General features: G+C 67.8%; 57 protein-coding genes (2 of these 57 cut by a window edge). 17 read left to right on the top strand and 40 right to left on the bottom strand.

Translation table 11 applies throughout. From position 1 onward, the window contains the following. Nucleotides 1-2,859: the 5' portion of an SEL1-like repeat protein gene (locus tag ACW17Y_RS01450; protein ID WP_492037010.1), read on the bottom strand. 126 nt of this gene lie to the left of the window's left edge; only the first 2,859 of its 2,985 coding nucleotides appear in the window; its start codon is at nt 2,857-2,859; its stop codon lies beyond the left edge, outside the window. 216 nt (nt 2,860-3,075) lie between these two features. Between ACW17Y_RS01450 and ACW17Y_RS01445 the strand changes: the two genes are divergently transcribed. Both ACW17Y_RS01445 and ACW17Y_RS01440 read left to right on the top strand, forming a co-directional pair. Further along, complete coding sequence (locus ACW17Y_RS01445) at nt 3,076-3,279, top strand: hypothetical protein (RefSeq protein ID WP_492037009.1); 204 nt, start codon at nt 3,076-3,078, stop codon at nt 3,277-3,279. Between the two features lie 59 nt (nt 3,280-3,338). Further along, entirely contained in the window at nt 3,339-3,845 is a 507-nt protein-coding gene (locus ACW17Y_RS01440; protein ID WP_492037008.1) for a pyridoxamine 5'-phosphate oxidase family protein, read from the top strand. Between the two features lie 66 nt (nt 3,846-3,911). Here ACW17Y_RS01440 and argF read toward each other — a convergent pair whose 3' ends face one another. From argF to ACW17Y_RS01420, 4 genes are all read right to left on the bottom strand, one after another. Then, nucleotides 3,912-4,826: an ornithine carbamoyltransferase gene (gene argF / locus ACW17Y_RS01435; RefSeq protein ID WP_492037007.1), complete on the bottom strand. Its 915-nt coding sequence runs from the start codon at nt 4,824-4,826 to the stop codon at nt 3,912-3,914. Then, nucleotides 4,826-6,007 (bottom strand): aspartate aminotransferase family protein, encoded by a 1,182-nt coding sequence (locus ACW17Y_RS01430; protein ID WP_492038224.1) that lies wholly within the window; start codon nt 6,005-6,007, stop codon nt 4,826-4,828. The genes argF and ACW17Y_RS01430 overlap by 1 nt, the downstream gene beginning before the upstream one ends. 283 nt (nt 6,008-6,290) lie before the next feature. Beyond that, nucleotides 6,291-7,112: an ABC transporter permease gene (locus ACW17Y_RS01425; protein ID WP_492037006.1), complete on the bottom strand. Its 822-nt coding sequence runs from the start codon at nt 7,110-7,112 to the stop codon at nt 6,291-6,293. 40 nt (nt 7,113-7,152) lie between these two features. Beyond that, complete coding sequence (locus ACW17Y_RS01420) at nt 7,153-7,347, bottom strand: hypothetical protein (RefSeq protein ID WP_492037005.1); 195 nt, start codon at nt 7,345-7,347, stop codon at nt 7,153-7,155. A gap of 211 nt (nt 7,348-7,558) precedes the next feature. Between ACW17Y_RS01420 and gcrA the strand changes: the two genes are divergently transcribed. Next, nucleotides 7,559-8,077, top strand: coding sequence for a cell cycle sigma 70 cofactor GcrA (gene gcrA, locus ACW17Y_RS01415; RefSeq protein ID WP_492037004.1), 519 nt, complete (start codon nt 7,559-7,561; stop codon nt 8,075-8,077). A 194-nt stretch (nt 8,078-8,271) separates the two neighbouring features. On the opposite strand, the gene ACW17Y_RS01410 is transcribed toward gcrA, so the two are convergent. The 3 genes from ACW17Y_RS01410 to apaG are packed head-to-tail and all read right to left on the bottom strand — an operon-like array spanning nt 8,272 to nt 9,401. Beyond that, nucleotides 8,272-8,652, bottom strand: coding sequence for a helix-turn-helix domain-containing protein (locus tag ACW17Y_RS01410; protein ID WP_492037003.1), 381 nt, complete (start codon nt 8,650-8,652; stop codon nt 8,272-8,274). 15 nt (nt 8,653-8,667) lie between these two features. Next, nucleotides 8,668-8,961 (bottom strand): type II toxin-antitoxin system HigB family toxin, encoded by a 294-nt coding sequence (locus tag ACW17Y_RS01405; protein WP_492037002.1) that lies wholly within the window; start codon nt 8,959-8,961, stop codon nt 8,668-8,670. A gap of 35 nt (nt 8,962-8,996) precedes the next feature. Further along, the gene (apaG, locus tag ACW17Y_RS01400; RefSeq protein WP_492037001.1) at nt 8,997-9,401 is read right to left on the bottom strand and encodes a Co2+/Mg2+ efflux protein ApaG; all 405 of its coding nucleotides are present in this window, start codon (nt 9,399-9,401) and stop codon (nt 8,997-8,999) included. An 89-nt stretch (nt 9,402-9,490) separates the two neighbouring features. Between apaG and ACW17Y_RS01395 the strand changes: the two genes are divergently transcribed. Beyond that, entirely contained in the window at nt 9,491-10,513 is a 1,023-nt protein-coding gene (locus tag ACW17Y_RS01395) for a 2'-deoxycytidine 5'-triphosphate deaminase (protein WP_492037000.1), read from the top strand. A gap of 44 nt (nt 10,514-10,557) precedes the next feature. Here ACW17Y_RS01395 and ACW17Y_RS01390 read toward each other — a convergent pair whose 3' ends face one another. Together ACW17Y_RS01390 and ACW17Y_RS01385 are read right to left on the bottom strand one after the other, a co-directional pair. Then, nucleotides 10,558-11,868, bottom strand: coding sequence for an MFS transporter (locus ACW17Y_RS01390; protein ID WP_492036999.1), 1,311 nt, complete (start codon nt 11,866-11,868; stop codon nt 10,558-10,560). Continuing rightward, a complete protein-coding gene (locus ACW17Y_RS01385; protein WP_492036998.1) occupies nt 11,852-12,328 on the bottom strand; it encodes a cupin domain-containing protein in 477 nt (158 codons plus the stop codon). Before ACW17Y_RS01385 ends, ACW17Y_RS01390 begins: the two co-directional genes overlap by 17 nt. A 47-nt stretch (nt 12,329-12,375) precedes the next feature. Between ACW17Y_RS01385 and dapE the strand changes: the two genes are divergently transcribed. Next, complete coding sequence (gene dapE, locus ACW17Y_RS01380; RefSeq protein ID WP_492036997.1) at nt 12,376-13,563, top strand: succinyl-diaminopimelate desuccinylase; 1,188 nt, start codon at nt 12,376-12,378, stop codon at nt 13,561-13,563. Here dapE and ACW17Y_RS01375 read toward each other — a convergent pair. The 3 genes from ACW17Y_RS01375 to ACW17Y_RS01365 form a co-directional block, all read right to left on the bottom strand. Then, nucleotides 13,560-13,784 (bottom strand): hypothetical protein, encoded by a 225-nt coding sequence (locus ACW17Y_RS01375; RefSeq protein ID WP_492036996.1) that lies wholly within the window; start codon nt 13,782-13,784, stop codon nt 13,560-13,562. The two genes, dapE and ACW17Y_RS01375, sit on opposite strands and share 4 nt — an antisense overlap. 38 nt (nt 13,785-13,822) lie before the next feature. After that, on the bottom strand, nt 13,823-13,972 hold the full coding sequence (locus ACW17Y_RS01370; RefSeq protein WP_492022235.1) for a hypothetical protein: 150 nt from the start codon (nt 13,970-13,972) through the stop codon (nt 13,823-13,825). An 84-nt stretch (nt 13,973-14,056) separates the two neighbouring features. Then, complete coding sequence (locus tag ACW17Y_RS01365; RefSeq protein ID WP_492036995.1) at nt 14,057-15,373, bottom strand: amidohydrolase; 1,317 nt, start codon at nt 15,371-15,373, stop codon at nt 14,057-14,059. A 92-nt stretch (nt 15,374-15,465) separates the two neighbouring features. On the opposite strand from ACW17Y_RS01365, the gene ACW17Y_RS01360 reads away from it, so the two are divergent. After that, the gene (locus ACW17Y_RS01360; protein WP_492036994.1) at nt 15,466-15,810 is read left to right on the top strand and encodes a hypothetical protein; all 345 of its coding nucleotides are present in this window, start codon (nt 15,466-15,468) and stop codon (nt 15,808-15,810) included. Here the strand turns inward: ACW17Y_RS01360 and ACW17Y_RS01355 are convergent. Next, the gene (locus ACW17Y_RS01355; protein WP_492036993.1) at nt 15,807-16,208 is read right to left on the bottom strand and encodes an SRPBCC family protein; all 402 of its coding nucleotides are present in this window, start codon (nt 16,206-16,208) and stop codon (nt 15,807-15,809) included. The genes ACW17Y_RS01360 and ACW17Y_RS01355 overlap by 4 nt on opposite strands. 216 nt (nt 16,209-16,424) lie before the next feature. Here ACW17Y_RS01355 and ACW17Y_RS01350 point away from each other — a divergent pair, with 216 nt between their 5' ends. Together ACW17Y_RS01350 and ACW17Y_RS01345 are read left to right on the top strand one after the other, a co-directional pair. Next, the gene (locus ACW17Y_RS01350; protein WP_492036992.1) at nt 16,425-17,720 is read left to right on the top strand and encodes an MFS transporter; all 1,296 of its coding nucleotides are present in this window, start codon (nt 16,425-16,427) and stop codon (nt 17,718-17,720) included. Between the two features lie 37 nt (nt 17,721-17,757). Continuing rightward, the gene (locus tag ACW17Y_RS01345) at nt 17,758-18,189 is read left to right on the top strand and encodes an SRPBCC family protein (protein ID WP_492036991.1); all 432 of its coding nucleotides are present in this window, start codon (nt 17,758-17,760) and stop codon (nt 18,187-18,189) included. On the opposite strand, the gene ACW17Y_RS01340 is transcribed toward ACW17Y_RS01345, so the two are convergent. The 9 genes from ACW17Y_RS01340 to ACW17Y_RS01300 all read right to left on the bottom strand — a co-directional run bounded on the left by ACW17Y_RS01340 (nt 18,190) and on the right by ACW17Y_RS01300 (nt 27,548). Continuing rightward, nucleotides 18,190-19,209: a type II secretion system F family protein gene (locus tag ACW17Y_RS01340; RefSeq protein WP_492036990.1), complete on the bottom strand. Its 1,020-nt coding sequence runs from the start codon at nt 19,207-19,209 to the stop codon at nt 18,190-18,192. Nucleotides 19,210-19,218: 9 nt separating this feature from the next. Next, entirely contained in the window at nt 19,219-20,199 is a 981-nt protein-coding gene (locus tag ACW17Y_RS01335) for a type II secretion system F family protein (protein WP_492036989.1), read from the bottom strand. Nucleotides 20,200-20,204: 5 nt separating this feature from the next. Next, on the bottom strand, nt 20,205-21,842 hold the full coding sequence (locus tag ACW17Y_RS01330) for a TadA family conjugal transfer-associated ATPase (RefSeq protein ID WP_492036988.1): 1,638 nt from the start codon (nt 21,840-21,842) through the stop codon (nt 20,205-20,207). A gap of 3 nt (nt 21,843-21,845) precedes the next feature. Then, nucleotides 21,846-23,363, bottom strand: coding sequence for a CpaE/TadZ family protein (locus ACW17Y_RS01325; RefSeq protein ID WP_492036987.1), 1,518 nt, complete (start codon nt 23,361-23,363; stop codon nt 21,846-21,848). Between the two features lie 3 nt (nt 23,364-23,366). Then, complete coding sequence (locus ACW17Y_RS01320; protein ID WP_492036986.1) at nt 23,367-24,044, bottom strand: CpaD family pilus assembly protein; 678 nt, start codon at nt 24,042-24,044, stop codon at nt 23,367-23,369. Between the two features lie 8 nt (nt 24,045-24,052). Further along, on the bottom strand, nt 24,053-25,705 hold the full coding sequence (locus ACW17Y_RS01315) for a type II and III secretion system protein family protein (RefSeq protein ID WP_492036985.1): 1,653 nt from the start codon (nt 25,703-25,705) through the stop codon (nt 24,053-24,055). Further along, on the bottom strand, nt 25,702-26,652 hold the full coding sequence (gene cpaB / locus ACW17Y_RS01310; protein ID WP_492036984.1) for a Flp pilus assembly protein CpaB: 951 nt from the start codon (nt 26,650-26,652) through the stop codon (nt 25,702-25,704). Before cpaB ends, ACW17Y_RS01315 begins: the two co-directional genes overlap by 4 nt. Nucleotides 26,653-26,757: 105 nt before the next feature. Beyond that, a complete protein-coding gene (locus tag ACW17Y_RS01305) occupies nt 26,758-27,270 on the bottom strand; it encodes an A24 family peptidase (RefSeq protein ID WP_492036983.1) in 513 nt (170 codons plus the stop codon). 113 nt (nt 27,271-27,383) lie between these two features. Beyond that, on the bottom strand, nt 27,384-27,548 hold the full coding sequence (locus tag ACW17Y_RS01300; RefSeq protein ID WP_271084324.1) for a Flp family type IVb pilin: 165 nt from the start codon (nt 27,546-27,548) through the stop codon (nt 27,384-27,386). A 366-nt stretch (nt 27,549-27,914) separates the two neighbouring features. Here ACW17Y_RS01300 and ACW17Y_RS01295 point away from each other — a divergent pair, with 366 nt between their 5' ends. From ACW17Y_RS01295 to ACW17Y_RS01285, 3 genes are read left to right on the top strand one after another with little or no spacing between them, the layout of a single operon-like run. After that, on the top strand, nt 27,915-28,337 hold the full coding sequence (locus tag ACW17Y_RS01295) for a pilus assembly protein N-terminal domain-containing protein (RefSeq protein ID WP_492036982.1): 423 nt from the start codon (nt 27,915-27,917) through the stop codon (nt 28,335-28,337). Nucleotides 28,338-28,340: 3 nt separating this feature from the next. Further along, nucleotides 28,341-28,892, top strand: coding sequence for a TadE/TadG family type IV pilus assembly protein (locus ACW17Y_RS01290; RefSeq protein WP_492036981.1), 552 nt, complete (start codon nt 28,341-28,343; stop codon nt 28,890-28,892). After that, nucleotides 28,889-29,434, top strand: coding sequence for a TadE/TadG family type IV pilus assembly protein (locus ACW17Y_RS01285; protein ID WP_492036980.1), 546 nt, complete (start codon nt 28,889-28,891; stop codon nt 29,432-29,434). Before ACW17Y_RS01290 ends, ACW17Y_RS01285 begins: the two co-directional genes overlap by 4 nt. On the opposite strand, the gene ACW17Y_RS01280 is transcribed toward ACW17Y_RS01285, so the two are convergent. Genes ACW17Y_RS01280 through ACW17Y_RS01260 form a run of 5 tightly spaced genes read right to left on the bottom strand, consistent with a single transcriptional unit; the run spans nt 29,431 to nt 33,063 of the window. Then, the gene (locus tag ACW17Y_RS01280) at nt 29,431-30,729 is read right to left on the bottom strand and encodes an anthranilate synthase component I family protein (RefSeq protein WP_492036979.1); all 1,299 of its coding nucleotides are present in this window, start codon (nt 30,727-30,729) and stop codon (nt 29,431-29,433) included. The genes ACW17Y_RS01285 and ACW17Y_RS01280 overlap by 4 nt on opposite strands. A gap of 2 nt (nt 30,730-30,731) precedes the next feature. Beyond that, on the bottom strand, nt 30,732-31,511 hold the full coding sequence (locus tag ACW17Y_RS01275; protein ID WP_492036978.1) for a tyrosine-protein phosphatase: 780 nt from the start codon (nt 31,509-31,511) through the stop codon (nt 30,732-30,734). A 19-nt stretch (nt 31,512-31,530) separates the two neighbouring features. Next, nucleotides 31,531-31,833, bottom strand: coding sequence for a winged helix-turn-helix domain-containing protein (locus ACW17Y_RS01270; protein ID WP_492036977.1), 303 nt, complete (start codon nt 31,831-31,833; stop codon nt 31,531-31,533). A gap of 2 nt (nt 31,834-31,835) precedes the next feature. Next, the gene (locus ACW17Y_RS01265; protein WP_492036976.1) at nt 31,836-32,462 is read right to left on the bottom strand and encodes a hypothetical protein; all 627 of its coding nucleotides are present in this window, start codon (nt 32,460-32,462) and stop codon (nt 31,836-31,838) included. Between the two features lie 28 nt (nt 32,463-32,490). Further along, nucleotides 32,491-33,063, bottom strand: coding sequence for a hypothetical protein (locus ACW17Y_RS01260; protein WP_492036975.1), 573 nt, complete (start codon nt 33,061-33,063; stop codon nt 32,491-32,493). 108 nt (nt 33,064-33,171) lie between these two features. Between ACW17Y_RS01260 and ACW17Y_RS01255 the strand changes: the two genes are divergently transcribed. Further along, the gene (locus tag ACW17Y_RS01255) at nt 33,172-33,918 is read left to right on the top strand and encodes an SAM-dependent methyltransferase (protein WP_492036974.1); all 747 of its coding nucleotides are present in this window, start codon (nt 33,172-33,174) and stop codon (nt 33,916-33,918) included. Nucleotides 33,919-34,145: 227 nt separating this feature from the next. Here the strand turns inward: ACW17Y_RS01255 and ACW17Y_RS01250 are convergent, their stop codons facing one another. From ACW17Y_RS01250 to ACW17Y_RS01235, 4 genes are all read right to left on the bottom strand, one after another. After that, nucleotides 34,146-35,600 (bottom strand): AMP nucleosidase, encoded by a 1,455-nt coding sequence (locus ACW17Y_RS01250; RefSeq protein ID WP_492036973.1) that lies wholly within the window; start codon nt 35,598-35,600, stop codon nt 34,146-34,148. A gap of 103 nt (nt 35,601-35,703) precedes the next feature. Beyond that, the gene (locus ACW17Y_RS01245) at nt 35,704-36,774 is read right to left on the bottom strand and encodes a hypothetical protein (RefSeq protein WP_492036972.1); all 1,071 of its coding nucleotides are present in this window, start codon (nt 36,772-36,774) and stop codon (nt 35,704-35,706) included. A gap of 50 nt (nt 36,775-36,824) precedes the next feature. Further along, nucleotides 36,825-37,703 carry an alpha/beta hydrolase gene (locus ACW17Y_RS01240; RefSeq protein WP_492036971.1) on the bottom strand — a complete coding sequence of 293 codons (879 nt, stop codon included), beginning with the start codon at nt 37,701-37,703 and terminating at the stop codon, nt 36,825-36,827. Between the two features lie 59 nt (nt 37,704-37,762). After that, nucleotides 37,763-39,835 (bottom strand): AsmA family protein, encoded by a 2,073-nt coding sequence (locus tag ACW17Y_RS01235; RefSeq protein WP_492036970.1) that lies wholly within the window; start codon nt 39,833-39,835, stop codon nt 37,763-37,765. A 178-nt stretch (nt 39,836-40,013) separates the two neighbouring features. On the opposite strand from ACW17Y_RS01235, the gene ACW17Y_RS01230 reads away from it, so the two are divergent. Further along, nucleotides 40,014-40,328 carry a hypothetical protein gene (locus ACW17Y_RS01230; protein ID WP_492036969.1) on the top strand — a complete coding sequence of 105 codons (315 nt, stop codon included), beginning with the start codon at nt 40,014-40,016 and terminating at the stop codon, nt 40,326-40,328. A 10-nt stretch (nt 40,329-40,338) separates the two neighbouring features. On the opposite strand, the gene ccmB is transcribed toward ACW17Y_RS01230, so the two are convergent. The 3 genes from ccmB to ccmA are packed head-to-tail and all read right to left on the bottom strand — an operon-like array spanning nt 40,339 to nt 42,295. Continuing rightward, a complete protein-coding gene (ccmB, locus tag ACW17Y_RS01225) occupies nt 40,339-41,007 on the bottom strand; it encodes a heme exporter protein CcmB (protein ID WP_492036968.1) in 669 nt (222 codons plus the stop codon). Then, nucleotides 41,004-41,675 (bottom strand): nucleoside/nucleotide kinase family protein, encoded by a 672-nt coding sequence (locus ACW17Y_RS01220; RefSeq protein WP_492036967.1) that lies wholly within the window; start codon nt 41,673-41,675, stop codon nt 41,004-41,006. The genes ccmB and ACW17Y_RS01220 overlap by 4 nt, the downstream gene beginning before the upstream one ends. After that, nucleotides 41,672-42,295: a heme ABC exporter ATP-binding protein CcmA gene (ccmA, locus tag ACW17Y_RS01215; protein WP_492036966.1), complete on the bottom strand. Its 624-nt coding sequence runs from the start codon at nt 42,293-42,295 to the stop codon at nt 41,672-41,674. The genes ACW17Y_RS01220 and ccmA overlap by 4 nt, the downstream gene beginning before the upstream one ends. Nucleotides 42,296-42,498: 203 nt before the next feature. Here ccmA and acnA point away from each other — a divergent pair, with 203 nt between their 5' ends. Next, a complete protein-coding gene (gene acnA / locus ACW17Y_RS01210) occupies nt 42,499-45,192 on the top strand; it encodes an aconitate hydratase AcnA (RefSeq protein WP_492036965.1) in 2,694 nt (897 codons plus the stop codon). A gap of 61 nt (nt 45,193-45,253) precedes the next feature. On the opposite strand, the gene ACW17Y_RS01205 is transcribed toward acnA, so the two are convergent. Further along, nucleotides 45,254-46,141 carry a hydrogen peroxide-inducible genes activator gene (locus ACW17Y_RS01205; protein WP_492036964.1) on the bottom strand — a complete coding sequence of 296 codons (888 nt, stop codon included), beginning with the start codon at nt 46,139-46,141 and terminating at the stop codon, nt 45,254-45,256. Nucleotides 46,142-46,296: 155 nt separating this feature from the next. Between ACW17Y_RS01205 and ACW17Y_RS01200 the strand changes: the two genes are divergently transcribed. After that, on the top strand, nt 46,297-46,851 hold the full coding sequence (locus ACW17Y_RS01200; protein ID WP_309628606.1) for a peroxiredoxin: 555 nt from the start codon (nt 46,297-46,299) through the stop codon (nt 46,849-46,851). Between the two features lie 189 nt (nt 46,852-47,040). Beyond that, entirely contained in the window at nt 47,041-47,574 is a 534-nt protein-coding gene (gene ahpD / locus ACW17Y_RS01195) for an alkylhydroperoxidase, AhpD family (RefSeq protein ID WP_492036963.1), read from the top strand. On the opposite strand, the gene ACW17Y_RS01190 is transcribed toward ahpD, so the two are convergent. Beyond that, entirely contained in the window at nt 47,565-48,092 is a 528-nt protein-coding gene (locus tag ACW17Y_RS01190; RefSeq protein ID WP_492036962.1) for an SRPBCC family protein, read from the bottom strand. The two genes, ahpD and ACW17Y_RS01190, sit on opposite strands and share 10 nt — an antisense overlap. A gap of 49 nt (nt 48,093-48,141) precedes the next feature. Further along, the gene (locus ACW17Y_RS01185; RefSeq protein ID WP_492036961.1) at nt 48,142-48,993 is read right to left on the bottom strand and encodes a glutamate racemase; all 852 of its coding nucleotides are present in this window, start codon (nt 48,991-48,993) and stop codon (nt 48,142-48,144) included. Nucleotides 48,994-49,113: 120 nt separating this feature from the next. Here ACW17Y_RS01185 and ACW17Y_RS01180 point away from each other — a divergent pair, with 120 nt between their 5' ends. Further along, complete coding sequence (locus ACW17Y_RS01180) at nt 49,114-51,294, top strand: M3 family metallopeptidase (RefSeq protein ID WP_492036960.1); 2,181 nt, start codon at nt 49,114-49,116, stop codon at nt 51,292-51,294. A gap of 34 nt (nt 51,295-51,328) precedes the next feature. On the opposite strand, the gene ACW17Y_RS01175 is transcribed toward ACW17Y_RS01180, so the two are convergent. Both ACW17Y_RS01175 and ACW17Y_RS01170 read right to left on the bottom strand, forming a co-directional pair. Beyond that, nucleotides 51,329-53,272 (bottom strand): hybrid sensor histidine kinase/response regulator, encoded by a 1,944-nt coding sequence (locus ACW17Y_RS01175; RefSeq protein ID WP_492036959.1) that lies wholly within the window; start codon nt 53,270-53,272, stop codon nt 51,329-51,331. A gap of 100 nt (nt 53,273-53,372) precedes the next feature. Beyond that, nucleotides 53,373-53,640 carry the 3' portion of a UrcA family protein gene (locus tag ACW17Y_RS01170; RefSeq protein WP_492036958.1) on the bottom strand. Its footprint extends 47 nt past the window's final position, so only the last 268 of its 315 coding nucleotides appear in the window; its start codon lies off the right edge, out of view — the gene reads right to left on this strand; the stop codon is at nt 53,373-53,375.

The following is a 53,640-nucleotide window of genomic DNA, read 5'->3' as shown; positions in this document are numbered from 1 at the left end:
GATCAGGTACCAGCGATAGGCCTGGGTCGGATTCGGCGCGATGCCCTCGTCGCCGTTCTCGTAGATGCGGGCGACATTGTACTGGCTGTCGACGAGGCCCTGATCGGCGGCCTTCTTGAGCCAGTCCAGGGCCTCGGGCCGGTTGCGGGCGCCGCCGACGCCGTCGAACAGATACATCCCGAAGGCGTGCATGCCGCGCGCGTCGCCGCCCTCGGCCGCGCGTCGGGCCCACAGACGGCTTTCCCCGGCATCCACGGCCACGCCGTTCTCGCCGGACTGGTAGAGGCTGGCCAGTTTCAGCTGGGCCTGGGGCTCGCCAAGGTTGGCGGCGCGGGTCAGGGTCTCGACCCCGGCCGGATCGTTGCGGTCCAGTTGCTCGGTCGCCTGGGCGAACAGGGTCTGGGCCTCGGTCGCGTCGGCGGGAGAGGCGTCGAGCGGCGCATCGGCAGGCGAAAGCGCCAGGGCCGCGATCGGGGTGGCTTCGGTCTCGCCGCCCGACTGACCCAGCAGCTGGCGGACGTCCATGATCTCATAGCCGGTCAAACGGCCCGTGGCGTAGAGACCGCAGACCACGGCCACGCCGGTGACGGAGGCGAGGAAGGCCTTCTTGACCGTGCCGTCGCGCGAGGCTTGCTTGTCCAGACGCTCCTGCAGGCGCGACTTGCCGCCCTTCTTCAGACCGCCCAGGCCGAAGCCGGACCGTGGGGCGACCTCGGCGGCGGCCGGAGTGTTCATGGCGGCGCGGGCGGCCGAGATGGCGTCGCGGGTCGAGGCCGCGCGACCGGTCGCGGCGCCGCCGACCAGACCGGCGCGCATACGGCGGGCGTCGACGAACTCGGTCTCGGCCGCGAAGTCGTCATCGCCGCCTTCGAAGGTGCGGGCCGACGGGAAGGCCTCGGCGACCGCGCCGGCGAAGGCGGGTTGAGGCGCGACCTCGGCGATGGCGTCCAGAGCATCGGACACGTCCGCACCGCCGAAGCCGCCGAAGGGCTGGGCCGCCGAACCGAACGGGGTCGGCTCGGGCGCGACCGGTTCGAACCGGCGCGGCAGGGCATCGAAGCTGTCCTCCGTCGGCAAGGCCGCTGCGGCGAACTCGGGGACGACGGGCGCGGGCGCGAACGCCGCTTCCGACGGGGCCTCGGGGAAGGGTTCGATGTCGGCGGCGAGCGAATCGATCGACCAGCCGTCCTCCGGCGAGGCGAAGTCCTCGGCCGGGAAGGCGGCGGCGCGCCAGTCGGGCTGGGCGAACTCGGAAGCGACGGGGCCCGCCGGCGGCAAGGGCTGGGGCGTCGGGTCGAAGGCGGCCGGCTGGGTCTGGCGTTGGTCGAGCGTCTCGCGCGCCTCGGCCAGGAGTTTGGCCGTGCGTTCCTCGGACAGACGCATCCGCTCCGCCAGTTCGCCGGAGGCGCGGTCGTAGCGCTGCTCGATCCGGTCGGAGCCCTCGACCATGCGACGGCCGATGCCTTCGAGCGCCTGGGCGGACTTGCGTTCCGACTGGGCGATGCGGTCGGCGAGCCGGTCCGAGATACGAGTGATCTCGACGCCGAGTTTTTCCAGGGCGATGGCGTGCTGGTCGTCGGCCCGGTTCAGCCGGTGTTCGATGGCCTGGCCGTAGCGGCCCATGTCCGAGGCGATCTTGTCCGACAGGGTCCTGGTCAGGGCCTGTTCGAACTGACCGAGCCGTGAGTCGCCCGCCGTCTCCATCCTGTCGACGCGGCTGTCCAGGTTCTGGGCGATGCGCAGGACCTCGCGGCCCATGGCGTCGATGCCCTGGGCGGAGCGCTGCTCGGACGAACGGGCCTGTTCGCCGAGCGAGGCGATGGTCGCCTCGATGCGGGCCATCCGGCCTTCGCTCTCGGCCGTCTCCAGCCGGCGCATCATTTCGGTGCGGTTGGCGTCGACTTGCCGGGAGAGAGTCTCGGCCAGCTTCTCGAAGCGGGCGGCCTCGCGCACGCCTTCCGGCTCCACGCGGGTCTCGGCGGCGCGCAGCCGCTGATCGAGGCCTGCGAAAGAGCGCTCCAGATTGCGCAGGGCCTCGGTCGTCTGACCCTGGGCGGCGTCCAGTCGCTGGCCGACGCGCGCGAGGATGTCGGCGCCCGCGCCCGGGCCCGCGGCCTTCTCGACCGCTTCGATGCGCGAAATCAGGGTCTGGCCTTGTGCGCGGTTGCGCTCCTCCAGATCGTAGAGACGGCTGGTCAGGGCGGCGACGGCGGTGTCGGTCTTGCCCCAGGCGTCGGCCTTCTCGACGCCGTCGAGACGCTGACGCACCTCCATCAGGCCGGAGCGCTGACGCTCCTCGATGTCGTAGAGACGCCCGGCGAGACCGCCGAGGGCCTGTTCGACCTTGCTGATGGTCTCGGCGGTCTTCGGGCCGGCGTCCTGTTCGAACCGACGCAGGCGCTTGTGGCCTTCCTTCAGTTCTTCGGAGATGTCGTCGATGCGGCGGCCGTACTGGCCGGCCTGCTGGTCCTGCGACTCCATCTTGCGCACGAGACCGGCGACGGCCTGGTCCACGCCCTGGATGGCGATGGTCGAGCGGCGCTCGGCGGCCTCGAGACGGGCGGCGATGGCCTCGACCGATGCGGCGACGCGTTGCAGGGTCTCCTCGTCGCGACCGTATCCGCGACCCTCGGGCTCATAGGCGTCGTCCAGACGGCGCGAGCGACCGCGACGGTCGAACATCTCGGCGGCGTGCGGACGGCGCGGCAACGGCTGCACTCCGTCATCCTCGTCGTCCATGATCATGGTGTTGAGCCACTCGCCCAGCGTCATGCCGGAGCGGCGCGCCAGATCCTTGGCCACCTCGCGCGCTTTCGGGTCGATGCCCTTTACGCTCCAAGGCGCAGCGGCTGCGCTCACTGATTCGACTCCCGACCCATAGGCATCACGCTAATCGCCCATATCCGGGGTGTAAACGTGTGGTTAACCCCAACATCTTGACGTTCGGCCATTCACCTGTGGATAGGCCCCGCCTCAGCCCATTTCATCAGGCCGACGTGGTTAACGACCGGTGAAGATTAAGGTCGCGGTAAGGGTTTGCTTGCGCTTGCGGGGCCGGGCCGCCACATCGCGCCCATGTCGATGACCCTGACCCTTTCCCTGCTCGCCGGCGCCCTGATCGTGGGCGTCTTCGCGGGCTGGCGCGGCGCCCGGCCGAGCGATTTCCTCAGGCCCCGGATGGTGCCCTGGCGGTTCATCATGCTGATGGCCGGCGCGCTCGCTTTCCTTCTGCTGATCCACCTGGGAACCCTGCTGGGGGTCACGCCTCGGGGGGCCTGACGGAACAGGCGCGTCGTCCGGCGGTTATCCCGCCGAACGCCAACGCAAGGATGCCCGACATGGCCGATACCCTCACCGCCGCCGAAGCCGAAAAAGAGTTCTGGAAGTCTCTGAAGGAGTCCAACACCGGCCTGCTCGGCCTCGACCAGCCCGGCTATCACGCCCAGCCGATGACCGCCTTCCGCGAGGCCGAGACCGGCACGATCTGGTTCTTCACCCGCGACGACACCGACCTGGCGAAGGACGCCGGGATCGGCGGCGGCCAGAGCGCCATGTTCCACTATGGCTCGAAGGACCAGCACACCTGGGCGTGCATCCACGGCGAGCTTTCGGTTCAGGGCAATGACCGCGAGATCGTCGACCGCTACTGGAACCCGGTGCTGGCCGCCTGGTACCCGGACGGCAAGGAGGATCGCCACCTGACCGTCCTGCGCTTCGACGCCGATGACGGACGGGTCTGGGTGTCGAAGGGCGGCCTGATCAAGTTCGCCTTCGAGATCGCCAAGGCCAACCTGACCAAGACCGTCCCGGACGCGGGCGGGGTCGCAGACGTCAATCTGCAGTAGGTCCGCCGCCGGAAAAGGTCGAAAGGGCGCCGTTTCACAACGGCGCCCTTTGTCATACCGGGATAATCAGCCCGCGAAACACCAGGCCAGCACGGCTTTCTGGGCATGGATGCGGTTTTCCGCCTCGTCCCAGACCAGAGACTTCGGTCCGTCGATCACCGCGTCGGTGACCTCCTCGCCGCGGTGCGCGGGCAGGCAGTGCAGGAAGACGGCCTCCGGATCGGCCAGGTCCATCAGGGCCTCGTCGACCGTGTAGCTCTCGAACGCATGCAGGCGCGCCTCGTAGTCGCTGTCGCCCATCGACACCCAGGTGTCGGTGATGACGACGTCGGCGCCCTTGACTGCATCGCGCGGGTCCGAAGTCAGGCTGACGGCGTTACCGCCCTTGGCCAGGTCGTGCAGGTTCGGGTGATACTCGGCCGGGCAGGCCACGTTCAGGTGGAAGCCCAGCCTGGGCGCGGCGTGCATGAAGCTGTGGCAGACGTTGTTGCCGTCGCCGATCCAGGCCAGCGTCTTGCCCTCGATCGGACCGCGCTGTTCCTCAATGGTCATGATGTCGGCCAGAATCTGGCACGGGTGGGAGCGGTCGGTCAGGCCGTTCACCACCGGCACGGTCGAGACGCGCGCGAAACGCTCGACGTCCTCGTGGCTGTTGGCGCGGATCATGACCGCGTCGACCATGCGCGACAGGACGCGCGCCGTGTCCTCGACCGGCTCGCCGCGTCCCAGCTGCATGTCCGAGGCGGTGGCGATGATCGAGTCTCCGCCCAGCTGGCGGATGGCCGCGTCGAAGCTGAAGCGGGTGCGGGTCGAGTTCTTCTCGAAGATCATCGCCAGGACGCGATCCTTCGCCGGAGCGTCGGCGTCGACCCAGCCCTGGGGCCTGCCGTTGCGGGCGGCCTTGCGGGCATGGGCGTCGTCGAGGATGGCGCGCAGTTCGGCCGCCTCGAGCCGGTGGATATCCAGGAAGTGTCTGACCATCAGGCGGCCGCGTTGATCTTGGACCGCGCGCCTTCGCACGTCCGTTCCAGCCGTTCGACGGCCTCGCGGGCCTCGTCCAGCGTCAGGTTCAGGGGCGGCAGCATGCGCACGCAGTTGTCGCCGCCGCCGGCGATCAGCAGATGCTGTTCGTCGCGCGCCCAGCCCATGAAGTCGCGGTTGTTGGGGACCAGCTTCAGACCGATCAGCAGACCCTTGCCGCGCACGTCCACGATCACATCGGGGAAGCGTTCCTTCAGCCCGTGCAGCTGCTGCTTCAGGTAGCCGGCGATCTCGTTGACGTTGCCCAGGACCTCCGGCGTGTTGATCGCGCCGAAGGCTGCATTGCCGACGGCCATGGCCAGCGGATTGCCGCCGAAGGTCGAGCCGTGGGCGCCGACCGTCATCCCCTTCGCCGCGTGGGCGGTGGCCAGGCAGGCGCCGATGGGGAAGCCGCCGCCCAGAGCCTTGGCCACGGCCATGATGTCAGGCGTCATCCCGGCCCATTCGTGGGCCCACAGCTTGCCGGTCCGGCCCATGCCGCACTGGACCTCGTCGAAAATGATCAGCACCCCGTGCTCGTCGCAGAGGTCGCGCAGTCCGCGCAGGCAGACGTCCGGCATGGCCCGGCAGCCGCCCTCGCCCTGCACCGGCTCGACGATGATGGCGGCGGTCTCGGGCTTTGCGATCGCCGCCTTCAGCGCCTCGTGGTCGCCCCAGGTCAGCTGGTGGAAGCCCTGCATCTTGGGCCCGAAGCCCTCGGTATAGCTGGGGTTGGCCGCCGCATTGATCGCGCCGTAGGTCCGGCCGTGGAAGGCGCCGTCGAAGCCGTAGATGTCGATCCGCTCCGGCTGGCCGTTGGCGGAATGATATTTGCGCGCCGTCTTCAGCGCGCACTCGACCGCCTCGGTGCCCGAGTTGGTGAAGAAGACCACGTCGGCGAAGCTGGCCTCCGTCAGGGCGTCGGCCAGTTCTTCCTGACCCGGGATCTTGAAGATGTTGGAGACGTGCCACAGCTTCTCGGCCTGGGCCTTCACGGCCTCGACCAGGACCGGATGGGCATGGCCCAGGCCGTTGGTGGAGATGCCCTGGACGCAATCCAGATATTCCGTGCCGTCCGTGGACCACAGACGCGCGCCTCGCCCGCGTTCCACTTCCAGCGGCGCGCGATTGTAGACACCCATCAAATGACCGGACACGGATATACCTCCAAAAGAAACGAAGCCCCGGCGCGGGTGCGACGGGACTTTTCAGGAGCGTGGGTTGTCGGATGGGAGCGGGAGTGAGTCAACACCACTGCTTCCCTCTCCTGGCGGGAGAGGGCTTGAGCGCACGGCGGCGATAGCCGTCGTCCTTGCGCGAAAGGGTGAGGGGTTGGCGCTGACCGGTGAAGGCGCGACCCTCACCCTTTCGGATTGCGCATCGCTGCGCTCTGCGAGCCTCAAGCCCTCTCCCAACGGGAGCGGGTTAACTTTTCAGCCGCCAGCCCGACCTGAACACCAGCCAGCAGCAGACGGCCATGATCAGGGTCATGGCGGCGCTCATGACGACGCCAACCATGAGGTTGCCCTCGGCCTGACCGATGAAGCCGTAGCGGAAGCCGTCGATCAGATAGAAGAAGGGGTTCCAGTGGCTGATGGCGGCGAACGGCTCGGGCAGGTTCTCGACCAGATAGAAGGCCCCCGACAGGAAGGTCATCGGCAGGACGACGAAATTCTGGACCGCCGACAGCTGGTCGAACTTCTCGGACCAGAGGCCGGCCAGCACGCCCACCATTCCCATCAGCAGGGAGGCGATCAGGGCGAAATACAGGATGGCTGCGACATGGGTCACACCCAGTTTCGCGAACGGCATGACGCAGATCGCCGTGACCAGACCGACCACGAGACCGCGCGTCGCAGCGCCCAGCGAAAAGCCGATGGTCAGCTCCAGCGGACTCAGCGGCGGCGTCAGGAAGTCGGTCGAGGTACCCATGATCTTGGCCTGGATCAGGCTCGATGAGGCATTGGCGAAAGCGTTGTTCAGGATGGCCATCATGATGAGGCCGGGCGCCACGAACTCGGCGAAGGGGGTGCCGTGCAGCGGCGGCCGGGCGCCCTTCAACGCCACCACGAAGACCAGCATGTAGAGGAGCGTCGTCACCACCGGCGCAGCGACCGTCTGGGCCCCCACCTTCCAGAAGCGACGGACCTCGCGCAGGTAGAGGGTCTGCACGCCGATCCAGTTGACCCCGGCGTAGTGGCGCGGGGTCGGAAGGCCGGAGGGGCGTGTAGAGGCAAGGTCGGTCATGGGCCGTCAGATGCGGCCGCAGGACGCAGGGCGCAAGGGCTCAGGCGATCGGGTTGGCCTTGCGTCGCGCCTCGTCCGCCTCGGCGATCAGCCGCAGCCCCGAAATCTCGGCAGCGTCCGGCGTCATCGTGATGGCGATCTCCGGCGGATCCACGACCCGGACGCAGCCATCCCCAGCCAACGGAGTCAAAGGCTTGCGTGTGATCGGCGGGCTGGCGGAAGGCGTATCGGACATATGTCGTCAACCCGGCGCGTCTCGACCTGTTCCGTATCGCGGCGCTTGCGACGGCTCAGCGAACTCCGATTCAAGATGTAGTTCCTGTGGACGACTGATTCGCACATCTTGCGTCTGTTAAGGTCTCGTTTACGATTAGTTGTGGCTGACGAGACCCGGGATGGGTCTCAGGCGCCAAATGTTGAATCAAAACTGTACCCCGGAGGGTGGCATGACCGCAGGCTGGACCGAAGATCGCGTCGGCGCGCTGAAGAAGCTGTGGCTCGAGGGGCAGTCCGCCTCGCAGATCGCCAAGCAGCTGGGCGGCGGCGTCACCCGCAACGCCGTCATCGGCAAGGTCCACCGCCTGGGTCTGTCGGGCCGCGCAACCCCGTCGCAGCCGGCGCGCACCGCCACCACCTTCCGCCCGGCCCGGACGCGCACCACGCCACCGGCCCAGCCGTCGGCGCCCCGTCGCATCGAGGCCGCCCAGCCCGCGCCACGTCCGGTCGTCGCCGCGCCGTCCCTGCCCGCCGTCGCCGAAATGCCCGGCACCGCCACGGTGATGACCCTGGGCGCCCACATGTGCAAATGGCCGATCGGCGACCCGTCCTCGACCGAGTTCAGCTTCTGCGGCCGCCGCGCCTCGGAAGGCGTCTATTGCGTCGAACACGCCCGCGTCGCCTACCAGCCGCAGATGAAGCGCGGCGGCAAGGAAGAGCTGGCAAGGTCGCTCCGCCGCTACATCTAGCTCAGGGCGCTATCGCTCGCGACGCGGTCGCTCATTGCTTGAGCGCGGAGTGTCATCTCCGCAGACACCCGTCGATTGTCATCCCTGCGAAAGCGGGGACGCATCCGCCTCGCCGGCTTGTCCGGCGAGACCGGGGCGGGGCTGCGGTTATCCGGGTTGACGCAGCCCCCCACCCGCCTGTCGGCACCGTCGTTCTAGGCGGCCTGGGCCGTGCCGATCAGAGCCGCTGCCGGGATGCGCCATGCCGCGCTGATGGTGCGGATATGTTCGACGGATAGCCCGCGACGCCCGTTCAGAATTTCCGAAGCGCGCGAACGGGATCCCAGAAGCGCGGCGAAGTCGGCCTGGGTGTAGCCACGCCCCTCCATCACAAGACGAATGACCTGGAGCGGGTTCGTGGCGGCGACCGGCCAGCGGCGTTCCTCATAGGCTGCGATCACAAGCCCCAGCAGTTCGAAGCGATCCCCCTCCGGCGTGCCAGGCTCGGGCTCGGCATCGAAGAACGCCTCGTAGGCGGCCAAGGCGGCGGCCAGTTGATCGTCATCATGGATGACGCGAACGGGGAAGGGGGTCATGGTCGCCTCTCCTCTTCAGACCGACGCCGGATCAATCCGGTCATACTCGGCATGGGTTCCGACAAACTTCACCAGCACCTGTTTGAACGGATATGAAATCCGGGCCACCAGCCGATAGTTGTTGCCGCCGATGTCGAAAATGATCCGGTTGTCACCGACGAAATCGACAGTGTTGAAGTCGTCGCGCACCTCCTGCGGCGTCCGCCACTCGGCGGCTCGTGCAATGTCATACCAAGCCGAAAGCGGCCCCATCGCCCGAGGATGCCGGGTCCAGAACTCGACGAGCGTGCGTCGCGCCACGACGTTCATGCGAGCACCCTAACATGTTCCCGTTTTGGGAGCAACTAGTTCAACACCCGCCCGCCCGGCACATCGAGGCTGAACGCCGGGATCGCCGCCTCGAACGACCGACCGGTGGCGTCGGTCATCATGTATGCCCCCTCCATTGATCCCGATGCCGTCGGCAGGGGGCATCCGGAGGCATAGGAATAGCTGTCGCCCGGCGCGATCAGGGGCTGTTCGCCGACCACGCCCGGCCCGCGCACCGTCTCCACATGGCCGGTGGCGTCGGTGATGATCCAGCGCCGCGCCACCAGTTGCACCGCTTCGGGTCCGTGGTTCTCGATCTCGACCTGATAGGCCCAGACCCAGCGACCCTCGTCCGGATCGGACTGTCCGGCCAGATAGCTGGGCCGCACGCGCACGATGACGCCTTCCGTTTCAGCCACATAGGGTTGGGTGTCATGCATGAAGCATCGTCGCCCGGAGCTGCGATGCTGGCAAGCGGGGTCGCCCAACCCGCTATTTCCGGCGGCGATCCGTGTGTATGGCGTTCCCTATGACTCTTGAATTCCCCACGCCCGGCATCCTGCCGGCCCAGTCCATCGAAGCCCTGATCGCGGGCGGCGCGATCACATCGGCCACGCCCTGGGACGCCGACCAGGTCCAGCCGGCCAGCCTCGACCTGCGCCTGTCCGACCGCGCCTGGCGCGTCCGCGCCTCCTTCCTGCCCGGCAAGCGGCTGGTGTCCGAGCGGATCGCCGACGTCGAGATGCACCCGATCGACATGACCAACGGCGTCGTCCTGGAAAAGGGCTGCGTCTATATCGCCGAGCTTCAGGAGCGGCTGAGCCTGCCCAAGGGGCTGATCGCCCGCGCCAACCCGAAGTCCTCGACCGGTCGCGTCGATGTCTTCGTGCGCCTGCTGACCGATCGCGGCGGCGCGTTCGACGATGTGGACGAAGGCTACGAAGGCCCGCTCTATCTCGAGATCGCGCCCCAGACCTTCTCCATCCTGGTCCGTCCCGGCACCCGTCTGAACCAGTTGCGCCTCAAGGCCGGCGAGCCGCCCAAGCTGGAGACCCGCAGCGTCGGCGTCGACCTGCAATCGGGCGACATCGTCGGCTTCCGCGGCCGCCGCCATGCGGGGGTGGTCGATCTGGATCGGATCGACGGCCACGATCCGAAGGATTTCTGGGAGCCGCTGACGCTCCGTCGCGGCGAACTTCTGCTGGACCCGGGCGAGTTCTACATCCTGGCCTCCAACGAGGCCGTCGAGATCCCGGTCATGCAGGCCGCCGAGATGACCCCCATCGACCCGTCGGTCGGCGAGTTCCGGGTCCACTACGCCGGCTTCTTCGACCCCGGCTTCGGCACGGACGAGGCGCACGGCGCGGGGTCCAAGGGGGTGCTCGAGGTCCGGACGCACGACACGCCCTTCCTGCTGGAGCACGGCCAGATCGTCGCCCGGCTGGTCTATGAACCCCTGACCGAACGCCCGTCACGCCTCTACGGCGAGGGCGGCAGCCACTACCAGAGGCAGGGGCTGAAGCTGTCGAAGCATTTCAGGGCGTGGGGATAGCATACGACGTTCTCCCTCCCCCGAGGGGAGGGAGAGAGCTCACCTCACACCAGCTTGTCCGCCTTCCGCAGCCCCGGGGAAAGTTTCGCCCAGACCCCGGTCGCCGCAAGCGCCCCGACCCCGCCGAAGACGGCCGCGCCGATGGGCCCGAGGAACCGCACCATCACGCCGGAGTAGGCCTCGCCCAGTTCGTTGGACGCGCCGATAAACAGCATCGACACCGAACTGACCCGCCCGCGCATGTGATCGGGCGTCGACAGCTGGATCAGGGTCTGGCGGATGTTGACGCTGACCATGTCGGCCATGCCGCCGATGAACAGGGCCGCCGCCGAGATCCAGACGACCTTCGACAGGCCGAAGACGATGGTGCAGATCCCGAACACGGCGACCGAGGCGAACATCAGCATCCCGCCCCGGCCCGGGATCGGATAGCGGGCCAGGACCAGGGCCATCAGGAAGGCTCCCCCACCGAACGAGGCGCGCAGCAGGCCGAAGCCTTCGGGGCCGACATGCAGGATGTCGCGCGCGAAGATCGGCGTCAGAAGGGCCACGCCCGCGAACAGAACCACGATCAGATCGAGCGAGATCGCGCCCAGCACGATCTTCGTGTCCCAGACGTATTTCAGCCCGTCCTTGACCGCCTCCCAACGACTGCCGACGGCCTCCATCGGCGCGGGCTTGCCGCTGGTCTTCAGGATCAGGAAGCAGGTCAGGCCGATACCGAACAGGGCCAGCGACACCCCGTAGGCCAAGGGCACGTTGACGCCGACGATCACCCCGCCGAGCGCCGGCCCCGCGATCGCCCCGGTCTGGAAGGCGATCGACTGGGCCGCGATGGCCCGCGGCAGGGCGGCCCGACCCACGACCATGGGCAGATAGGCCTGGCTCGCCGGCGCCAGGAAGGCCCGCGACGCGCCGAAGCCGACGGCCACCGCCAGCAGACCCCACAGCGGCGGATTGCCGTGGAGGGCCATGGCCAGGAACGACAGGGCGCACGCCCCCTCGGCCAGGATCGACCAGACCACCGTGCGCCGGCGATCCCGCCGATCCGCCATCTCCCCGGCCGGCAGGGTCAGCAACAGCAGGGGGATGAACTGGGCCAGGCCGACCATGCCGAGGTACAGACTCGCCTGTTCGATCGGGTGGTCGCGGCGCGCGATCTCATAGACCTGCCACAACAGGGCCGAGGACTGGATCTGGATCGCCAGCACCGCCGCGATCCGGCCCAGCCAGATCAGGCGGAAATCGTTGATAGCCCAGGGGTTGGTACCGTGGGCGGCCCCCCTTTTGGCGTCTTGGGCGGCTTCGGCGTTCGGCTTGGTGATCGGCTCGGGCGCCTCAGGTGCGTCGGTCATGTTTCGGGTAAGGCGTTCCGTCTCGGTGGAAGTAGCGGTCCCCGCCGAGGGGCAGGACCATGTCGATGTCGGGATAGTCGGCCCCGTCGCCGCCGGGGGTGCGCGTTCCGACCTCGAGCAGAACCGCCTCGGCGCCCGAGCGGTTCTCGATCTTGTGGCCGTTCGGCACCCCGGCCTTGAAGCCCGCGCAGTCGCCGGCCTTCAGGATGGTCTCTCCGTCTTCCTCGACCAGAACGACCTCGCCCGACAGGACCCAGACGAACTCGTCCTCGGTCGCGTGCCAGTGGCGCTGCGACGACCATGCCCCGGCCGGCAGGCGCAGCATATTGACCCCGAACTGATCCAGCCCGGCTGCATCGCCCAGCTTCCAGCGACGGCGCGGCTTGCAGGGTCCAGCGAACTCTTCCGGATAGCCGGTCCCGTGGCCGGTCGGGGCGGTCTCGATGTCGATCTTCGGCATGGCGCTCCCCTTTCCGGCTGGACGCGACATCCGTAAAGCATAGCCGCATGTGCGCCGCATCAACTCCTGTCATCGATCCTGTCGAACTGACCCGCGATCTGATCCGCCGGCCGTCGGTGACCCCCGCCGACGCCGGGGCGATGGACACGCTGCAGCGCGTCCTGACCGACCTCGGCTTCACCTGCCGCCGCATGGCCTTCGAGGGGCCGGGCGGCGAGGGCAGGGAGGCGCGGATCGAGAACCTCTACGCCCGGCGTGGGACCGCCTCGCCCAACCTCTGTTTCGCCGGCCACACCGATGTCGTGCCGACCGGCGAGGCCGGCGCCTGGTCCTCCGGTCCGTTCGAGGCAGAGGTCAGGGACGGCATCCTCTACGGCCGGGGCGCCGTGGACATGAAGGGCGGGATCGCCGCCTGGGTGGCGGCCGTGTCACAGGTCCTCGCTGACGGCGAACCCGCCGGCTCCCTCTCCTTCCTCATCACCGGCGATGAGGAAGGCCCGGCGCTGCACGGCACCAAACGGGTCGTCGAGACCCTGATGGCCGAGGGCGAGGTCATCGACGCCTGCGTCGTCGGCGAGCCATCGTCCCAGCAACAGCTCGGGGACATGATCAAGATCGGCCGGCGCGGCTCGCTCAATACCTGGATCACGGTCCACGGCAAACAGGGCCACGTCGCCTATCCCGATCGCGCGGCCAATCCGGCGCCGGTGCTCGTGCGGCTGCTGGCCGCCCTCGACGCCCATGTCCTCGACACCGGCTACGAAGCCTTCCAGCCCTCCAATCTCGAAATCACCACGGTCGACATCGCCAATCCGGCGACGAACGTGATCCCGGCCGAGGCCCGCGCCCGGCTGAACATCCGCTTCAACCCGGCCCAGACCGGCGACGGCCTGATCGACTGGCTGAACCGCGAGGCGGGGCGGGTCCAGGCAGAGACGGGCCTGCAGATCACCCTCGAACACATGTGTTCGGGCGAGGCTTTCCTGACGCCTCACGGCGCCTTCGTCACGGCGGTGCAGGATGCTGTCGAGGCCGCCACCGGCCTCCGCCCCGAGGCCTCGACCACCGGCGGCACGTCCGACGCCCGCTTCATTCGGGCCATGTGTCCGGTGCTGGAACTGGGCCTCGTCGGCCAGACCATGCACCAGGTCGACGAGCGGGCGCCGGTCGCCGAACTCGAAGCCCTGACCTCGACCTACCGCCGGGTCATCGAGACGGTGTTCGCCTCGGTCTAGTTCAGCGGACCGGTCGGCTTGGCCGCGGCCAGTTCGAGTCTGGCGATGCGGCGGTCCATGTCGGCGACGACCTCTTCCAGCCGCGCCTTTTCCGACGCCATGTCGACGGGCGTGCCGTCGTCGTAGGTGATCCGCGCGCCCCTCGCGATCAGGTCGAGGCGATGAATGGCCGTGACGCGCGCGGCCTTGAACCGGTCCAGTTCGGTGTCGGGGGAGCTCATCGCCCTCCCCTCGCCGCGCTTGCGTCGCAGGTCAAGCTTCAGGCGAGAACCGCGGCCGCGTGGTTCATCATCACCACTGCCCCACCCATGGTCGCGAGGAATGATGCGAGGAAGAAACCGGTCTCTCGCCAGAGCTCACGGCGGGGCATGGGCTCGATCGCGGGCAGATGGAAGTTCAAGACCCTCATGGTCGCTCTCCTAGCGTAACCCACGGAGGTTGCGCCCGGATTCTTGCCCGATTGTGCACGAACGTGACGAACGCGCCGTTGACCCTATTCACGCTCCAGGAACCGCAAAGCCGACAGGGCGTGGGTCTTCACGCCCAGGACCAGCACGTCCTCATTGACGTCGAACTGCGGAGAATGGTTCGGCGCCGTCGTGGCCGGATCCACCCCGTCAGCGGTCCCGCCGAGGTGATAGAAGACGCCCGGGATCTCGTTCTGGAAATAGGAGAAGTCCTCCGCCACCGTCGTCGGCGGGGTCGCCGGATTGACGTTCCCCTCGCCCGCCGCCTCGGTCAGGACCGGGGCCAGCCAGGCGGACAGGTCCTCGTTATTGAACACCAGGGCCGCGTTCTGGCGAATCGAGAAATCGGCGGTCGCGCCATAGGCCTCGGCGACATGGTCGATGGCCGCCTCGGCGCGCTTCACCAGGTCATCGCGCTGGGCCACGTCGAAGGTGCGCAGCGTGCCCGACAGCACCGCCTCGTCCGGAATGATGTTGTAGCGGACGCCGGCCTGGACCGTGGCGATGGTGAAGACCGTCGGCGTCGTGGTCGGATCGATGGTCCGCGCCGTCAGGGTGTTGACCGTCTGGATCACCTGACCGGCGACCGCGATCACGTCGACGCCGCGCCACGGCCAGGCACCATGGGTCTGGCGTCCATGCAGTGTGATATCGACCCGGTCCGACGCGGCCATGAAGCCTTGCGGCCGATAGAAGACCGTGCCCGCCCGGCCCGGCACGACGTGCAGGCCGAAAATGGCCTCGACCTTCGGGTTCTCCAGCGCCCCGTCCTGGATCATCAGCCGGGCGCCGCCCAGCGGCTCTCCCGGAGGCGCGCCTTCTTCCGCCGGCTGGAAGATGAAGACGACGGTTCCCGAGAACCGGTCCTTCATCCCGCTCAGCACCCGCGCGGCGCCCAGCAGCATGGCGACGTGGGCGTCGTGGCCGCAGGCGTGGGCGACCGGCACGGTCTGTCCCTGATAGCTTCCCGTCGCGGTCGAGGCGAACGGCAGGCCCGTCGCCTCCAGCACCGGCAGGGCGTCCATGTCGGCGCGCAGGGCCACGACATGCTGGGGGCCCGCCCCGGTCCCGCGCAGGACGCCGACGACGCCGGTGCGTCCCACGCCCTCGCGCACATCGAGACCCATTTCGCGCAGATGTCCGGCGACGAAGGCGGCCGTGCGCGTCTCGGCGAAGCCCAGTTCCGGATGGGCGTGCAGGTCACGGCGCCAGGCGATGACGTCGGCCTCGACGCCTTGGGCCGCCGTCGCGATGTCTGCGCCGGGGACCTGGGCCAGAGCGGGAGCGGCCATGAGGGTCAGGGCTGCGGCCCAGATGGCGGAGTGCGCGGCGATGCGGATCATGAAAGCTCCCGGGAAGGTGCGGGATGATGACGGTGTCGCGCCCGCCGAAGCAAGCGACTTGCGTCACAGCGCTCGTTGACCGACATCAGGGCATGGCCATCAAGACCTCGAAGACGAAATGGCGCGACGTCGTCCTAGTCTGCAAGAAGTGCCAGAAGAAGCTCGACGGCGGCTTCGGCCCGCATGGGGACAAGAGCCTCAAGAAGGCGCTCAAGAAATATCTGAAACCCGGCGACGGCAAGGGCCGCAAGGCCGAACTGGCCGTGATCGAGACCGGCTGTTTCGACGTCTGTCCGAAGAATGCGGTCGTGTGCGTCAACGCGGCAGAGCCCAAGGCCCTGCTGATCGTCCCGGTCGGCGCCGACCTGTTCGAGGTCAAGGCGAGGCTGCGGCTGGACGACGGGCGACGGCTGAAGCCGACGTTGACGATCGTCTAGCCGACCGCCTTCTCCATCGCGGCTTTGATCGCGTCCGCGCCCGCGTTCATCATCGCCTCGATCCGCTCGCCCGGTCCCTCCGGCAGGAAGTCGACCACCCAGACGAACCGGCATCGGTCCTCGCCTTCGGGCACGATCATGTTCGAGGCGCTGTGGTGTTCGAACATCTCGGCCAGGATAGAATAGACGATACGGCGATGCTGATCGTCGATGGCGATCAGCCGCTCGCGCAGGACAAGGCCGCCGTCGAAGGTGACAGTGCGCACATCGCCCTCGACCACCGTATCGAGGATGAAGCCCGGCGCGACCCTGGTGTGCAGGGCGCCGAAGTCGCGCAGCCGGTCCCAGACGACGTCCGCCGGCGCCTCGATGATCCGCTCGATGTGGATGGTGGCCATTTCGTCCTCCCGTTCGCCGGCAAGGTGACGAACCCGCCTCCCGTTGTCTCGCGGCTTTCGGACGGCATCGCCCAATCCTCGCCCGTCGGGGGAGGTGGCTCGTAGCGCAGTGAAGAGACGGAGGGGCTCACGGCGAACTCGGTGTCCGTGGCCGACCCCCTCCGCCGCTTCGCGGTCCCCCTCCCCCGATGGGGGAGGAAAGGCTATGCATCCCGAATGTCCCCGCGCTCCCCCGCCTTCATGATCCTGTTCGTCGTCAGCCTGATTGCGACGGCGGGGAACATGGGGCTGCAGTCGGTGCTGCCGGCGATCGGACGCGAGTTTCATCTGGCCGACACTCTCGTCGCCGGGGCCTTCGCCATCTCCGCCCTGATGTGGACGGTCACCTCGCCGGTCTGGGCCCGCTGGTCGGACAGGATCGGGCGCAAGAAGGTCATCCTGATCGGTCTGGCGGGTTTCGTCCTGTCCATGACCGGTTTCGGCCTCGCCGCCACCTCGGGCATCGAGGGCTGGCTGGGCGCCGGCGTCGCCTTCATCCTGATGGCGACGGCGCGGACCATCTACGGTGTATTCGGGTCCGCCTCGCCGATCGCGTCGCAGGCCTATGTCGCCGACCGCACCAGTCCGGAACAGCGGACCCAGGCCATGTCTCTGCTCGCCTCGGCCCAGGGCCTGGGCACAGTCATCGGGCCGGTGCTGTCGCCCTTCTTCATCTTGCCGCTCGTGGGGCTGGCGGGACCGATGTACGTCTATGCCCTCGTCGGCCTGATCGTGCTGCTGGTCGTATGGTTCAAACTGCCGAGCGGCGAAGTGATCCGCACCCCCTCGCCCAGCGGGCGCCGCGGCGACGCCGCCAAGGGCCTGTGGCGCGACCCCCGCGTGCGCGACTTCCTGCTGTACGGCCTGTTCATCACGGGGGCCCAGGCGGTCAACATCTCGGTGCTGGGCTTCCACATCATCGACGAACTGGCGGCCACCGGAATGGAGGCGCGACAGGCCCAGCCCTTCATCGGTCTGGCCATGTTCGCCGGCGCCCTGGCGACCCTGATGGTGCAGTGGGGGTTGATCCCGCTGCTGAAGATGCAGCCGCTCCAGCTCATGCGCTGGGGGGCGATCCTTGCGCTGGTCGGCAATCTGATGACGATCGCGGCCCCGGCCTATTTCGGCGTCGTGGTCGGCTACGCCATCGTGTCGATGGGCGTCGGCTTCGCCCGACCGGGCTTCACCGCTGGCGCCTCGATCGCGGTCGGGCCGCACGAGCAGGGCGCCGTCGCCGGGCTGATGATGTCGCTCGCGGGGCTCAGCTTCCTCGTGCCTCCGGTCGTCGGGGTGGCGCTGTACGAACTGGTCGAATGGGCGCCGTTCGCGGCCAACGCGTCCCTGCTGGCTGCCGGCGTCGCCCTCGCCTACCTCAGTCCGGTGCTGCGCTACGACCCCACGCCGGGCGTCGAGGACAATCCCCCGCCCGACGCACCGCCCGCCTCCCAGCCGGGGCCTGAAGGCAACCGTTAGGCTTGCGTCGTTTCAACCGGCTTGCGACATCGTCAGCATGAACTTCAAGATCGAGAAACGCGTCGGCGTCCGCGCCCCTTCCGACAGGATTTGGGAGGTCATCGCCGACCTGCAGCATTGGGATAGCTGGAACCCGGTCGAGACCGGCGTCAGCGGAACCATCGCCTTCGGCGGCCAGATCAACCTGACCGAAACCATCGAGGGCCTGCCCGGGCGTCAGGTGACCGGCCGCGTCGCGGACTGGCAGCCGAACGCCCAGCTGGTCTGGACCGAGAAGCGCGGCTGGCTGTTCAACGTGGTCCGCTATTACGAGATCGAGGAGCTGGAGCCCGGCAGCTGCATCATCGCCAACGGCTTCATCTTCTCGGGCTTCCGGGGCGAAGGCTTCCACGACAAGCACAGGAAGACCATCCGCACGGCCTGCGAGGCGATCGGCGAGGCGCTGAAGCTGAAGGTCGACAGCCTCTAGCTATTCCTCCGCGCCCTGCTCGGCGCGGGGCACGTCCCTGGCCGCGTTGGAGGCCATGGTGTCCTGGATCTTGATGATCGCCGGACCCAGGATGACGGTGAAGAGCACCGGCAGGAAGAACAGGATCATCGGCACGGTCAGCTGGGCCGGGAGGGCCGCGGCCTTCTTCTCCGCCGCCGACAGCCTCAGTTCGCGGTTCTCCTTGGCCATGGTCCGCAGAGCCGATCCCAGCGGCGTGCCGTACTGTTCGGCTTGGACCATGGCCGTCGCGACGGCGCGGACGCCCGGATGGTTGGTCCGTTTGGCCAGGCCCTCATAGGCCATCCGCCGTTCCGGCAGATAGCTGAGCTCGGCGGACAGAAGGCTGAGCTCCTCGGCCAGGGCGATGGAGGTGGTGCCGATCTCCTGGGCCACCTTCACGATCGCGGACTCGATCGACATCCCCGCCTCGACGCAGATCAGCATCAGGTCGAGCGCGTCGGGGAAGGCCTGCATGATCGACTGCTTGCGCTTGGCGATCACGTTCTGGAGGAACATGTTCGGGGCGTAGAAGCCCGCCGCTGCGGCGAACATGACGATGCCCATCTTGATCGTGACAGGCTGGCCGAAGTCATTGATGAAGAAGATGTATATCCCTGCGAGGGCGAAGCCGACGAAGGGCGAGGCGAAGCGGAAGAAGTAGAAGGTCGTCAGGGGCCGGGGCCCGCGGAAGCCGGCCTGGGACATCTGGTCGACGACCTTGGGGTCCTCCAGCATCTTGGTCAGGTTCAACCGGTCGACGACCGTTTTCTTGAAGCCGTCGTCGGTGTGGCGAAGTCCGCCGCCGCCGGCGGCAATAGCCTGACGCGAGCGGCGCTTCAGTTCGTCGCGACGGACGGCGACCGCCTTCATCCGGCTTTCCAGCGCCACGCCGCTGCCCATCCCGCCGAGCAGGGTGATGACCGTGGCGAAGACGAGCAGGGCGACGAGGCCGCTGATCAGGTTCACCGGCTCGACGATGGCGCGCATGATGGATTCCATGTCGCCCTCCTAGAACTTGAACGAGATCATGCGCTTCATCACGAAGATGCCGATCGCCATCCACGTGCCTCCGCACAGCAGCATGATCTGGCCGCGGAAGTCGGTGAACATCAGCAGCATGTAGCTGGGGGTCGTGATCGACACGAGGATCATGACCACGGGCGGCATGGAGCCGATGATGCCGGCCGAGGCCACGGCCTCGGACGACAGGGCCTTGATCTTCTCGCCCATCATCCGGCGCGCGCGCAGCACGGTCGACAGGTTGCCCAGGGCCTCGGCCAGGTTGCCGCCGGTCTTCTGCTGGATGGCGATGACGATGGCGAAGAACTTCAGCTCCGGCGTCGGCATGCGCTCGTACATCCGGTCCAGGGCCTGGGACAGGGTCAGGCCGACGCCCAGACCCTCGACCAGCTTCTGGAACTCGGGACCCAGCGGCGCGGGGCTCTCCTTGCCGATGATCTTGAAACAGTCGTGGACCGGGAGGCCGGTCTTGATGCCGCGCACGATGACGTCGACGGCGTTGGGGAACTCCGCTGCGAACTTCTTCATCCGGCTCTTGCCGATGAAGCCCACGACCCAGCGCGGCAGGCCCAGGCCGGCCACCAGACCCGCGCCCAGGGCGACCAGGACATTGGGCCCGAACAGCAGGGCCAGCAGGAAGACGACGACGCCGGCGCCGATGCTGATGAAGGTGAAGGTCTTGATCGTCATGGCCAGGCCGGCGTGCTTCAGCTTGGCCGCCATGGTCATGCGGGCCTTGCGCTCCTTGCGATCGGCCTCCTTGAGTTGGAGCTCGATCGCCTTGCGGCGGGCTTCCGGCGTATTGGCCTCGGCCTTGGCGGCCTTGGCGCGGGCGTTCCTGGTCGCGGGCGAGGTGAAGCCCTCGGCGCGTTTCAGGGCCTGGGCGCTGGAATCGTCGCCGCCGACAAAGGCCCAGCCCAGACCGCCGATGGTGATGAAAGCCAGGACGGCGGCGAGGATCGGGAGCATCTCGCCTACTCCGCCGCGTCGAGCGCTTCGGCCAGCTCGCGCTCCAGGCCGTAGTAGCGGGCGCGGTCCCAGAACCGGGGGCGGGCGATGCCGGTCGAGCGGTGACGACCGACGATTTTGCCGTTCTCGTCCTCGCCCGTGATCTCGTAGACGAACAGGTCCTGGGTCACGATCACGTCGCCTTCCAGCCCGACGACTTCGGTGATGTGAGTGATGCGGCGCGAACCATCCCTGAGGCGAGCCGCCTGGATGATGACGTCGACGGAGCCGACGATCATCTCGCGGATCGTCTTGGACGGCAGGCCGTAGCCGCCCATGGTGATCATCGATTCCATCCGGCTGATCGCCTCGCGCGGGGAGTTGGCGTGCAGCGTCCCCATCGAGCCGTCGTGGCCGGTGTTCATGGCCTGCAGCAGGTCGAACGCCTCGGGCCCACGGACCTCGCCGACGATGATCCGCTCGGGACGCATCCGCAGGCAGTTCTTGACCAGATCCCGCATGGTGATCGTGCCCTGGCCCTCGAGGTTGGGCGGGCGGGTTTCGAGGCGGACCACGTGCGGCTGCTGCAGCTGCAGTTCGGCCGCGTCCTCGCAGGTGATGACGCGCTCGGTCGGGTCGATGAAGGCGGTCAGGGTGTTCAGCAGCGTCGTCTTGCCGGAACCCGTGCCGCCCGAGATGACGATGTTGCAGCGGCAGGCGCCGATGACGCCGAGGACGCGGGCCCCTTCCGGACTGATGGAGTTGTACTCCACCAGGTTCTTCATCGTCAGCTTGTCTTTCTTGAACTTCCGGATCGTCAGGGTCGCGCCGTCGATGGCCAGCGGCGGGGCGATGACGTTGACGCGGCTGCCGTCCGGCAGGCGGGCGTCGCAGATCGGGGAGCTCTCGTCCACGCGGCGGCCGACCTGCGACACGATCCGCTGGCAGATGTTCATCAGCTGGGTGTTGTCACGGAAGCGGACGTTGGTCAGCTGGACCTTGCCGTTCACCTCGATGAACACCCGGCCGGCGCCGTTGACCATGATGTCGGCGATGTCGTCGCGGCCTAGCAGCGGCTCAAGCGGACCGTAGCCGAGGACGTCGTTGACGATGTCCTGGACCAGGTGCTCCTGCTCGGCCACCGACATAGAGACGTTCTTGATCGCCACCAGCTCGGCGACGATGTCCCGGATCTCTTCGGAGGCCGCCTTGGTTTCCAGCTGCGCCAGCTGGGCCAGGTCGATGGTGTTCATCAGCGCGTTGAAGATGGTCGTCTTCGTGGCGTGGTAGTAGTCACTCTGCTCGCGGACGATCTCGGCGACCGCCTGGGCCTTCTTCAGCTGTTCGAAACCGGCGGTGGCCTTTGGGCCGGGTCCGGCGTTCAGCGGAGGCGCAGCGGCAGGCCTAGGTCGGGCGGCGAGCGCGTCGAGGCGATCAGCGGCGGGCGACGGCGGAGCCGAAGCCGCACGGCCGCTGGTGTGAGCAAAACCGGTCTCGGCGGGCGGAGCGTCGGCGTTGAAGGCGAAGGCCTGGGTCTGCTGGCCCTGCGCCGGCTGTGGCGGGAAGGCGTCGTCGAACGCCTCGGCCGGCTGAGGCGCCGGCGCAGGGGCGGGCCGGGGCTCGGGCGCCGCGCCGCCGGGTTGGGATGTACGTTTTCCGAACACCCGTCAGGTCTTCTTCTTGAACAGGCCGGAGAACATCGACTTCGATTCGCCCTTGGCCGCTTTTCCGGGCGCGGCGATCATCGGCAGTTCGCGACGCGAGACGATCTGGGCCAAGGTCTGGAAGGCCTCGGCAGCCTTGGATTTTGCGCCCGCGTCCAGGATCATCTGGCCGTTGTTGGCCGCCGCGCCGAACAGCTTGGCGTCGAACGGGATCGACAGGCTGGGGTGGATGCCCAGGGCCGCGCCGAAGTCCTTGGCCGGGATTTCCGGACGGCCGGGCACGCCGACCTGATTGAGCACCAGACGCGGCGGGGCGTCGTTGGGGCGGCCCGAGCGGATCAGGTCGATCATGTTCTTGGCATTGCGCAGAGAGGCCAGATCGGGCGTGGCCACGACCACGACCTCGTCGGCCGAGATCAGGGTCTTGCGCATCCAGCCCGTCCAGATGTGCGGCAGGTCGAGCACCACGAAGGGCGCCGTGCCGCGGATCTGGCTGGTCACCTCCTCGAAGGCGTCCGGCGAGATGTCCCAATCGTTGTCGAGGGTGGCCGGCGCCGCGAACAGCGACAGCTTGTCGGTGCAGCGGACCATCATCCGGTCCAGCAGGACGGCGTCCAGACGGTCGGGTTGCCCCAGGGCCTCGGCGATGCCCGACAGCGGGTCCTGGTTGAAGTCGAGGCCGGCGGTGCCGAACGGCAGGTCATAGTCGACGATGACGGTGTTGGCGCCGATCCGCTCGGACATCGCATAGGCGGTATTGTGCGCGACCGACGACGCCCCCGCCCCGCCCCGCGCGCCGACGAAGGCGATGGAGCGGCCGACGAACGGCTGGGCCGGATCGGAGAACAGGCCGCCGATGGCGGCGATCAGCTGCAGCGGCTGGATCGGAGCGACCAGATATTCGCTGACGCCGCGCTTCATCAGCTCGCGGAACAGGATGATGTCGTTGGTCGCACCGATGACGACGACCTTGGTGCCGGCGTCACAGACCTCGGCCAGACGGTCGACCTGCCACAGCAGATTCTGCGGGTCCTCGAGGCATTCGACGATGATCAGGGGCGGCGTCGGCTCGTGCGAATAGGCGTCGAGGGCGCCGGGAATGCCGCCGACGCGGATCTGGGTCGTGGCCCGCGACATGCGCCGGTCCTGACCCGCGCGCTCTGCTGCGGCGAGGGTGTCCTGACGCTCGGCGAAGACGTGGATGGCGATGCGCGGAACCGTGACCTCGACCTGCAGTCCGCCTTGCTGGGGCGTCAGGGCGGCGGAGGCGCCGGCGACAAGCTCGCCCACGGGATTGTAGCCGGGCGCCGGGCCCGGCCCCTGAGTCACGGGCAGGCCGGGATGGGCCACAACGGCTCCGCCCGGGGCCGGAACCGGAGCGCCCGGAGCCGTGAACTGGAGAGGCTCGCGCGGATTGATGTCGGCGGCCGGCGAGGGCGCGGCGGCCGGCATGAAGTCGAGGTCAGCGTCGAACTCGTCATCGAGGTCGTCGAAGGGGCGCGAGGCGAAGGCGTTGGTCATCCGTCAGTCCACCGCATTCGAGACGCGCTGGTCCTCGATCATCGGTTCGCGCGTCGCCGCTGTCGGTTCGCCCAGCCGGTATTTGTCGAACACGACGGCGCGGCGAGCGGCGCTGCCCGGCTGCATGGCGCGCGGCGAGACGATGTCGCGGGGATCGGCGATCTGGGCGGCGAGGTTGGCGTTCACCGCGCAACCGAAGTTGGCGTAGCCGGCATTGGCGCCGGTCCGGCCGAGGTTGGTCCAGCTGGTCCCGCAGGCGGGCACAGCGGCGCGGACGGTGTCGAAGCCGACCAGAACCGGAGCGCGGGGGTCCGGTGCGGCATAGGTCACGACCCGCACCTGATACGGCGGAACGCCCTGGGCCTCGAGCGCGCCCTTGATCCGCCAGGCGATGTCCGACGCGACGGGGTCGTCGCCCGACGGCGCCTCGACCGTCAGCATCGGCGCGCCCTCGCTGGCGAAGCGATTAACCATGTCGCCCAGGGCCAGAGTCTGATTTTCCGACAGGCCCGTCTCGTGCACGGCGAAGGCCACGCGGTCGAGACCGGGTTCGATCTGCAGGGCGAAGCGCGAGGTCGGGGTCAGGGGGACCGGGCCGGAACCGGCGGCGCCGCCGCAGGCGACAAGCGGCGCGGTCAGCAGGACTGCCGAGGCGAACACGATCAGGGAAGAACGGGTCATGGCGACGCTCACTCGATCACATAGCCGACGGGGCCCTGCCATCCGGCCGAGGGCGAGGCGGTGGGGGCGGGGGATCCGTAGGCCTGGTTCAGCTGGCCGAAGAAGATGGTCTGGGCGTCATTGGCGATACGAAGCCCGTCGGCCGGCGTCTGCATCCGGCCGGGCGAGGTCGGGCTGACGATGTAGGGCTCGACGATCATCACCAGCTCGGTCTCGCCCGACAGATAGTCGCGCGACCGGAACAGGGAGCCGAGCACCGGCAGGTTGGTCACGCCGGGCAGGGAATCGACCGTCTGACGGGTGCTTTCCTGCAGCAGACCCGCGATCATCATCGAGCCGCCCGAGGGCAGTTCGACCGTCGTCGCCGAGCGACGCACGCCGAGGCCCGGCAGGGTGATGGCCGAGACCGTACCCGCGCCGATGGTCAGACCGCCGGTCGAGGACAGTTCGGAGACCTCCATCGACACCTGGAGCGAGATATTTCCACCCGACAGGACGATGGGGCGGAAGGCCAGGCTGACGCCGTAGGGTTTGTATTCGATGGTCAGGTTGCCGTCGCGGTCACGACCGATCGGCACCGGGAACTCGCCGCCGGCCAGGAAGCTGGCGCTCTCGCCGTTCACCGCCGTCAGGTTGGGTTCCGCCAGGGTGCGCACCAGGCCGACCCGCTCGAACGCCTCCAGACAGTTCGACGTATTGGTGCCGGTGACCGTCGAATAGAGCGTCTGGGCCAGACCCGTGATGGCGTTGGTCACCGTGCTGCCGAGCGTGCTGGTGATCGCGCCGGTCACGGCGGTCCCGACCAGCGAATAGGGGCCCGGTTCGCCCTCCATCCCGACCTGCACCTGATTGATGTTGGTCGTGCCGTTGGTGGTCGTGTTGGTCGTACCGTTGGTCGAGGTCGAGCCGGTCTGGACCTGGTTGTCGTAGTTGGTCGTGCGGGCGTTGTTCTCGCCGTAGCAGAGGCCGTTGCCACCCAGGTAGTTGCCGTTGGCGCCCCAGGTATTGCCCCGGCCGAAGCCGATAGAGGAGTTGCCGTCGTTATAGACGACGTTGGTGGCCAGCCCGAGCTGCTTGATGGCGTTGCGCTGAACCTCGACCACGCGGACCTTCAGCGTGACCTGGTCCGACCCCGCCACGCTGAGCATGTTCAGCACCTTTTCCGGCGCCGAAACGAAGGCGCGGGCGACCGAGACGATCCGTTCGGCCTCGGCGGCGCTGGTGACCATGCCGGTCAGAATGATGCTGTCGTTGACCGCCTCGGCGTGGACCTGGGCCCCCGGCGCGATGCGGCTGAGGGTGTCCTGAAGCGCCGAGGTGCCGGCGTCGACGCGGACGCGCAGGGTCAGGATCTGGCGACCCTGGGCGTCGAGGAAGACCGCATCGGTCTCGCCCGGCGCGATGCCGATGACGGTGATCCGGCGCGGCGAATGGACGTTGGCCTCGGCCACGGCCGGATTCGAAACGATCACGTCCCGCGCATCGGCCGGCAGGTCGACGGCGAAGGAGGTGCCGCGCGGCAGGTTGACCAGCTGCGGGCCCGAGCCCGCCGCCACGGTCTGGCGCGCGCCGTAGGTCTGGGCGCTCACGGGAGCGGCGACCCCGGCCGCGACGAGGCCGGCGCACGCCAGGGCGACGAAACGGTTCACTCGAGAGCTCATTGGACGCTCACCACTTCGGGTTCTCCGCCGCGGAAGATGCGCACTGTGGCGGGGCGGCTGGCGACCGGCGTCCGGGCCGGGGCGCCGACGCGGCCCGAAGGCCCGGCGGTGTCGGCATAGGACCGCAGCGTCAGGGACAGGGTCCCGGCCGCCTTGGCCAGGGCCAGGGCCTCGGTGTCGGTCGGGGCGATCTCCAGAGTGGCGGTGGCGCCGACCACGGCCTGCTGGTCGTCCTCGGCGCGGGTCGACTGGTCGATGGCCAGGACCTTGACGTTCTGCAGCACCAGGCGGCTGGCGAACTTGGCCTGGTTCGGGGAATCTTCGGAGTCGCGTTCCAGTTCGACCGTCACGATGACATCGACCCGGTCGCCCGGCAGGATGAAGCCGCCGGCGGCGGTCTCGGTCGAGACGGCGATGGCCATCGCCCGCATGCCGGGCTCGAGATAGGCGGCCATATAGCCGCTGTCTCCGGCGCGAACGATCTTGCGGCCGACGATGGGCTCTCCGGCCAGGATCGGCTCGCGGACGACCGAACCGAAATATTCCGACTTGGCCCCGCCGCCGGTCAACGCCTCGGCGGCGCGGGTGACGCGGGCCACCGTGCCTTCCGGCTTGTCTTCATCTGCGGGAGCGGCGGCAGCCTCCTCGCCCGCTTCGCCCTCGGCGGGTTCGGCCTGTGGCACGGGGACGGAGCCGTCGGTGATGAAGGCCGGATTGACCTCGTCGGCGGGCCAGTCCTTCCACTCCAGGTCAGCGTCGGTGAGACGCTGGCCGGGCGCGAGATCACGGGCGGCCACCAGAACCTTTGCCATCGGGCGCGCGGGTTCGGCGGCCGCGGCGACAGCCGCGGGCTCGCCCGAGGACGATCCCATGGCGCGCACGACCAGGGCCAGACCGATGGCGGCCACGGCGGCGATGCAGATGACGGCAATACGGGCGGGCTTCATCGACGGTCTCCGGCGAGACCACGCGCGCGAATCGTGACGCTGGCGGGTCTACCGTTAACGACCATGGCGGGCGCGGGTTAACGCGGCCCTAAACGCCGACGCGTGTCAGCCGGCGGCGAAGGTCGTCAGCAAGGCGCTGGACGGGAAGGCCATCAGGGCGCCGGCGCAGATGGCGATGCCGTAGGGGATGTCGCCCTTGGTCTCCAGCAGGGTGTGGACCCAGCCTGGGCCGCCGACAATGTGAGGCGCGACGTCGCGCCGGGCGACGATCAGGGCCAGCGACAACAGGCCGCCGAACACGGCCGTCCAGAGTACGAATTCGAAAGAAGCCGACGGGCCCAGCCACAAACAGGCCGCGGCGATCAGCTTGGCGTCGCCGCCGCCGATGACCCGGAGCGCGAAAAGACCCATGCCGACCAGAAGGGCGATGACGGCCACGCCGCCGTGCAGTCCGACGACATCGAGCGGCAGGCCTACGGCGAAGGCGGCCGGGAAGAAGCCGAGGATCAGCGATCCCGACAGCCAGTTCGGGATCCGCATCGTCGTCAGGTCCGACAAAGCCGCCGCGATGACGAGGCCGGGCAGGACGCTGAGAAGGACGAGAGAAAGGATATCCATGAGGGCATCCTGCATGGGGCGGGTTAAATCCGGGTTGCCGCGCCGACTTGGCCGGAAAAACAAAGGGCCGGCGTGTTTCCACGCCGGCCCCCGCTTTCAAGACCCGTGAGGGTTTAGCCGAGCTTGGCCGAGACCTTGCCGAACGTGGCCGACAGGTTGGTGCCGACCAGCTGGACGGCGCCGATGATGACGACGGCGATCAGGGCCGCGATCAGGCCGTACTCGATGGCGGTGGCGCCGGACTCGTCCTTGACGAAACGCGAAACGAACTTGGTCATGGTGTCTTCCTTGTGAAATCTGTGAAGCGAGCAACGATGGCTGGGAGGCTCGGTCGCCCGCTTGTCCCCCAAACGCATGGGCATATTGGCCCGGACCGGTTAAAGCCGGGCTAGAAGGCGTGGTTACCCACTCGTTTACTGTAAAAAGTTTGCATGATCGCCGCGCGCCGACAGCAAAAGCCCCGCCGTCATTGAACAAGGCGAGCGTTCGGGTCTGCACGACCAAGGTCATCCGTTAACGCTTGTTCAGGCGTCTGAACGAAACGTGTCCGAAGGTCTCTCACTTTAGAGTTTGTAGAGGTTTCCGGCCGATCTTCGCGTCTCGCCCTCGCGCGCGCCCGTTCAGAGCTACAAGGACACATACCCATGGCCGGATCGATCGCCGCCCTGCTGCGCCCCGCCCTCCTCGCCGGCCTGTTGCTGGCCGCCGGGGCCGCTCAGGCCCAGACACTGAATGTCGAGATCGACCGTTCCGCCCGGATCGGCCTGACGGGATCGGCCGCCTCGGTCATCGTCGGCAACCCGGCCATCGCCGACGTGACGGTGGTGGACGCCAACACCCTGTTCATTACCGGCAAGGGCTATGGCGTGACCGAGGTCGTCGCTGTGGACGGCGTCGGCCGCACCATCTTCCAGGGCGAGATCGTCGTCACCGGCGGATCGACCGGCTCCGTTCGCGTATGGCGCGGCGCCCAGGCGACCGAGATGGCCTGCGCCGCCTCCTGCGCCCCCAGCATCCGCAATGTCTCGGGGCCCGCCACCGCCTCTGCCGCAACCCCGACCCCCTGATCCATGACCCGGTCCCTGTTCCGCAGGCGCGGCCGGGCCGCCGTCCGCCCCCGTCGCGAAGGCGCGGCGGCGGTCGAGTTCGCCATGGTCGCGGCCCCGTTCTTCTTCATGATCTTCGCGGTGCTGGAACTCGGCCTGGTCTTCCTGATCGACTCCACGCTTGAGAACGCCGTGCTGAGCGCCAGCCGGCTCGTTCGCACCGGACGCGCCGAGACCGAGGCCGTCACCGACGCCCAGTTCAAGACCGCCCTGTGCGCCCAGATGAGCGTGTTCGAAGGCGACTGCATATCCCGCGCGGACGTCGACGTGCGGATCATGCCCCGCTTCAGCGACGGCACGCCTGACAGTCCGATCCGGAACGGCGTCATGAATACCGGCGACCTCGACTACGATATCGGCGAACCCGGCGATCTGATGCTCGTCCGTGTCTGGTACTCCCAGCCTCTGGTCACGCCCTTCATGCAGCAGGCCATGTCGCGGCTGAACTCCGGCGCCGCCGTGATCTCTGTCGCCACCGCCTTCCGCAACGAGCCCTATCGCGGATCGAATCCGTGAACCTGCATCGCTCGGCCAGCCTGAGGTTCCTGCGCCGGTTCGGCCGCGACGGGTCCGGCGTGTCGGCCGTCGAATTCGCCCTGCTCGCCCCCGTGCTGATCCTGATCTATTTCGGTCTGGCCGAATTCTGTCAGGCCTATATGGCCCAGCGCCGCATGGGTCACTCGACGTCGCAGGTCGCCGACATCGTGGCCCAGTACCAGACGGTCGATGCGGACCTGATCGACGACACCTTCGCCATCGGCGGCCTGGTGCTCGCGCCTTTCCCGGATAGTGCGCTGAAGCTGCGCGTCACCGCCATCACCCGGGGAACCGACGGCGTGGCGCGGGTGACCTGGAGCCGGGGCAAGGGCATGACCGTGCGCACGGGGATCGTGACCGTTCCCGCCGGCCTGATCGAGAACGGCGAGAGCATCATCATGAGCGAGGGGACCTACGACTATGTCTCGCCGCTTAACCAGGTCCTCGGGACCAAGCAGTTCAGCCACACCTACTGGCTGCGACCGCGGCTGGTGAACACGATCACCTGCACCAACTGCTAGCCGGCCAGGGCCTGTCGGATCGCCGCGATCTTGACGTCCGTCTCCTGAAGCTCGGAAGCAGGATCGCTGTCCGCCACGATCCCCGCCCCGGCCAGGGTCCGGAAGGCCCAGACCTCGCCCTCGCGCCAGAAGGCGATGGTGCGGATCAGGACCGAGGCCGTCAGGGCGCCGTCATCGTCCAGCAGGAACAGACTGCCGCACCATGGCCCGCGCGGCGCCTCATGACCCGCGATCACCCGCATGGCCTGATGCTTGGGCGCCCCGGTGATCGATCCTGGCGGGAATGACGCCGCCAGCACCTCGGCCGGGCCGACGCCCGGTTCGGCCTCGCCGCTCACCGTCGAGACCAGATGGTGGACGGTGGCGAAGCTCTCGAGCTCGAACAGCTTTTCGACCACGACCGAACCCGGCTTCGCGACCCGCGACAGGTCGTTGCGCATCAGGTCGACGATCATCAGGTTCTCGGCCCGATCCTTGGCGCTGGCGATCAGGTCTGCGGCGTTGGCGGCGTCGACGGCGGCGTCCGGATCACGGGGACGCGTCCCCTTGATCGGCCGGGTCTCGATCCGCCGGGTCTGTGGGTCGAAGGTCAGGAACAGCTCGGGCGAGTTCGACACCAGCCCCCGGTCGCCGACCCGCCAGAACGCGCTGTAGGGCGCCGTCCCCGCCGCCAGCCGGACGAACACCGCGAACGGATCCACGTCGGGTTCGAGCACGCCGCCCCAGGCCCGGGCGATATTGGCCTGGAACAGCTCCCCGGCCGCGATCCGTGCCACGACATCGGCGACGGCGTCTGTGTAGTCGCGCGCCGGCCGCTCGGGTTCGAAACGCGCGGCAGGAACCCCACCGGGCGTGACCGGCGTCGACTGACCGATCCACCCGACGGCCTCGTCCGCGGCCTCGGCCGCCTCGACCTCTTCCTGCCCCAACCCGACAGCCGAGACTGTTTCTGCCTCATGGTCGAAGACCAGCATGGCCGGGTAGCGCGCCAGGATCAGATCCGGCCAGTCGCCCGGCGACGCCCCCCGGTCCCCGGTCGCGGGGCGAGCCCCGGCGTCATAGGTCGCGAGCCCGACCACGAACCGGTCCATCCCCTCCCCGGCCAGGGCGGCGAAGGGCCTGTCCGCCTCCATTCGCATCGTCACGATCTGATCGGGGTCACAGGCGACCCAGGAGCGCCCGCCATTGGGACCGCCGTCGGACAACAGGCACAGCGCGCCCTCCCGATGCGCCAGCCCGGCCGCGACGGCGAGGGGCTCGACCCAGTCCAGAGTCCTGACGACGCGGACGGTCATGGTCAGGCCGCGAGCCGTTCCGCGATCCGGTCGCGCAGGGCCGCATCGACGCCCAGCCCCTGTTCCAGATAGCCGTCGATGGAACCGTACCGCTCGGTGATGGCGTCGATGGCGGCGTCCAGATAGGCGGGCTCGACCCCCATGAAGGCGACCACCGCGTCGTGCGAGGCGTCGCGTCCCGTGAACCCCTTCAGCTGTTCGGCGATGGCCGGCGCGCGGCCGACCAGATCGACCGCCGTATTGGTCAGGAGGTAGTCCTCCATCAGGTCGTCGTGACCGACGCCCAGCAGATGATGCGTCAGGGCCGCCAGCATGCCTGTCCGGTCCTTGCCCGCGGCGCAATGGATCAGCACCGGCCGGTCGGTCTCGCCCAGCGCATGGAAATAGCGGCTGAACAGATCGATGTGGGCCGGGGCGAAGGGCAGTTCGCGATAGGTCGCCGTCATGAACCGACGCCCCGAATCCGGGGTCAGGTCGGCGGTCTTGAGAAAGGTGATGTGCGGCGCCTCGCCCCGCTCATCCAGATCGCTCTCGAACACCTGACCGGTGAAGTTGCCGGCCCGCTTCGACGGCTGTCGACGACGCTCGACGGGCCGTCTCAGATCGACGACGACGCCCAGATCCAGCGCCGCCAGCCTTTCGAGATCGGCCTCCGAGACCGAGGCCTGATGCGCCGAGCGGAACAACCGTCCGGTCTTCAGCGCCCGGCCCGCGGCGGTGTCGTAACCGCCGTAGTCGCGGAAATTGTCGAGCGCGTCGAAGGCGTGGATGCGGGAGGTCATGGCCTCCCTATAGGGGGTTTCAGCGCGGCCCGACCAGCCCGGCCATGGCGTCCAGATAGGCGAGGAACGCCTTCCTGCCCGTCTCGGTCATCGAGGCCTCGGTCAGGGGCTTTCGACCCACGAACCGTTTGGTCACGGCCACGAACCCGGCCTCCTCCAGCTTCCTCAGATGGACCGACAGATTGCCGTCGGTGGTCTGGAGTCGCGCTTTCAGGGTGCCGAAGTCGGCGCTCTCTACTCCGGACAGGGCAGCCATGATGCCGAGCCGGACCCGCCCGTGGATGACGTCGTCGATCCGGCCGATGTCGAAATCGTCCGCCATTCTCAGCCCCGGTTCGCGGCGCGCATCAGCAGGAAGCCGGGCAGGGCCATCAGCAGATAGAGGGCCGCGGCATAGGCCAGATATTGGGCCGTCGAGCCCGCGAGCAGTGCCAGCAAGGGGGCCGCGATGAACGACGCTATCGCGAGGACCCAGAGCATGCGCTGGCGCAGCATGGTCGCGGAGACGGCCCAGCCCATGCCGTAGAAAGCAATGATGATCGAGGGAATGGCCAGCGACCATTCCGCCATATTCACCTCGCCCGTCTGGCTGACGTCGAGCAACATCAGGGACGTGAACAGCGAAAAAATGCCCCATCCCAAGGCCGACCAGACGCTGCCGAAGGCGCGATTGGCGGCGGTCTCCACTCCGCCCTGGGCCTTCAGCCGACGGGTCAGCACGAAGAGCGTGGCGAAGAAGACGAGGAGAGCGACGCCCCAGACCAATCCGTAGCCCGCCGGATCGACCGGGAGCAGGCCCGTGATGATGAGCCAGTGCGCGACGCTGGCCGTGCCCCAGATCAGTCCGGCCGCGCACAGGATGGACCCGCCATGAGGCGGTGTCTTCGCGCCTTCTTCGGCGAGACTGCGCAGCCAGGCGATGTCGGCGGTGTCGTTGTGCGGATCGGTCATGACGGGTCTCTCCAGCTCGTGTTCTGTGTCAGCGGGCGCGGCCGGAGGCCAGCACCAGACCCGGAATGAGGGCGGCGCAAACCAGGCCGTAGGCATAGGCCAGATACTGGGTCGGCGTACCGACAAGCGCGGCGACTCCCATCGCTCCGCAAAGAGAGCCGGCGGCGACGGCGACCATCCAGCCCGGCCCGCCGCGGAACGCTGCTACGGTCCACGCGACGCCGTAGAAGGCGAGACCGACCGGGGACATCCACATCATGAGGGCCCAGTTCCGGGTGAGGCCGGAGACGACGGCGAGCGATACCGCCGCCGCGATCTGGAACAGGATCGCCCAGCGCGACCAGGACGCGGCCCGCCTTGCCGGTTCTCCGCCCGCGCTGCGCAGCCGTCGCACAGTGATGATGAAGGCGGCGACCGCTACCGGCCAGCTGAGGGACAGCATCGCCGGGTGCAGGTGCAGGCTCCCGGTCATCACGCCCCACTGGAACAGATTGGCGGCGCCGAAGATCGCGCCAGCGGCGATCAGGTTGCGTCCGGCCGCGACGGCGAGCGTCGGCTGGCCGGAAACGAGTGAAACGGGCTCGAAGGTCGTGGCGGTCATCGCGGTTTGTCCGTGGTTGATGAGCCCTGATCCCATATCTACTTTGTGATGTAAAGTTCTTTTTGTCTGCCGGATGCGCACCGGCATCGCCTCGGCTAGAACCGGCGGATGACCCCGACCTACCACAGCATCGCCTATGCCGGATTCGAGGTCGCCAACCCCGTGATGCTCGACGCCGTCCTGGCCCTCGTCGCCCGGACCGGCCTCGCTGAAGGGTCGGTGGCTCTGGACATCGGCGCCGGGGCGGGCGGGGTCTCGATCGCCCTCGCGCGCGCATTCGGCCTGCGAATGCAGGCGATCGAACGCTATCCCGACATGGCGGACATGATCCGCGACCGGGCGGGGGCCGCAGGCGTCGCCGACAAGGTCACGGTGGTCGCGGAAGGGTCAGCCACAGCGCTCGACCGCCTCGCTCCGGCCGACCTGATCGTCGCCCTCGGCTCGACCGAACCGGCGGGCCCGGGCATCCGGTCGGCGACCGGAATCTTCGCCCGACTGGCCGACCGGCTGACCTCGCCCGGCTGGCTTCTATGGGGCGACCTGACGTGGAAGGGCGAACCGCCGGAACCCTTGCGTCAGGTGATCGGCGCTGCGGGCGACTATGCGACCCACGAAGGCTGGCTTGCGGCGGCGCAAAGCGCCGGGCTGGTCGTCATCTCGGCCGAAATCGCACCGGACGCCGATTGGGACGCCTTCTTCGACGGCGCTGACGCGCGGGTCCGGGACTGGCTGGACGCCAACCCCAACGACCCGTCCGCCCCGTCGATCCGCCAACGCGCCGACCTGACCAAGGCCACCTTCGACTTCGGCCGACCCTGGCTCAGCTTCGGCCTCTACCTGTTCCGGAAACCATAGCCCTCTCCCGGCGGGAGAGGGTTTTCTGCTCCATACCCATCAACACATCCCCCGAATCCGCCTTTGAATTCAAAGCCCGGCTCTAACGATGCGCCTTTTACCAGGCGCCCCGTTCAGCCGGGCCATAATGCTCGCGAGCCGGGCTTTCGCCTGTCGCCGAGGAAAGGAGATTTCGTCCGTTTCGTCCGTTTCGTCAGGGTGTTTTTCGTCCGGACGAGCCGGACCAATCACCGGAACGGCGGCTCGTCGAAGGCGCGCAGCTTGCGCGAGTGAAGGCTCGCCCCTTCCTTGCGCAGCAGGTCGATGGCCTGGATCCCGATCTGCAGATGCTCGGAGATCGAGCCTTCATAGAAGCGGTTCGCCTGGCCGGGGAGCTTGATCTCGCCATGCAGCGGCTTGTCGGAGACGCACAGCAGGGTCCCGTAGGGCACGCGGAAGCGATAGCCCTGGGCCGCGATGGTGGCGCTCTCCATGTCGATGGCCACGGCCCGCGACTGGTTGAAGCGCAGCGCCGACTTGGAATAGCGCAGCTCCCAGTTCCGGTCGTCGGTGGTCACCACCGTGCCGGTGCGCAGGCGGCGTTTGACCTCCTCGCCCGGCGCGCCGGAAACAAGCTTGGCGGCGTCATAGAGGGCGCGCTGGACCTCGGCGATCGAGGGGATCGGGATGTCCGGCGGCAGGACCGCGTCCAGCACATGGTCGTCGCGCAGATAGGCGTGGGCCAGGACGTAGTCGCCGATCGTCTGGGACGGACGCAGGCCGCCGCAGTGGCCGATCATCATCCAGGCGTGCGGCCGGGTGACGGCCAGGTGGTCGCAGATCGTCTTGGCGTTCGACGGTCCCACCCCGATGTTGACCAGGGTGATGCCGTTGTGGCCCGGCGCGGTCAGGTGATAGGCGGGCATCTGGTGCTTTTTCCAGGCCGCGTCCATCACCGCATCGGCGTCCGCCGTCTCGCGCGTGATCACCACGCCGCCGGCGCACGACAGGGTCTCATAGGCGCTGTTGGGGTCCTTCAGCTGCTCGCAGGCCCAACGCACGAAGTCGTCGACGTAGCGGTTGTAGTTGGTGAACAGCACATAGGACTGGACATGCTCCACCGGCGTGCCGGTGTAGTGCCTGAGCCGCGCCAGCGAGAAGTCCGTTCTGAGCCCGTCGAACTGCGACAGGGGGAAGTCCTCGTCCAGATCGAACAGGCCGTCGGAGATCTCGTCGCCGATATGGGCCAGGTCCGTCGTCGGGAAGTATCGCGCGATGGCCGCCGTCTGCGACGGGTTCAGCACCACGTCCGATCCGTCGAGCACATAGGGGAAGGGAATCTCCTGCTCCGACGGGCCGACCTCGAACGTCACGTCATAGTCCTGCTGCAGCAGGGTCAGCTGCTCCATCAGATAGGGACGATACAGGTCCGGTCGGGTGACGGTGGTCGAGTAGACGCCCTGGCGCGACATCCGGGCATAGGACCGGATCGGCAGGTTGGTCGGCCGATCGCCGAACCAGCTGACCTTCAGCGAGGGGTAGGAAAACAGCCCGTTGGCCCGGGCCTCGGGGTCCGCCCGCTCGCCGGTGGCGAGGAAGGTCCGGACGGCGTCCCGCAGCGCGGCGACGGACTGGGTGTAGAGGTGTTCGAGGCGATCCAGCGCCTCGGGCGCCGAAAGCGCCCCGTTTTTCTGTTCTGTCATGACCTCCTCTAGCCGAGGATCATGGCGCTGGCGAGACTGTGACGCTTCAACACGCCTTTCGAACCGTTACGGGCGCGGCGGCGCGGCCCGACCGGCCGCGCCCCTAATCGGCCTTGGCCCGGTTCAACAGCGACAAGGTCGCGGTGTTCTCGGCGTAAGCCGTCCGCAAGCTGGCTTCCTCGGCATCCAGAGCAGCGCACTTCAGCCGCTCGACATTGGCCGTGATCTCGGCCCGCCGCGCGTCGTCGTAGGGCTCCTCGCCTTGCCAGTGCTCGCAATGCTCGCGGCGGGACACCCAGTTCAGAACCTCCGGCTCGACGGTCATCGCGACGTTCAGGATCGCGTCATCGACGGTGACATTGTCGGATACGAGGGCGTCGCCTTCGATCTTCATCCCGACATAGACCTCACCGCCCGTGGCGCAGCAGTTGGCGTCGCTATCCTGCCACAGTGGCGATTCCGCAGACAGCCAGGCCCAGTGGAACTGCGGTCCCTTCCAGACGCCGAGACCCTCAGGCAAGGCCTCGTGCAAAGCGATCAGCCAGCTCTGGGCGTCTATCTCTGTCGGCGCTGCGTTCGCCCCGTTCCAGCGGAACATCGAGCCCACCCACTGGTTGCTCGTCCCCTGACCATAGGCCGGCACGACCACATAGGTCGGGCCTTCGCGCTCGCCGTCCGTATCGCGGTAGGTCTCGAGCGGCATCACCCCGATCTGCCCCGCCAGCCAGAAGACGGGTTTCAACCGATCGCCCTCCGCCGTTAGCACAACCATGGCCGTGCTGGTCCCGTCCTCGTCGGTATGGCCCGTCTGCTGCTGGAACCAGATCATCGATCCCTCAGCCAGCGTCAGCGACCCGCTGTTCTCGATGTCGCAGTTCTTGAGTCCGGTCTTCACGCACACCGTGGCGAGGTTGGCGATCGGCAGACGGTCTGCCCGTATCGAGCGATCACGCGCCAGTATCGCCCGCAGCTCCTCCAGCCGCGACTGCTCCATGTCGGCCCGCTCATCGGGATACTCCGTCCACCACTTCGTCCAGTCTTCCTGGGACATGCGCAGCAAGGCCGGCGTCGGCGTCTCGGCCAGGGCCGCCTCATAGGCGGAGTTCACCGCGTCCTGGGCCAGGACCGGCGTACCGAAAAGACAGGCGGCGATGACCGTGGCGAGAAAACGCATGGAGCCCTCCGGAAGCGTGGCTCGACGATGCCGCGTCCCGCACGGTCTGGCTACTGCCCGCCCAGCATTCGATGGAAAAAGTCAGACACATCGGCCAGCACCGGCGCCTTCTTGCGGAACAGGGGCGAGAAGGTCGCGATCAGATCCTCATGGCTCAGGCCCGGATAGAGTTTCGCCTCGCAACGCCCGCCCAGTTCGCGCATCCGCGCCTCCAGCAGGATGGTGTCCTCGTCGTGGACGATGACGTCGGCCGTCCCGTGCCCCAGCCACAGAGGAGGGGCGTCGGCGCGGGCGAAATGCAGAGGCTGGGTCTGAAGAGGGTCCGGCGCCTGGCCGAAGGCGTTGATCGAGGACGCCACGTCGAACGGCAGGAAGTCATAGGGCCCGGCCAGCCCTGCCGCCGCCCTGATAAGATCGGGCTGACCGACGGCGGCCATGTAGCGCCGGTCCAGCGTAATCATCATGGCCAGATGTGCGCCCGCCGAATGGCCGATCACGCCCAGACGTCCCGGGTCGCCGCCGTAGAGCGCTGCGACCTCGGACACCCGAGCGACAGCGGCGGCCGCGTCTTCGACGAAGACCGGGAACAGAACCTGGGGCACGAGCCGATAGTCAGCGACAGCGACGACGAAGCCCTGAGCCGCCAGGGCCTGGGCCGCCCAGCCGTAAAGGTCCTTCGATCCCGAATCCCAGCCGCCGCCGTAGAAGAAGACCAGCACCGGCAGGGGCGAGGCAGCATTGGCGGCGCCGGGCGCATAGATGTCGAACTTCTGGCGCGAATCAACGCCGTATTCCAGATCGCGCGCCACGCGCCTCACGCCCCGATCGCGCGGAGCCACGGCGTTCAGCATGCCCAACGGGCTGCAGGCGGCGGCGAGCGACGCGACCACGGCGCCGAGCGCGGGGGCGAACAGGCCTCTTCTGGTCATCGGGTCGGCTCTCTCACTGACGGTGTGATGTCAGATACGCAGGCACACGCCGTCCGGCCTCACCTCGCATTGGCGATCAGCGAGCCGCAGTTGGCGTCCTGGGCCAGACCGGGATCGACGAAGGCGAACAGGGCTGCGACCGGCGCGACGACGGCGGCCAGCAGCCCGGTCAGCCCTGCCTGGGCCACCAACTGGCCTACATCGGCGCTCACGCTCGGGGCCGACAGGTGGCCGCGGACCCTGATCGGGGTCCAGAGACGCAACAGGCGCGGCTTCTTGGACTCGCCGTCGATCTTGAGATCCAGGGTCTCGGTTCCGAGGTTGATCGTTCCGCTCCCGTGCGCCAGCACGACGTCCGTATCGACGACGAAGGTCTTTGTGCGGGCGACGCCGTTGGTCACCTCGAAGTCGGCGACGCCGCAGCGGATCGTGCTGCGCGACTGGTCGCCGCTGAACAGTTTCAGCAGTCCTGCGCTGGCGTTGACCCCCAACAGTTCGGCGAAGGCGGCCCGCATCTCGCCCTGCGGCACGACCAGGCTGATCGAACCCTTCGAGCCGGCGGCGAAACGATGAATGGAGTTTCCCGGCCCCTCCAGACGTGCGCGACCCAAGGCTCGACCGGTGACCGGTGCGACGCCGCCTGTCGCCGGAATGATCGACTCCAGTGGATAGCCCGCGAGGCGGAAGTCTACGGCGCTATAGGGCATGTCGCGCGTCGCATTGATCCTCGCCGTGCCATTCAATTCGCCGCGATTGAAGTCAAACGCGACCGGGTCGAGATCGAGGATCCCGCCTTCCAGCACAGCGCCCAGATTGACGCGACGGATGTCCAGATCGTTCGCCTTCACGCTGGCGGCGCGATAGGTCAGCGTCCCGTCCATCGTCCGCAGTCGATTGACCTGCAGGGTCCCGTCCGGCAACAGCATGCCCGGCCCGGACCCGGACGCGACGACCGTCGTGTTTGTACCCGCGACGTTCGTGCGCGTGTCGGCGCCCAGGATCGCCATCAGGTCGTCGATGTCGAGCAAACGGGATGACAGGGCCGCCTCCACGCGCAGACGCTCGCCGGCATCGACCGTCATGTCGCCCGACAGGTCGGATGCGCCGACGCGGCCGGTGAAGTCGTTGAATGTCCAGACCGCATCGTTGCGGGTCAGGGCGCCCGACAGGCGATAGGGCGGTGTGTTGGGCAGGGTCACGCCCGTCAGCAGATAAAGGTCGTTGAGGTCCTGACCCTGCAGGGTGAGCGTCGACGTGAATTGGCCCAGATCGAACGGACGGGTGATCGCGCCGTCCGCTATGAGCCTCGACCGCGCGCCGGCCAGGGTCGCCTCGAAATGATAGGGCCGGTTCCGCCGGATGTTGACGAAAGCGCCGCCCTCGATCTTCAGGGTCAGGGGTGAGCCGTTGACCGAACCCTCGCCGGTCAGGGTGAAGCCCGAGGCGCCGTCGGCCTCGCTGGCCGCCTCCCGTGCCGAAATCGCGGCTTCCAGAGTGATGTCGCGGTCCCTCGCGTCCAGCGAGATCCGTCCATCCTGAATGATCAGCTGATTGATCAGCGGCAGCTTCATGCCCTCGCCGGTGTCCGGCTTGTCCGGTTCCAGTTCCCAACTCTGGCGCCCGTCCTCGGTGGAGATCAGCACGACGTTCGGGCGCGTGATGGCCAACAGAGGCATTTCTATCTGGCCCGCAAACAGCTTCCTCAGCCGGAACCGGGCCTCGATCCGCTCGACATTGGCGGTGTCTGCCTCACGCGCCCAGTCGGGCCCGCCAAACTTCAGGTCATTGACGATGACCGATGGCGTCCAGCTGAACAGGTTCACATCGAGGTCGCCCTGCAGCGCGATCTCGCGGTCGTATTTCACAGAGGCCCAGCGACCTACCGGCCCCCTCAGCCAGTTCCAGTCGAACAGCAACACGAAGACGGCCACCGCCAGAATCAGAAGCAGGGTGACAGAGGCCGCGATCTTTTCCGTCCGGCCGGGGCGGCGGAAGGAACCGTAGACCGGATCGTTGTCGACGACCCAGTCACGCCATTCCCGCACCTTCACGCCCGCCGGGACGAGGGCGCGGGTTCGCACGTCCTGCCAGTTCGATGGCAAATTCAGGGAGTTGGGGAGAAGGCGCTTCACGGAGGATCACAACGCGCCAGACGCGTGAAAGGCGCCAAAACCCCTTGTCCGTGATTGCGAGCCATCGTCAATTTCATCCGTTTGCAGCAGAGTTGTCTTATTTTCTTTACAGAGGCTCGATTGCGCGCATTATTGTTCCGAACCCAGACATCTTTCGGGTCTTGAGGAGGAGCCCGCCATGAACCGTTTCACCACCATCGCCGCCGTCGCGACGCTCGCAGCGTCCGTCGCCGCACCCGCCCTGGCTCACCAGACCCGGCTGCCGACCGAGGCGCCCGCCGGCGCCCAGCGCGTGGTGATGATGTGCGCCAATGACGCCGCCACCCGCAGCGCCTTCCGCCGCGAGCACGGCGCGCCGCCGACCTTCGTGACCGCCGAACAGGCGCTTCAGGCCCGCGCCACCGGCGAAACCTGGTCCGCCCCGCGGTGCATGAACGCGCGCGAGCACGGCCGTCTGCAGCAGACGCTGACCACCTACGCCTCGGTCCGCTAGAGGTCTTTGACTACCCCTGGGCGCTGCGGATCGCCGCGGCGCCCGCCGGCGGGGCGATGACGGCCGCGAACAGTACATAGGCCGTCAGCAGCGCCAGCGCCGGGAGCGGGCTCAGTCCCGCCGCCGCCCGGTCCAGCGCGCCCGATCCGAACACCACGGGCGGAATGAACAGCGGCAGCACCACCACCGCGATCAGCAGTCCGCCCCGCTTCGCCCCCAGGGCCAGGGCCGCGCCCAGAGCGCCGGTGAAGGCGAACCCCAGACCTCCGATCAAGGCCGACAGCGCCGTCAGCGGCGCGAGTTCGATCGACTGACCGAGCGCCAGGGCCGCCACCGGCGCGGTCAGGGCCAGCGGCAGTCCCGTCGCGATCCACTGGCTGATCGCCTTGATCGCGAACACGGCCTCCAGCGGCAGCGGCCCGGTAGCCAGCAGATCCAGCGCCCCGTCCTCCAGATCCCGCTCGAACAGCCGCTCCAGCGACAGCAGGCTGGACAGGGCCAGGGCCAGCCAGGCGATCCCCGCCGCCACGGGTTTGAGCACGTTCGGATCGCCCCCCGCCGCCAGTGGCACGACCGTCGTCAGACAGGCGAAGAAGCCGCAGGCCAGCAGCGGCCCGCCGCCCCCGCCCCAGGCAAGGGCCAGCTCGCGCCGGAATAAAACGGACGCGGCGCGGCTCATGAGGAAGCGCCTTGCAACATCACCGGATGGTCTAAATCGTGGTGGTCGACGACGATGTCTGCGCGTGCACGCGGCTCGCGGCTGTCGACATAGATTTTCCAGGCGGGCAGGTACCGCTGGCTATACAGGGCCTGGGCCGCCTCGGAGCCGCCCAGAGCGGCCGCGTCCCGCGCCATTCCGCGCGCCAGGCTGGTGTCTGGATCAATGTCCAGGAAAACGACCGCGTCCCAGGCGCCGTCGAACTCCTGGCGTTGCAGGAAGGTTCCCTCGACGATCAGGACGGCATCGCGCGCGGCGATCGCGAGCGGCGGATCAAGCGGCAGATCGGCGGCGAGATCGAAGATGGTCGTCCGATAGCGGCAAGACCCGCCCGGCCCCAACGGGTCCAGAAGCTCGCGTCGGATCGCCCCGTAGTCGCGAGCGTCCTCGTAGTAGCCGAGAGGCGATGTCCTTCCCCGTGCGTAACGTTCGGCGCGTGGTCGGTGAAAGCCGTCCAGGCCGGCTCGGATAACGGGGACGGCGGAGGCCATTGTCGCCGCCAGTTCGTCAGCCAGGGTGGTCTTGCCGGACGCCAGAGGGCCGTCGATGGCGACACGCAGGATGTGTCCGACTGGACGAAGGGCCAACAGCGTGTCCGCCAGTGTCGACAGGAAGATGGCCCGGCTCATCGGCCCGCTCCCAGATCCAGCGGCCGGGTCGGAATCGGCAGGGGATCGTGCACCGCCGCCAGGATCAGTCCGCCGCCCGCCAGATGCCGCGCCATCATCTCCCCGACCGCCTCGCGCCATTTCGCATCCAGCGGGCTCAAGGGTTCATCGAGCAACCAGAGAGCGCGCGGCGATCCGATCAGTCGGGCCAAGGCGAGCCGACGTCTCTGACCCGCCGACAGTTTGCGCACCTCCAGGTCGAGCAGCGGCCTCAGACCCAGAACCTCGATCGATTCCTCAATGCCGTGATGGCTGTGTCCGAGCCATCGGGACTGGAACGTCAGCTCGTCCTGCGCCGTCCGCTGCCCTTTCAGCCCGTCGAGGTGGCCCAGCAGATGCATCTCGCGGGCGCGGGCCAGATCAGCCTCGATCGCCTCGTCGTCGGCGTCGCGGAAGGCGATCTCCCCGGCCTCCGGACGGATGAATCCGGCCACGGCGCGCAGCAGCGAGGTCTTGCCCGCGCCGTTCGCCCCGGTCAGGGCCACAGCCTCCCCCGACGCCGCCGCAAACGACAGGGCGCTGAAGAGCGTGCGTTCGCCCCGGGTGAGGCTGAGGCCGGTGACAGACAGGGTGGAAATCACGTCCGCAGGCCGATCATCTTGCGACCAGTTCTCAATGTCCCCACAGAGGACGTGGATACATGGACGCACCCCCGAACCACGGCTATATGCGCGGTCGCCGCAGCAGGCTGTCGCCGCGCGCGCAAGGGACCTGTGAGCCCCTGCGTAGACCGCGAGACGGCGCAACCGGATGTCCGGGCGGCTTTGACCAGAGGACCTCTCCCATGCCGTCAGTCGACAGCCTTTCCACCCGTCGCGATCTCTCCGTCGGGCGCAAGAAATACGCCTATTACAGCCTTCCGGCCGCGCAGGAAGCCGGTCTCGCCGGGATCGACCGTCTGCCGCGCTCGATGAAGGTTCTGCTGGAGAACCTTCTGCGCAACGAAGACGGCGTCTCCGTCACCGAGGCCGATCTGAAGGCCGTCGCCGCCTGGATCGAGAACAAGGGCTCGGTCGAGCACGAGATCGCCTTCCGTCCGGCCCGCGTCCTGATGCAGGACTTCACCGGCGTTCCCGCCGTGGTCGACCTGGCCGCCATGCGCGATGCGATGGCAGCGCTCGGCGCCGACGCCGCCAAGATCAACCCGCTGGTCCCCGTCGACCTGGTCATCGACCACTCGGTCATGGTCGACAATTTCGGCACGGCAAAAGCCTTCGGCCAGAACGTCGAGCGTGAGTACGAGCGCAACATCGAGCGCTACAAATTCCTGCGCTGGGGTTCCTCGGCCTTCAACAACTTCCGCGTCGTCCCCCCCGGGACCGGCATCTGCCACCAGGTGAACCTGGAAAACCTGGCCCAGACCGTCTGGACCGTGGCCGAGGGCAAGGCGACCGTCGCCTATCCGGACACCGTGGTCGGCACGGACAGCCACACCACCATGATCAACGGCCTGGCCGTCCTGGGCTGGGGCGTCGGCGGCATCGAGGCCGAAGCGGCCATGCTGGGCCAGCCGATCCCGATGCTGATCCCGGAGGTCATCGGCTTCAAGCTGACCGGCGCCATGCCGGAAGGCACGACGGCCACCGACCTGGTGCTGACCGTCACCCAGATGCTGCGCAAGAAGGGCGTGGTCGGCAAGTTCGTCGAGTTCTTCGGCGACGCCCTGCCGAACATGACGATCGAGGACCAGGCCACCATCGCCAACATGGCCCCGGAATACGGCGCCACCTGCGGATTCTTCCCGGTCTCGGCCGCCACCATCGGCTATCTGACCGCAACGGGCCGCGACAAGGCGCGCGTCGCCCTCGTCGAGGCCTATGCCAAGGCCCAGGGCCTGTGGATCGACGAAACCTCGGAAGACCCGATCTTCTCCGACGTTCTGGAACTGGACATCTCGACGGTCGTGCCGTCCCTGGCCGGCCCGAAGCGTCCGCAGGACAAGGTCGAACTGACCATCGCCGCCCCGGCATTCGAAACCGCGCTCGGCGACGTCTTCAACCGCCCGACCGACGCGCCGCGCTTCCCCGTCGCCGGTGAGAAGTTTGACCTGGGCGACGGCGATGTCGTCATCGCCGCCATCACCTCGTGCACCAACACCTCCAACCCGTCGGTCCTGATCGCCGCCGGTCTGGTGGCCCAGAAGGCCAACAAACTGGGTCTGAAGACCAAGCCCTGGGTCAAGACCTCGCTGGCCCCCGGCTCGCAGGTCGTCACCGACTATCTGACGGCCGCCGGCCTGCAGAAGGAACTGGACGCCCTGGGCTTCAACCTGGTCGGCTACGGCTGCACCACCTGCATCGGCAACTCGGGCCCGCTGGACCCGGCGATCTCGCAGACGATCAACGACAACGCCATCGTCGCCACCTCCGTCCTGTCGGGCAACCGCAACTTCGAAGGCCGCGTGAACCCGGACGTCCAGGCCAACTACCTGGCCTCGCCGCCGCTGGTCGTGGCCTACGCCTTGGCCGGCTCGATGCGGATCGACATCACGACCCAGCCCCTGGGACAGGACAAGAAGGGCAAGGACGTCTTCCTGAAGGACGTCTGGCCGACCTCCGCCGAGATCGCTGCGATCCAGAAGAAGTCGGTCACCCCGGCCATGTTCGCCAAACGCTATGCCGACGTCTTCAAGGGCGACGAGCACTGGCAGGGCATCTCGGTCGAAGGCGGCCAGACCTATGACTGGGACGCCGCCTCCACCTACGTCGCCAACCCGCCCTACTTCGAGGGTCTGTCGATGGAGCCGACCCCGGTCACCGACATCGTCGAGGGCCGCGTCCTGGCCATCTTCGGCGACTCGATCACCACCGACCACATCTCCCCGGCCGGTTCGATCAAGCAAACATCCCCCGCAGGCCAGTACCTGATCAACCGCGGCGTCGAATCCGCGGAGTTCAACTCCTACGGCGCGCGCCGCGGCCACCACGAAGTCATGATGCGCGGCACCTTCGCCAACATCCGCATCCGCAACAAGATCACGCCGGACATCGAGGGCGGGGTGACGAAGCACTTCCCGTCGCAGGACACGATGTCGATCTATGACGCCGCCATGCGCTACCAGTCGGAGGGTCGTCCGCTGGTCGTCTTCGCCGGCAAGGAATACGGCACCGGCTCGTCGCGCGACTGGGCGGCCAAGGGCACGCGCCTGCTGGGCGTCCGCGCCGTCATCGCCGAGAGCTACGAGCGTATCCACCGTTCCAACCTGGTCGGAATGGGCGTCGTGCCGCTGCAGTTCAAGGCGGACGGCTGGTCCAAGCTGGGCCTGACCGGCGAGGAGATCGTCACCATCCGCGGCCTGTCGGACGTCAACGTCGGCAAGCTGCGTCCGCGTCAGGACCTGTGGGTCGAGCTGTTCCGCCCGTCGGACGGCAAGATGGCCCGCTTCCCGGTCCGCTGCCGCATCGATAACCAGACCGAGCTCGACTACTTCAAGGCCGGCGGCGTGATGCCCTACGTGCTGCGCAACCTGGCGGGCTGATCCTTCCCGTCACACTGAACGAAGGGCCGGTCGCGAAAGCGCCGGCCCTTTTTCTTTGCGCTCAGTCCAGCCGCATGGCCTCGGCCAGCAGTCGCGCCTCGGCGGCCCGACTGGAGCCCGAGCGCCATGCGACCACGATCTCGCGGCGCGGGGCCTCGGCGGCGAAATGCCGGATGACGACGCCCTTGTCGTCGGCCAGTCCCGCGCGCACGGCCATGGCCGGCAGGAACGACACCCCCAGCCCCGACGAGACCATCTGCACCAGGGTGTGCAGCGACGTAGCGGCAAAGACGTCCTCGCCGCGCGGGGCCTCCATGTCGATGCCAGCCAGGGCCTGGTCACGCAGACAGTGGCCGTCCTCCAGCAGGATCAGATCCTCGGCCTTCAGCGCCCCCGGCTGGATGTCGCCAGGGGCGGCCAGCACATGCCCGACGGGCGCCACAGCCAGGATTTCATCGTCGCCGATGCGCGCGTGTTCGATCCCCGCAGCCTCATACGGCAGGGCGATGACGGCGCAGTCCAGCTGACCCGCTTTCAGCCCCGCGATGAGGCGTGGCGTCAGGTCCTCGCGGATGAACAGGCGCAGCGCCGGGTAGGCCGCCTTCAGTCCGGGCAGGGTCGCCGGCAACAGGAACGGCGCCACGGTCGGGATAACGCCCAGCCGCAGCCGCCCTGAAAGCGGGCGACCGGCATTCTTCGCCGCCTCGACGAGGTCCTCCGTTCGCGCCAGCACGTCCTCGGCCCGACGACAGGCCTCGGCCCCGACGGCCGTCAGCTGGACGTTTCCTCGCGTGCGCTCGACCACCGGCGCGCCCAGGACCCGCTCCAGCTCCTGCACGCCCGACGACAATGCGGGCTGGCTGACGTGGGCCGCTTCCGCAGCGCGGCTGAATGACCCGTGCTCGGACAGAAGCTTCAGATACTGGAGCTGGCGAAGGGTCGGGAGCATAGGCGGCCTCTCTCGAATTCATAGATATTATCTATGGTCAGAAGGCGTTCTATCGGTTGACTTTGTGCGGCGCAACCGCCATTTCGCACCTGCGGTCGGCCCTCCCCGGCGACCGCGCACAACGACATTCTATTCATCTCCGGAAGGGATACCCCATGCTCGGCGTCGGCGAAAAACTGCCTGAATTCAAAGTCATCGGCGTGAAGCCGGGCTTCAACTCCCACGAAGAAAACGGCGTCTCGGCCTTCGAGGCCGTCACCAACGAGTCCTTCGAAGGCAAGTGGAAGGTCATCTTCTTCTATCCGAAGGACTTCACCTTCGTCTGCCCGACCGAGATTGCCGAGTTCGCCTCGCTGGCCCGCGACTTCGAAGACCGTGACACGGTTGTCCTGGGCGGCTCGACCGACAACGAGTTCGTCAAACTGGCCTGGCGCCGCGACCACGCCGATCTGTCGAAGCTGCCGATCTGGCAGTTCGCCGACAACGGCGGCAAGTTCGCCCGTCAGCTGGGCATCCTGAACGAGGAAGAAGGCGTCGCCCTGCGCGCCACCTTCGTCGTCGACCCGCATAACGTCGTCCAGCACGTCTATGTCACCAACCTGAACGTGGGTCGCGCGCCGGCCGACACCCTGCGTGTCGTCGACGCCCTGCAGACCGACGAACTGTGCGCCTGCAACCGCCCCGTGGGCGGCGAGACGCTCGCGGCCTAAGGCCGTATGTGAGGGCGGCGGCAGTGATGCCGTCGCCGCTCGCTTTGTTTATTTGGGGCGCTATCGCTCGCGACGCGGTCGCTCGCTGCTTGAGCGCGGACGCGTGCCAGCACCCTGTGATCCCCTTCGGCTCAAGTAGCGAGACGCCGCGCGTCGAGCGGTAGCCGACCTCTCCGAAGGAGAAAAATCATGTCCATCGACACCCTCCGCGATCTGATGCCCGCCTACGCCAAGGACATCTCGCTGAACCTCGGCTCCCTCGCCTCCGAGACCGTGCTCACAGACCAGCAGAAATGGGGCTGTTTCCTCGCCTCCGCACACGCCATCGGGATCGCCCCGGTCGTGACGGCCATCGAGGCCGCCGCGGCCGAGAAGCTGTCGCCCGAGGCCATGACCGCCGCCAAGGCCGCGGCCGCCATCATGGGCATGAACAACATCTACTACCGCTCGCTGCACCTGATGAAGAACCAGGAATACACGACCATCCCCGCGCGCCTGCGAATGAACATCCTGGGCAATCCGGGCGTGGACAAGATGGACTTCGAACTGTGGTCCACGGCCGTCTCGGCCATCAACGGCTGCGGCGCCTGTATGGATGCTCACGAGAGCGAACTGCGCAAGCACGGCGTCCCCGCCGCCCAGGTCCAGACCGCCCTGCGGATCGCCTCGGTGGTCCACGCCGCCAGCCGCATCGCGGCCTCGGAGACCGCGCTTCAGGGCTGAGGCGGTTCGCCGTATTCGATCTGATGGATCAGGCGGTCGAACGCCTGGTCCATCACGATGTTCACACCGTCGGCCATGACGCCGAGGCCCGGACCCTCGACCACAAAGTCGATCGTGACCAGCCGACCCCGGTTCTCCGGCCCGGACCCGAAGGTCAGCTCAGCCTTCGTCGCCTTGTCGTGCAAGGGGCCCAGCGCCGCGTTCATCGTCACCCGGTCCGCTGTGATCCCGGTCACCACAGCGTGTTCGAAGACGGTCCCGTCGGCGAGTTTCTCGCACCAGCAGCCGCCTTCCTGGAAGGCCAGCGACAGGTTACTGGCGTCGCCTGTGTAGGTGTGGGCCGGGTCCCACCACTGCGGCAGTTCGGAAACGGCTGAGACCACATCCTCCGGCGCGGCCTCGACGCCCACGGCGAAACGCAGGGTGAACCCGTCGGCGGACCGGGAGACGACTTCGGCGGAGGCAGGCGCGGCGGCGGCCACACAGGCCGTGACCAGCAAGGCGGCGAAACGGATCATGGACGGTCCTCCCGCCCGCATCGGGCGCCGGGAACCCCGATCCGTCAAGTCAGGCCGCTTCGAAACTCAGCGGCGCGCCCCAGAACTGGCTCACCATGTCCGACTGCGGGCCGGTCTTGCCGGTGGTAAGGAAGTCGCGACGGCCGGTCTCGCCCAGATCGTACTCCGGATGCCGCTCGAAATACCGCTCCAGCGCATCGGCCACCGCCGTCGGCTGGTGGATCAGGGGCGTGCCCGGCGGCAGATGTCTGGCGAAGATGTCGGCCACGATCTCATAGTGGGTGCAGCCCAGGATCGCCTTGTCCGGATGGCGGCCGATGCGGCGGCGCAGGGCGTCGACGTGGTCGCCGATCACCACCGTCAGCTCCTCGGCCGGGGCGCCGAGTTCGATCAGGCCGGCCAGGCCCGGGCAGGGCTCGGAGAAGACCGCCAGGTCCTCGCGCCGCTTGTCGATCTCGATCTCGTAGACCCGGCTGATCGCCGTGGCGGCCGTGCAGAAGACGCCGGTGATGTCGATGGCCTCGACCTTGTCGCCGCGCCGTTCGGCCTCATAGGTCCAAGGCAGGCCTGTGGCCGCCTCGATGGTCGGGACGATAATGCCCAGCACATTGACCGGCCGCGCGTGACGCTTCGAGGCCTCGGGCACCCAGGTCTGTTGCAGCCTGCGCAAAGCCACGGCCGAGGCCGTGTTGCAGGCAAGGACGATGACGCTGGCCCCGGCCTGGAACAGCCGCTCGCAGCCGTTGCGGGTGATGTCGACGATCTCCTCGCCGGTCTTCGACCCGATCGGCGCATTGGCCTGATCCGCCAGATAGACGAAGTCCCGCGTGGGGAACCGCCGGGTCAGTTCGCGATGGACCGTCAGACCGCCCACGCCGCTATCGAATACGCCAATCGCCATGCCTGTGCTCTAGCGTCGCCTTGCTTCCTCGTCCAACGGGATTACTTCCTGTTCATGTGACGGTCAGGCGACTGAGGCCTAGGGTGCCGCACAACAGAGTCAGATGAACAGGATTCAACCATGCACAGACGCCAGCTTCTCATCGGCGGCGCCAGCCTGATGGCCCTCGCCGGTTGCGCCAGCGCGGGAGCCGGCTTCGCCGGCTTCAACGCCCCCGACCCCGCCGCCGTGGCAGAGGAAGCGCGCCTTGCCCGGGCCGTCCTGCCCGCCCAGACGCCGCGCGCCGAACTGCTGCAGCCATGGACCGGCCCGTATGAAGGCGTGCCGCCGTGGAACGCGATGACCGCCGACAAGCTGAAGGCCGCGATCATCGAAGGCATCGAGCTGAACCGCGCCGACATCAACGCCATCGCCAACAACCCGGAGGCCCCGACCTTCGCCAACACCATCGTGGCGATGGAACTGGCCGGGCAGCCTCTGGACCGCGCGGTGAACCTGTATGGCGTCGCCACCTCGAACATCGGCGGCGAAGCCTATGACGCCATGGACACCGAGGTCTCGCCCCTGCTGTCCGCCGCCGGCGACGAAATCACCTTCAACGCGCCCCTGTTCCAGCGCATCAAGACGGTCGCCGACAACGCTGACCGCGACGGGCTGAACGCCCAGCAAAAGCGTCTGGCCGAACGGTCGCGCGACGCCTTCATTCGCTCGGGCGCCAATCTGGACGCCGCGGGCAAGGCCGAGCTGGGCCGGATCAACACCGCCCTGTCCAACGCCTTCACCGCCTTCGGCCAGAAGGTCGTGGCCGACGAGAACACCTGGACGGTCATCGCCAACGAATCCGGCGTCGCCGGCCTGCCCGACTCGAACAAGGCCGCCGCCCGCGCCGCCGCTCAATCGCGGAACCTGCAGGGCTGGGTGATCGTCAACACCCGCTCCAGCGTGGATCCGTTCCTGACCTTCGCGGATGACCGCGCCCTGCGCGAACAGGTCTGGAAGAAGTTCGTGAACCGCGGCGACAACGGCGACCGCAACGACACCAACGCCACGATCGCCGAGATCGTCCGCCTGCGGAAACAGCGCGCCACCCTGCTGGGCTACGGCAGCCACGCCGAATGGCGGATGCAGGACACGATGGCCAAGACCCCCGCCGCGGCCATGTCGCTGATGGAACGGGTCTGGGCCCCGGCCAAGGCCCGCGTCGCCGAGGAGGTCGCCGACATGAAGGCGATCGCAGGCTTCGACATCGAGCCCTGGGACTACCTCTACTTCGCCGAGAAGGTCCGGAAGCAGAAGTACGATCTCGATCAGAACCAGCTGAAGCCCTACTTCGAGCTGGGCGCCGTGCGGAACGCTTCGTTCTACATGGCCGAGCGCCTTTACGGCTTCGTCTTCACCCAGAAGCCGCAATCGACGGCCCCGGTCTTCCAGGAAGACGTCACCCTGTACGAGGTCACCGACAAGGCCTCGGGCAAGCTGATCGGCCTCTACTACGCCGACGACTTCGCCCGCGCGGGCAAGCGTTCGGGCGCATGGATGACCACCTACCGGTCGTTCTCGACGCTCGACGGTTCCAAGCCGATCCTGGCCTCCAACAACAATAACTTTGTGAAGCCGGGCGCGGGCGAGCCGCTTCTGATCTCGCTCGACGACGCCGAGACCCTGTTCCACGAGTTCGGCCACGCCCTGCACTACTTCTCGTCGGTCGTGACCTATCCGAGCTTCGGCAACACCCCGCGAGACTTCGTGGAATATCCGTCGCAGGTGCACGAGCACTGGGTGCTGAGCCGGCCGATCCTCGACCGGTTCATGAAACACTACCAGACCGGCGAAGCGATGCCGCAGGCGCTGGTCGACAAGGTCGAGGCCTCGGCCACCTTCAACCAGGGCTATACGACCGTCAGCTATCTGTCGTCCGCCATGGTCGACATGGACCTGCATACCCAGGCCACGCCGCCGACCGACATCGACGCCTTCGAGAAGGCCTCACTGGCCCGTCTGGGCATGCCGCATGAGATCGTGATGCGGCACCGCCTGCCGCAGTTCAATCACCTGTTCACCTCCGACGCCTACTCGGCCGGCTATTACAGCTACCTGTGGTCGGAAGTGATGGACGCCGACACCTGGGCCTATTTCGAGGCCTCGGGCGACGTGTTCGATCCGGAGATCGGCGGACGCTTCAAGTCGATCATCCTGGCGCCGGGCAACACCACCGACCGGGGCGACGCCTACCGCGCGTTCCGCGGCCGCGACCCGGACGTCGCTGCCCTGCTGCGGGTCCGGGGCTTCCCGGTCTCGTAAGAGAAATCAGCCCGAACGATCAGGCCGTCGCAGCTCAGGCTGCGGCGGCTTTTTCTTTTGCGGGACGGGCGTAATCCGAGAGAGCCGCCATCAGGGCGCGCGGGTCGATGGGCTTGGCGACATGGCCCTGCATTCCGGCCGCGCGGCATTGCTCGATCTGCTCTGGCAGGACGTTAGCGGTCAGGGCGACGATCGGGGTCGTGTCGCCCGCCGCCCGGATCGCACGCGTCGCCGCCGGTCCGTCCATGACAGGCATCTGCATGTCCATCAGGATCAGGTCATAGGCCGCCGCCTCGACCGCACGCACCGCCTCCTCGCCGTTCTCGACCATGTCGAGGGCGACATCCATCGCGCCCAGCAGGGCCGCGACGAGGGTCCGGTTGGCCGGATTGTCTTCGGCCAGCAGGACGCGCAGCGGACGTCCGATGTCGTCGGCTGACGCCTCGACGGCCGGCGCGGTCTCCCCGGCGGCCAAGGTCAGGGGGACGCGGAACCAGAAGGTCGAACCCGTCGCGCCGTCGCTCGACGCCCCGATCTCCCCGTCCATGATGTCCATCAGCCGGCGCGAAATGGCCAGGCCCAGGCCCGTGCCGCCGAACTTGCGCGACACAGACCCGTCCGCCTGGGTGAAGCGGTCGAACATCTGGTCGATCTGGGCCGGGTCCAGCCCGCAACCGGTGTCGGTCACGCTGGCGACCAGCACGGTCGATCCATCGCGGCCGTCCTCCGCCGACAGGACCAGCCGGACCGAGCCCCGGTCAGTGAATTTCACGGCGTTGCTGAGCAGGTTCAGCAGCACCTGACGCAGACGCGTCACGTCGCCGGTCAGGCGCACGTCGTCGGCGACCTCGCAGGTCAGGTCCAGCCCCTTGCCGTCCGCCTGGTCGCGCAACAGGGCGGTCGCCCCCTGGCCCAGGGCCGCGATCGAGAAGGGCTCGGGATCCAGCGTCAGGGCGCCGGCCTCCAGCTTGGAGAAATCGAGAATGTCGTTGACCACGGTCAGCAGGGTCTCGCCCGCGCTGCGGATCAGATCGAGATAGCCCTTGTCGCCCTCCGACAGACCACCGCTCGCGCCGATCAGGCGGGAGAAGCCGAGGATGCTGGTCAGGGGCGTGCGCAGCTCGTGGCTCATATTGGCCAGGAATTCGCTCTTGGCTCGCGACGCCGCCTCGGCCTCGAGGCGGGCGGCGTGCAGCTCAGCCTCAGCCTGTTTGCGGGCCGAGATGTCGCGGACGACATCGACGATCTCGGTCATCTGACCGGCGGCGTTGATCACCAGACGAGGATTGGCTTCCAGCCAGACCAGGTGGCCGTCCTTGTGAATGCCGCGATACTCATAGCCCTCGGCCGAGACAGCCTCGCGTCGGGCGATCCGTCCGGCCAGCAGGCCGCGGATGCGAACCACATCCTCGGGCGCCACAAGGTCGGCGGGGGCCTTGCCCAGCATCTCGGACGGCGAATAGCCGAACACCGCCCGCGATGCCGGGGAAACGTAGGTCAGACCCACCCCCATGCGGTGGCGAACGACCATGTCCGAGGTGTGATCGGCGACGAATCGGAAGGCGCGTTCGCCCTCGATCAACAGGGCGTCGTCGACATGCTCGGTCACGTCCATGACCATGCCGACCAGCCAGCGATTTCCGTCGGCGTCGGCGGGCTGGCGGCGCCCCCAAGTCAGATGCTGGCGGATCTCACCCGAGGGATGAACCACGCGGTAGCGCAGGGTCACCGGTTCGTCGGACCGGAACAGTTTCATGAAGGCGCTCGCCGCCATCCGGGCATCGTCCGGGTGGTAAAGCCGATAGAGGTCTCCAATGGTCGGGACGTTGCTGTCGCGGGGCAGGCCAAACAGGTCGAACATCGTCGGCGACCACCAGGCTGTCTCGATGTCCAGCACCCGCCACCAGCCCGCGCCGGAGCTTTCCAGCGCCGCAAGAGCGATGGACTCGGACTCGGTTTCGGGGGTGTGTTCGGTCATGCGGACTGCCGTGTTAGGCGGTCAGCGTGACGGCAATTCGCTTCAAAGCCATGAACGGCCGGCGCTTTCTCGGGCACGCCTCCGCCAGCGGTGGGTTGGCTCAGCTCTGGTCGGTGGGGGCCCGGACGACAATCCGGCCGCCGCGGGCGCGGGCGTAATCCTCGCGCCGGCCATCGGGCAGGAGGCGCGTCGCCTCCGCGCGGAATTCGCTCCGGCACAGGGCGTCGACCAGCGGCGAGCCGGTCGCGCAGGCGGCCCGAGCGGCGCGTCCGACCCGAAGGTCAAACCGGGCCGCACCCTTGCTCGACGCAAGGTCGAGGTCGCCGAAGGCGACACGGTATTCGGAGGCCGACACGGCCCCGGCGGAA

It is taken from the genome of Brevundimonas sp. AVps7 (assembly GCF_058681545.1).
This window is presented reverse-complemented; position numbering and strand designations above follow the sequence as displayed.

What these genes read in the sequence shown, in the direction of transcription:
- ACW17Y_RS01325 (WP_492036987.1), bottom strand. Translation starts at nt 23,363, where the DNA reads ATGACCAACGCCTTCGCCTCGCGCCCCTTCGACGACCTCGATGACGAG.
- ACW17Y_RS01365 (WP_492036995.1), bottom strand. Translation starts at nt 15,373, where the DNA reads ATGATCCGCATCGCCGCGCACTCCGCCATCTGGGCCGCAGCCCTGACC.
- ACW17Y_RS01350 (WP_492036992.1), top strand. Translation starts at nt 16,425, where the DNA reads ATGTCCCCGCGCTCCCCCGCCTTCATGATCCTGTTCGTCGTCAGCCTG.
- ACW17Y_RS01395 (WP_492037000.1), top strand. Translation starts at nt 9,491, where the DNA reads ATGACTCTTGAATTCCCCACGCCCGGCATCCTGCCGGCCCAGTCCATC.
- ACW17Y_RS01280 (WP_492036979.1), bottom strand. Translation starts at nt 30,729, where the DNA reads ATGACCGTCCGCGTCGTCAGGACTCTGGACTGGGTCGAGCCCCTCGCC.
- ACW17Y_RS01440 (WP_492037008.1), top strand. Translation starts at nt 3,339, where the DNA reads ATGGCCGATACCCTCACCGCCGCCGAAGCCGAAAAAGAGTTCTGGAAG.
- ACW17Y_RS01420 (WP_492037005.1), bottom strand. Translation starts at nt 7,347, where the DNA reads ATGTCCGATACGCCTTCCGCCAGCCCGCCGATCACACGCAAGCCTTTG.
- ACW17Y_RS01305 (WP_492036983.1), bottom strand. Translation starts at nt 27,270, where the DNA reads ATGGATATCCTTTCTCTCGTCCTTCTCAGCGTCCTGCCCGGCCTCGTC.
- ACW17Y_RS01375 (WP_492036996.1), bottom strand. Translation starts at nt 13,784, where the DNA reads ATGAGCTCCCCCGACACCGAACTGGACCGGTTCAAGGCCGCGCGCGTC.
- ACW17Y_RS01270 (WP_492036977.1), bottom strand. Translation starts at nt 31,833, where the DNA reads ATGGCGGACGATTTCGACATCGGCCGGATCGACGACGTCATCCACGGG.
- ACW17Y_RS01340 (WP_492036990.1), bottom strand. Translation starts at nt 19,209, where the DNA reads ATGGAATCCATCATGCGCGCCATCGTCGAGCCGGTGAACCTGATCAGC.
- acnA (WP_492036965.1), top strand. Translation starts at nt 42,499, where the DNA reads ATGCCGTCAGTCGACAGCCTTTCCACCCGTCGCGATCTCTCCGTCGGG.
- ACW17Y_RS01360 (WP_492036994.1), top strand. Translation starts at nt 15,466, where the DNA reads ATGGCCATCAAGACCTCGAAGACGAAATGGCGCGACGTCGTCCTAGTC.
- dapE (WP_492036997.1), top strand. Translation starts at nt 12,376, where the DNA reads ATGTGCGCCGCATCAACTCCTGTCATCGATCCTGTCGAACTGACCCGC.
- ACW17Y_RS01230 (WP_492036969.1), top strand. Translation starts at nt 40,014, where the DNA reads ATGAACCGTTTCACCACCATCGCCGCCGTCGCGACGCTCGCAGCGTCC.
- ACW17Y_RS01205 (WP_492036964.1), bottom strand. Translation starts at nt 46,141, where the DNA reads ATGCTCCCGACCCTTCGCCAGCTCCAGTATCTGAAGCTTCTGTCCGAG.
- ACW17Y_RS01345 (WP_492036991.1), top strand. Translation starts at nt 17,758, where the DNA reads ATGAACTTCAAGATCGAGAAACGCGTCGGCGTCCGCGCCCCTTCCGAC.
- ACW17Y_RS01410 (WP_492037003.1), bottom strand. Translation starts at nt 8,652, where the DNA reads ATGACCCCCTTCCCCGTTCGCGTCATCCATGATGACGATCAACTGGCC.
- ACW17Y_RS01200 (WP_309628606.1), top strand. Translation starts at nt 46,297, where the DNA reads ATGCTCGGCGTCGGCGAAAAACTGCCTGAATTCAAAGTCATCGGCGTG.
- ACW17Y_RS01335 (WP_492036989.1), bottom strand. Translation starts at nt 20,199, where the DNA reads ATGCTCCCGATCCTCGCCGCCGTCCTGGCTTTCATCACCATCGGCGGT.
- ahpD (WP_492036963.1), top strand. Translation starts at nt 47,041, where the DNA reads ATGTCCATCGACACCCTCCGCGATCTGATGCCCGCCTACGCCAAGGAC.
- ACW17Y_RS01320 (WP_492036986.1), bottom strand. Translation starts at nt 24,044, where the DNA reads ATGACCCGTTCTTCCCTGATCGTGTTCGCCTCGGCAGTCCTGCTGACC.
- apaG (WP_492037001.1), bottom strand. Translation starts at nt 9,401, where the DNA reads ATGCATGACACCCAACCCTATGTGGCTGAAACGGAAGGCGTCATCGTG.
- ACW17Y_RS01290 (WP_492036981.1), top strand. Translation starts at nt 28,341, where the DNA reads ATGACCCGGTCCCTGTTCCGCAGGCGCGGCCGGGCCGCCGTCCGCCCC.
- ACW17Y_RS01260 (WP_492036975.1), bottom strand. Translation starts at nt 33,063, where the DNA reads ATGACCGCCACGACCTTCGAGCCCGTTTCACTCGTTTCCGGCCAGCCG.
- ACW17Y_RS01175 (WP_492036959.1), bottom strand. Translation starts at nt 53,272, where the DNA reads ATGACCGAACACACCCCCGAAACCGAGTCCGAGTCCATCGCTCTTGCG.
- ACW17Y_RS01265 (WP_492036976.1), bottom strand. Translation starts at nt 32,462, where the DNA reads ATGACCGATCCGCACAACGACACCGCCGACATCGCCTGGCTGCGCAGT.
- ACW17Y_RS01190 (WP_492036962.1), bottom strand. Translation starts at nt 48,092, where the DNA reads ATGATCCGTTTCGCCGCCTTGCTGGTCACGGCCTGTGTGGCCGCCGCC.
- ACW17Y_RS01185 (WP_492036961.1), bottom strand. Translation starts at nt 48,993, where the DNA reads ATGGCGATTGGCGTATTCGATAGCGGCGTGGGCGGTCTGACGGTCCAT.
- ACW17Y_RS01250 (WP_492036973.1), bottom strand. Translation starts at nt 35,600, where the DNA reads ATGACAGAACAGAAAAACGGGGCGCTTTCGGCGCCCGAGGCGCTGGAT.
- ACW17Y_RS01245 (WP_492036972.1), bottom strand. Translation starts at nt 36,774, where the DNA reads ATGCGTTTTCTCGCCACGGTCATCGCCGCCTGTCTTTTCGGTACGCCG.
- ACW17Y_RS01255 (WP_492036974.1), top strand. Translation starts at nt 33,172, where the DNA reads ATGACCCCGACCTACCACAGCATCGCCTATGCCGGATTCGAGGTCGCC.
- ACW17Y_RS01405 (WP_492037002.1), bottom strand. Translation starts at nt 8,961, where the DNA reads ATGAACGTCGTGGCGCGACGCACGCTCGTCGAGTTCTGGACCCGGCAT.
- cpaB (WP_492036984.1), bottom strand. Translation starts at nt 26,652, where the DNA reads ATGAAGCCCGCCCGTATTGCCGTCATCTGCATCGCCGCCGTGGCCGCC.
- ACW17Y_RS01370 (WP_492022235.1), bottom strand. Translation starts at nt 13,972, where the DNA reads ATGAGGGTCTTGAACTTCCATCTGCCCGCGATCGAGCCCATGCCCCGC.
- ACW17Y_RS01425 (WP_492037006.1), bottom strand. Translation starts at nt 7,112, where the DNA reads ATGACCGACCTTGCCTCTACACGCCCCTCCGGCCTTCCGACCCCGCGC.
- ACW17Y_RS01385 (WP_492036998.1), bottom strand. Translation starts at nt 12,328, where the DNA reads ATGCCGAAGATCGACATCGAGACCGCCCCGACCGGCCACGGGACCGGC.
- ACW17Y_RS01180 (WP_492036960.1), top strand. Translation starts at nt 49,114, where the DNA reads ATGCACAGACGCCAGCTTCTCATCGGCGGCGCCAGCCTGATGGCCCTC.
- ccmB (WP_492036968.1), bottom strand. Translation starts at nt 41,007, where the DNA reads ATGAGCCGCGCCGCGTCCGTTTTATTCCGGCGCGAGCTGGCCCTTGCC.
- ACW17Y_RS01355 (WP_492036993.1), bottom strand. Translation starts at nt 16,208, where the DNA reads ATGGCCACCATCCACATCGAGCGGATCATCGAGGCGCCGGCGGACGTC.
- ACW17Y_RS01220 (WP_492036967.1), bottom strand. Translation starts at nt 41,675, where the DNA reads ATGAGCCGGGCCATCTTCCTGTCGACACTGGCGGACACGCTGTTGGCC.
- gcrA (WP_492037004.1), top strand. Translation starts at nt 7,559, where the DNA reads ATGACCGCAGGCTGGACCGAAGATCGCGTCGGCGCGCTGAAGAAGCTG.
- ACW17Y_RS01445 (WP_492037009.1), top strand. Translation starts at nt 3,076, where the DNA reads ATGTCGATGACCCTGACCCTTTCCCTGCTCGCCGGCGCCCTGATCGTG.
- ACW17Y_RS01315 (WP_492036985.1), bottom strand. Translation starts at nt 25,705, where the DNA reads ATGAGCTCTCGAGTGAACCGTTTCGTCGCCCTGGCGTGCGCCGGCCTC.
- ACW17Y_RS01390 (WP_492036999.1), bottom strand. Translation starts at nt 11,868, where the DNA reads ATGACCGACGCACCTGAGGCGCCCGAGCCGATCACCAAGCCGAACGCC.
- ACW17Y_RS01430 (WP_492038224.1), bottom strand. Translation starts at nt 6,007, where the DNA reads ATGGGTGTCTACAATCGCGCGCCGCTGGAAGTGGAACGCGGGCGAGGC.
- ACW17Y_RS01240 (WP_492036971.1), bottom strand. Translation starts at nt 37,703, where the DNA reads ATGACCAGAAGAGGCCTGTTCGCCCCCGCGCTCGGCGCCGTGGTCGCG.
- argF (WP_492037007.1), bottom strand. Translation starts at nt 4,826, where the DNA reads ATGGTCAGACACTTCCTGGATATCCACCGGCTCGAGGCGGCCGAACTG.
- ACW17Y_RS01275 (WP_492036978.1), bottom strand. Translation starts at nt 31,511, where the DNA reads ATGACCTCCCGCATCCACGCCTTCGACGCGCTCGACAATTTCCGCGAC.
- ACW17Y_RS01295 (WP_492036982.1), top strand. Translation starts at nt 27,915, where the DNA reads ATGGCCGGATCGATCGCCGCCCTGCTGCGCCCCGCCCTCCTCGCCGGC.
- ACW17Y_RS01300 (WP_271084324.1), bottom strand. Translation starts at nt 27,548, where the DNA reads ATGACCAAGTTCGTTTCGCGTTTCGTCAAGGACGAGTCCGGCGCCACC.